Annotated in this window: 54 protein-coding genes and 3 tRNA genes (2 of these 57 only partly in view); 25 read left to right on the top strand and 32 right to left on the bottom strand. The window is 72.2% G+C overall.

What is annotated here, in order from left to right; genetic code table 11:
- The 3 genes from AB0B39_RS06295 to AB0B39_RS06285 form a co-directional block, all read right to left on the bottom strand.
- On the bottom strand, nt 1-522 hold the beginning of the coding sequence (locus AB0B39_RS06295) for an AMP-binding protein (RefSeq protein ID WP_357573787.1). Its footprint begins 1041 nt before the window's first position; 522 of the gene's 1563 nt are visible here — the first part of the coding sequence; it begins with the start codon at nt 520-522; the stop codon falls past the left edge of the window.
- 194 nt (nt 523-716) lie between these two features.
- Nucleotides 717-1931, bottom strand: a complete 1215-nt coding sequence (locus AB0B39_RS06290; protein WP_234583142.1) for an acyl-CoA dehydrogenase family protein — start codon at nt 1929-1931, stop codon at nt 717-719.
- 1 nt (nt 1932) lies between these two features.
- A complete protein-coding gene (locus AB0B39_RS06285) occupies nt 1933-2385 on the bottom strand; it encodes an SCP2 sterol-binding domain-containing protein (protein WP_234583143.1) in 453 nt (150 codons plus the stop codon).
- Nucleotides 2386-2453: 68 nt separating this feature from the next.
- On the opposite strand from AB0B39_RS06285, the gene AB0B39_RS06280 reads away from it, so the two are divergent.
- Nucleotides 2454-3092 (top strand): TetR/AcrR family transcriptional regulator, encoded by a 639-nt coding sequence (locus AB0B39_RS06280; RefSeq protein WP_357491454.1) that lies wholly within the window; start codon nt 2454-2456, stop codon nt 3090-3092.
- Here the strand turns inward: AB0B39_RS06280 and AB0B39_RS06275 are convergent.
- A complete protein-coding gene (locus AB0B39_RS06275) occupies nt 3067-3732 on the bottom strand; it encodes a VTT domain-containing protein (protein WP_357573786.1) in 666 nt (221 codons plus the stop codon). The genes AB0B39_RS06280 and AB0B39_RS06275 overlap by 26 nt on opposite strands.
- 170 nt (nt 3733-3902) lie before the next feature.
- Here AB0B39_RS06275 and AB0B39_RS06270 point away from each other — a divergent pair, with 170 nt between their 5' ends.
- Together AB0B39_RS06270 and AB0B39_RS06265 are read left to right on the top strand one after the other, a co-directional pair.
- The gene (locus AB0B39_RS06270) at nt 3903-5054 is read left to right on the top strand and encodes a histidine kinase (protein WP_357573640.1); all 1152 of its coding nucleotides are present in this window, start codon (nt 3903-3905) and stop codon (nt 5052-5054) included.
- Nucleotides 5051-5692, top strand: a complete 642-nt coding sequence (locus AB0B39_RS06265) for a response regulator transcription factor (RefSeq protein WP_357573639.1) — start codon at nt 5051-5053, stop codon at nt 5690-5692. Before AB0B39_RS06270 ends, AB0B39_RS06265 begins: the two co-directional genes overlap by 4 nt.
- Nucleotides 5693-5732: 40 nt before the next feature.
- Here AB0B39_RS06265 and AB0B39_RS06260 read toward each other — a convergent pair whose 3' ends face one another.
- Nucleotides 5733-6353, bottom strand: a complete 621-nt coding sequence (locus AB0B39_RS06260) for a DedA family protein (RefSeq protein ID WP_357491448.1) — start codon at nt 6351-6353, stop codon at nt 5733-5735.
- A 59-nt stretch (nt 6354-6412) separates the two neighbouring features.
- The gene (locus AB0B39_RS06255) at nt 6413-7384 is read right to left on the bottom strand and encodes an SMP-30/gluconolactonase/LRE family protein (protein ID WP_357573638.1); all 972 of its coding nucleotides are present in this window, start codon (nt 7382-7384) and stop codon (nt 6413-6415) included.
- Between the two features lie 108 nt (nt 7385-7492).
- On the opposite strand from AB0B39_RS06255, the gene AB0B39_RS06250 reads away from it, so the two are divergent.
- Nucleotides 7493-8005 carry an Lrp/AsnC family transcriptional regulator gene (locus AB0B39_RS06250; protein WP_357573637.1) on the top strand — a complete coding sequence of 171 codons (513 nt, stop codon included), beginning with the start codon at nt 7493-7495 and terminating at the stop codon, nt 8003-8005.
- On the opposite strand, the gene AB0B39_RS06245 is transcribed toward AB0B39_RS06250, so the two are convergent.
- From AB0B39_RS06245 to AB0B39_RS06220, 6 genes are all read right to left on the bottom strand, one after another.
- Nucleotides 7993-9255: an adenylosuccinate synthetase gene (locus AB0B39_RS06245; protein WP_357491442.1), complete on the bottom strand. Its 1263-nt coding sequence runs from the start codon at nt 9253-9255 to the stop codon at nt 7993-7995. The two genes, AB0B39_RS06250 and AB0B39_RS06245, sit on opposite strands and share 13 nt — an antisense overlap.
- Nucleotides 9252-10211 (bottom strand): hypothetical protein, encoded by a 960-nt coding sequence (locus tag AB0B39_RS06240; RefSeq protein WP_357573636.1) that lies wholly within the window; start codon nt 10209-10211, stop codon nt 9252-9254. Before AB0B39_RS06240 ends, AB0B39_RS06245 begins: the two co-directional genes overlap by 4 nt.
- Nucleotides 10212-10220: 9 nt before the next feature.
- The gene (locus AB0B39_RS06235) at nt 10221-11192 is read right to left on the bottom strand and encodes a serine/threonine protein kinase (RefSeq protein WP_357573635.1); all 972 of its coding nucleotides are present in this window, start codon (nt 11190-11192) and stop codon (nt 10221-10223) included.
- Entirely contained in the window at nt 11189-11941 is a 753-nt protein-coding gene (locus AB0B39_RS06230) for an NUDIX domain-containing protein (RefSeq protein ID WP_357573634.1), read from the bottom strand. The genes AB0B39_RS06235 and AB0B39_RS06230 overlap by 4 nt, the downstream gene beginning before the upstream one ends.
- Nucleotides 11942-12021: 80 nt before the next feature.
- Nucleotides 12022-13059: a MaoC/PaaZ C-terminal domain-containing protein gene (locus AB0B39_RS06225; protein ID WP_357573633.1), complete on the bottom strand. Its 1038-nt coding sequence runs from the start codon at nt 13057-13059 to the stop codon at nt 12022-12024.
- The gene (locus AB0B39_RS06220; protein ID WP_357573632.1) at nt 13059-14405 is read right to left on the bottom strand and encodes a 3-oxoacyl-ACP reductase; all 1347 of its coding nucleotides are present in this window, start codon (nt 14403-14405) and stop codon (nt 13059-13061) included. Before AB0B39_RS06220 ends, AB0B39_RS06225 begins: the two co-directional genes overlap by 1 nt.
- Nucleotides 14406-14460: 55 nt before the next feature.
- Between AB0B39_RS06220 and AB0B39_RS06215 the strand changes: the two genes are divergently transcribed.
- A complete protein-coding gene (locus AB0B39_RS06215) occupies nt 14461-15753 on the top strand; it encodes an acetyl-CoA C-acetyltransferase (protein ID WP_357491430.1) in 1293 nt (430 codons plus the stop codon).
- A 54-nt stretch (nt 15754-15807) separates the two neighbouring features.
- Here the strand turns inward: AB0B39_RS06215 and AB0B39_RS06210 are convergent, their stop codons facing one another.
- Nucleotides 15808-18129: a PKD domain-containing protein gene (locus tag AB0B39_RS06210; RefSeq protein ID WP_357491428.1), complete on the bottom strand. Its 2322-nt coding sequence runs from the start codon at nt 18127-18129 to the stop codon at nt 15808-15810.
- A gap of 173 nt (nt 18130-18302) precedes the next feature.
- Between AB0B39_RS06210 and purB the strand changes: the two genes are divergently transcribed.
- Nucleotides 18303-19727: an adenylosuccinate lyase gene (gene purB, locus AB0B39_RS06205; RefSeq protein ID WP_357573630.1), complete on the top strand. Its 1425-nt coding sequence runs from the start codon at nt 18303-18305 to the stop codon at nt 19725-19727.
- Between the two features lie 102 nt (nt 19728-19829).
- Here purB and AB0B39_RS06200 read toward each other — a convergent pair whose 3' ends face one another.
- Nucleotides 19830-20393, bottom strand: a complete 564-nt coding sequence (locus tag AB0B39_RS06200; protein ID WP_234583158.1) for a YbjQ family protein — start codon at nt 20391-20393, stop codon at nt 19830-19832.
- A 23-nt stretch (nt 20394-20416) separates the two neighbouring features.
- Nucleotides 20417-21100 carry a DUF1986 domain-containing protein gene (locus AB0B39_RS06195; protein WP_357573629.1) on the bottom strand — a complete coding sequence of 228 codons (684 nt, stop codon included), beginning with the start codon at nt 21098-21100 and terminating at the stop codon, nt 20417-20419.
- Between the two features lie 356 nt (nt 21101-21456).
- On the opposite strand from AB0B39_RS06195, the gene purS reads away from it, so the two are divergent.
- Genes purS through AB0B39_RS06175 form a run of 4 tightly spaced genes read left to right on the top strand, consistent with a single transcriptional unit; the run spans nt 21457 to nt 25861 of the window.
- Nucleotides 21457-21720: a phosphoribosylformylglycinamidine synthase subunit PurS gene (gene purS / locus AB0B39_RS06190; protein ID WP_007454310.1), complete on the top strand. Its 264-nt coding sequence runs from the start codon at nt 21457-21459 to the stop codon at nt 21718-21720.
- Nucleotides 21717-22400, top strand: a complete 684-nt coding sequence (purQ, locus tag AB0B39_RS06185) for a phosphoribosylformylglycinamidine synthase subunit PurQ (RefSeq protein WP_234583160.1) — start codon at nt 21717-21719, stop codon at nt 22398-22400. Before purS ends, purQ begins: the two co-directional genes overlap by 4 nt.
- 46 nt (nt 22401-22446) lie before the next feature.
- Nucleotides 22447-25101 (top strand): phosphoribosylformylglycinamidine synthase subunit PurL, encoded by a 2655-nt coding sequence (purL, locus tag AB0B39_RS06180; RefSeq protein WP_357573628.1) that lies wholly within the window; start codon nt 22447-22449, stop codon nt 25099-25101.
- Nucleotides 25102-25105: 4 nt separating this feature from the next.
- Nucleotides 25106-25861, top strand: coding sequence for a 2-phosphosulfolactate phosphatase (locus AB0B39_RS06175; RefSeq protein ID WP_357492081.1), 756 nt, complete (start codon nt 25106-25108; stop codon nt 25859-25861).
- A 253-nt stretch (nt 25862-26114) separates the two neighbouring features.
- Here AB0B39_RS06175 and AB0B39_RS06170 read toward each other — a convergent pair whose 3' ends face one another.
- Nucleotides 26115-28157, bottom strand: coding sequence for a hypothetical protein (locus tag AB0B39_RS06170; RefSeq protein ID WP_357573627.1), 2043 nt, complete (start codon nt 28155-28157; stop codon nt 26115-26117).
- 190 nt (nt 28158-28347) lie between these two features.
- Between AB0B39_RS06170 and AB0B39_RS06165 the strand changes: the two genes are divergently transcribed.
- From AB0B39_RS06165 to amcA, 5 genes are all read left to right on the top strand, one after another.
- Nucleotides 28348-28671 (top strand): sterol carrier family protein, encoded by a 324-nt coding sequence (locus AB0B39_RS06165; protein ID WP_357492079.1) that lies wholly within the window; start codon nt 28348-28350, stop codon nt 28669-28671.
- A 168-nt stretch (nt 28672-28839) separates the two neighbouring features.
- Nucleotides 28840-30378, top strand: a complete 1539-nt coding sequence (gene purF, locus AB0B39_RS06160; protein WP_234583164.1) for an amidophosphoribosyltransferase — start codon at nt 28840-28842, stop codon at nt 30376-30378.
- Between the two features lie 61 nt (nt 30379-30439).
- The gene (purM, locus tag AB0B39_RS06155) at nt 30440-31594 is read left to right on the top strand and encodes a phosphoribosylformylglycinamidine cyclo-ligase (protein WP_357491416.1); all 1155 of its coding nucleotides are present in this window, start codon (nt 30440-30442) and stop codon (nt 31592-31594) included.
- A 126-nt stretch (nt 31595-31720) separates the two neighbouring features.
- The gene (gene amcB / locus AB0B39_RS06150) at nt 31721-32824 is read left to right on the top strand and encodes a cyclophane-forming radical SAM peptide maturase AmcB (protein ID WP_357492077.1); all 1104 of its coding nucleotides are present in this window, start codon (nt 31721-31723) and stop codon (nt 32822-32824) included.
- A complete protein-coding gene (gene amcA / locus AB0B39_RS06145; RefSeq protein ID WP_234583167.1) occupies nt 32793-33029 on the top strand; it encodes a multiple cyclophane-containing RiPP AmcA in 237 nt (78 codons plus the stop codon). Before amcB ends, amcA begins: the two co-directional genes overlap by 32 nt.
- Nucleotides 33030-33173: 144 nt before the next feature.
- On the opposite strand, the gene AB0B39_RS06140 is transcribed toward amcA, so the two are convergent.
- Together AB0B39_RS06140 and AB0B39_RS06135 are read right to left on the bottom strand one after the other, a co-directional pair.
- Nucleotides 33174-33389: a DUF3073 domain-containing protein gene (locus tag AB0B39_RS06140; protein ID WP_007454329.1), complete on the bottom strand. Its 216-nt coding sequence runs from the start codon at nt 33387-33389 to the stop codon at nt 33174-33176.
- A 307-nt stretch (nt 33390-33696) separates the two neighbouring features.
- On the bottom strand, nt 33697-34779 hold the full coding sequence (locus AB0B39_RS06135) for a Glu/Leu/Phe/Val dehydrogenase (protein WP_357491413.1): 1083 nt from the start codon (nt 34777-34779) through the stop codon (nt 33697-33699).
- A gap of 196 nt (nt 34780-34975) precedes the next feature.
- On the opposite strand from AB0B39_RS06135, the gene AB0B39_RS06130 reads away from it, so the two are divergent.
- A complete protein-coding gene (locus AB0B39_RS06130; protein WP_357573626.1) occupies nt 34976-35815 on the top strand; it encodes a hypothetical protein in 840 nt (279 codons plus the stop codon).
- A 250-nt stretch (nt 35816-36065) separates the two neighbouring features.
- Nucleotides 36066-36275 carry a BldC family transcriptional regulator gene (locus tag AB0B39_RS06125; protein ID WP_007073996.1) on the top strand — a complete coding sequence of 70 codons (210 nt, stop codon included), beginning with the start codon at nt 36066-36068 and terminating at the stop codon, nt 36273-36275.
- A gap of 66 nt (nt 36276-36341) precedes the next feature.
- Here AB0B39_RS06125 and AB0B39_RS06120 read toward each other — a convergent pair whose 3' ends face one another.
- A complete protein-coding gene (locus AB0B39_RS06120; protein WP_234583170.1) occupies nt 36342-36731 on the bottom strand; it encodes a PPOX class F420-dependent oxidoreductase in 390 nt (129 codons plus the stop codon).
- A gap of 55 nt (nt 36732-36786) precedes the next feature.
- Between AB0B39_RS06120 and AB0B39_RS06115 the strand changes: the two genes are divergently transcribed.
- Nucleotides 36787-37566 (top strand): class I SAM-dependent methyltransferase, encoded by a 780-nt coding sequence (locus AB0B39_RS06115; protein ID WP_234583171.1) that lies wholly within the window; start codon nt 36787-36789, stop codon nt 37564-37566.
- A 42-nt stretch (nt 37567-37608) separates the two neighbouring features.
- Here AB0B39_RS06115 and AB0B39_RS06110 read toward each other — a convergent pair whose 3' ends face one another.
- On the bottom strand, nt 37609-37911 hold the full coding sequence (locus AB0B39_RS06110) for a hypothetical protein (protein WP_234583172.1): 303 nt from the start codon (nt 37909-37911) through the stop codon (nt 37609-37611).
- A 179-nt stretch (nt 37912-38090) separates the two neighbouring features.
- Here AB0B39_RS06110 and AB0B39_RS06105 point away from each other — a divergent pair, with 179 nt between their 5' ends.
- Nucleotides 38091-38948 (top strand): 3-hydroxyacyl-CoA dehydrogenase family protein, encoded by an 858-nt coding sequence (locus AB0B39_RS06105; protein ID WP_357573625.1) that lies wholly within the window; start codon nt 38091-38093, stop codon nt 38946-38948.
- Entirely contained in the window at nt 38945-39688 is a 744-nt protein-coding gene (locus tag AB0B39_RS06100; RefSeq protein WP_357491406.1) for an enoyl-CoA hydratase/isomerase family protein, read from the top strand. The genes AB0B39_RS06105 and AB0B39_RS06100 overlap by 4 nt, the downstream gene beginning before the upstream one ends.
- Nucleotides 39689-39754: 66 nt before the next feature.
- Here AB0B39_RS06100 and AB0B39_RS06095 read toward each other — a convergent pair whose 3' ends face one another.
- Entirely contained in the window at nt 39755-41098 is a 1344-nt protein-coding gene (locus tag AB0B39_RS06095; protein WP_357491404.1) for an ABC transporter substrate-binding protein, read from the bottom strand.
- A 155-nt stretch (nt 41099-41253) separates the two neighbouring features.
- Here AB0B39_RS06095 and AB0B39_RS06090 point away from each other — a divergent pair, with 155 nt between their 5' ends.
- The gene (locus AB0B39_RS06090; protein ID WP_357491402.1) at nt 41254-41643 is read left to right on the top strand and encodes a hypothetical protein; all 390 of its coding nucleotides are present in this window, start codon (nt 41254-41256) and stop codon (nt 41641-41643) included.
- A gap of 52 nt (nt 41644-41695) precedes the next feature.
- On the opposite strand, the gene AB0B39_RS06085 is transcribed toward AB0B39_RS06090, so the two are convergent.
- Nucleotides 41696-42157 carry a hypothetical protein gene (locus AB0B39_RS06085; RefSeq protein WP_357491400.1) on the bottom strand — a complete coding sequence of 154 codons (462 nt, stop codon included), beginning with the start codon at nt 42155-42157 and terminating at the stop codon, nt 41696-41698.
- Nucleotides 42158-42283: 126 nt separating this feature from the next.
- Between AB0B39_RS06085 and AB0B39_RS06080 the strand changes: the two genes are divergently transcribed.
- Entirely contained in the window at nt 42284-42988 is a 705-nt protein-coding gene (locus AB0B39_RS06080) for a DUF2786 domain-containing protein (RefSeq protein ID WP_357573623.1), read from the top strand.
- 89 nt (nt 42989-43077) lie between these two features.
- Here the strand turns inward: AB0B39_RS06080 and AB0B39_RS06075 are convergent, their stop codons facing one another.
- The 9 genes from AB0B39_RS06075 to AB0B39_RS06035 form a co-directional block, all read right to left on the bottom strand.
- The gene (locus tag AB0B39_RS06075) at nt 43078-43599 is read right to left on the bottom strand and encodes an SRPBCC family protein (protein ID WP_357492075.1); all 522 of its coding nucleotides are present in this window, start codon (nt 43597-43599) and stop codon (nt 43078-43080) included.
- Between the two features lie 1912 nt (nt 43600-45511).
- Nucleotides 45512-45585: transfer RNA gene (locus AB0B39_RS06070), tRNA-Phe, on the bottom strand.
- Between the two features lie 99 nt (nt 45586-45684).
- A tRNA-Asp gene (locus AB0B39_RS06065) sits at nt 45685-45758 on the bottom strand.
- A gap of 31 nt (nt 45759-45789) precedes the next feature.
- A tRNA-Glu gene (locus AB0B39_RS06060) sits at nt 45790-45862 on the bottom strand.
- A 150-nt stretch (nt 45863-46012) separates the two neighbouring features.
- Nucleotides 46013-46813: a polysaccharide deacetylase family protein gene (locus AB0B39_RS06055; protein WP_357491396.1), complete on the bottom strand. Its 801-nt coding sequence runs from the start codon at nt 46811-46813 to the stop codon at nt 46013-46015.
- Nucleotides 46814-46887: 74 nt separating this feature from the next.
- A complete protein-coding gene (locus AB0B39_RS06050; protein WP_357573785.1) occupies nt 46888-47832 on the bottom strand; it encodes a MerR family transcriptional regulator in 945 nt (314 codons plus the stop codon).
- Nucleotides 47822-48442: an isopentenyl-diphosphate Delta-isomerase gene (gene idi / locus AB0B39_RS06045; RefSeq protein WP_357573622.1), complete on the bottom strand. Its 621-nt coding sequence runs from the start codon at nt 48440-48442 to the stop codon at nt 47822-47824. Before idi ends, AB0B39_RS06050 begins: the two co-directional genes overlap by 11 nt.
- Nucleotides 48439-49920, bottom strand: a complete 1482-nt coding sequence (gene crtI, locus AB0B39_RS06040; protein WP_357491392.1) for a phytoene desaturase family protein — start codon at nt 49918-49920, stop codon at nt 48439-48441. Before crtI ends, idi begins: the two co-directional genes overlap by 4 nt.
- A 28-nt stretch (nt 49921-49948) precedes the next feature.
- The gene (locus tag AB0B39_RS06035) at nt 49949-51091 is read right to left on the bottom strand and encodes a polyprenyl synthetase family protein (RefSeq protein ID WP_234583184.1); all 1143 of its coding nucleotides are present in this window, start codon (nt 51089-51091) and stop codon (nt 49949-49951) included.
- Between the two features lie 64 nt (nt 51092-51155).
- Here AB0B39_RS06035 and AB0B39_RS06030 point away from each other — a divergent pair, with 64 nt between their 5' ends.
- Nucleotides 51156-52079, top strand: a complete 924-nt coding sequence (locus tag AB0B39_RS06030; protein WP_234583185.1) for a phytoene/squalene synthase family protein — start codon at nt 51156-51158, stop codon at nt 52077-52079.
- Nucleotides 52076-53398, top strand: coding sequence for a deoxyribodipyrimidine photo-lyase (locus AB0B39_RS06025; RefSeq protein ID WP_357573621.1), 1323 nt, complete (start codon nt 52076-52078; stop codon nt 53396-53398). Before AB0B39_RS06030 ends, AB0B39_RS06025 begins: the two co-directional genes overlap by 4 nt.
- 12 nt (nt 53399-53410) lie before the next feature.
- Here the strand turns inward: AB0B39_RS06025 and AB0B39_RS06020 are convergent, their stop codons facing one another.
- Complete coding sequence (locus tag AB0B39_RS06020; RefSeq protein ID WP_357573620.1) at nt 53411-54487, bottom strand: serine hydrolase domain-containing protein; 1077 nt, start codon at nt 54485-54487, stop codon at nt 53411-53413.
- Nucleotides 54488-54577: 90 nt separating this feature from the next.
- Here AB0B39_RS06020 and AB0B39_RS06015 point away from each other — a divergent pair, with 90 nt between their 5' ends.
- Nucleotides 54578-56033 carry the 5' portion of an FAD-dependent oxidoreductase gene (locus AB0B39_RS06015; RefSeq protein ID WP_357491385.1) on the top strand. 20 nt of this gene lie beyond the right edge of the window, so the window shows 1456 of its 1476 coding nt (coding positions 1-1456); the start codon lies at nt 54578-54580; the stop codon falls past the right edge of the window.

The raw sequence follows: 56033 nt of genomic DNA, 5'->3' as shown, positions 1-56033 counted from the left end.
GCCGGGGAGCGCTCCGGCCACCAGTTCCTCGCGGGCGCGCTCGTCGAGGCGGGGCAGTTCGGCGGGGAGGCCGAGGACCCGTTCGGCGAACTCGTCGTCGTGCACCAGCAGCCGTAGCCGCTGCTCCTCGGCGACGGTGGACAGCTGGGCGGCGGAGAGCCCGGTGTTGACCAGGACCGCGTCGACGCCGAGCAGGGTCGCCGCGACGATGGTCTCGATCAGGCCGTGGTGGTTGCGGCACAGCACGCCGATCCGGTCCCCGGCCTGTACGCCGAGCCCGGACCGCATCGACCGGGCCATCCGTTCGGCCCGGTGCAGGAGCGCCTGGTAGGTCAGCTCGACGCCGTCCTCGTCGATGATCGCCGGTCGGCCGGGGTCTCGGGCGGCTGCCTGGCGTAGTTCGCCGGCGAGACTCCACCCCCAGGTGCGCAAGGCGTTGAGCTGCGAGGCGATTCGGACCGGGCGGCCCGGCGTGAGCAGCCCGCGACGGGTCAGCGTGGCGACGACGAACGGCAGGTCCATGCCGCAGACCTCCTTGGGTGGTACGCGGACAGGCAGGTGACTCCCGTCCGGCAGGGCGTCTTCCTTGATCATGCACCCGACGCGGCACCAGGCCCAGCCAGCATCGGCGTGGGGTGACGAAGACGGCACGGATAGGTAGGACGCCACCCCCTGGCCCGGCCGGCGGTCGGGCCAGGGGGTGGCTGACCGGAGGCTCAGCGGATCTGCGTGCCGGAGATCGCCCGGGAGATCACCAGTCGCTGGATCTCGGACGTACCCTCGAAGATGGTGTAGATCTTGGCGTCGCGGTACCAGCGTTCGACGGGGTGGTCGCGCAGGAAGCCGGCCCCGCCGAGCAGCTGCACCGCCTTCTCGGTGACCGACACCGCCACCTCGCCGGCCTTGAGCTTGGACATCGAGCCCTCGCCCGCCGTGAACGGGCGGTTGTTGCGGCCCATCCAGGAGGCCCGCCAGACCAGCAGCCGGGCCGCGTCGATCTCCATCCGCATGTCGGCAAGCGCGAACGCGACAGCCTGGTTCTCGATGATCGGCCGTCCGAACTGGACCCGGTCCTTCGCGTAGTCCAACGCGTACTCGTAGGCGGCCCGGGCCACGCCGAGCGCCTGCGCGCCGACGGTGGGTCGGGACAGCTCGAAGGTGCGCATCGCGGCCTGCCCGCTGGCCCGTTGCCCGGAGCGGGCGCGGTCCAGGCGTTCCAGCAGGGCGTCGCGTCCGCCGAGCAGGCAGCGGCCGGGTACGCGTACCTCGTCGAGGAAGACGTCGGCGGTGTGGGACGCGCGCAGGCCGAGTTTGCGCAGCTTGCGGGTCGCGGCCAGGCCGGGGGTGCCGGGCGGTACGACGAACGCGGCCTGGCCCCGGGAGCCGAGCGTGGGGTCGACCGAGGCGGTGACCACGTGCACGCCGGCGATGCCGCCGTTGGTGGCGTACGCCTTCTGGCCGTTGAGCACCCACTCGTCGGTGGCCTCGTCGTAGACGGCCCGGGTGCGCATGGCGCCGACGTCGGAGCCGGCCTCGGGCTCGCTGGTGCAGAACGCGGCGACGGCCGGGGAGTCCACGTCGCCGAAGCACTGTGGCACCCACTCGACCATCTGGTCGGGGGTGCCGGCGCCGTAGATGGCGGCGACGGCGAGCGAGGTGCCGAAGATGCTCAGGCCGATGCCGGCGTCACCCCAGAAGAGTTCCTCGCTGGCGATCGGCAGGGAGAGCCCGGTCGGGTCGGCCCAGCAGGTGGCGAGGAACTCGAAGCCGTAGAGGCCGACTTTCGCGGCCTCCTGGATCACCGGCCACGGGGTGTCCTCGCGCTCGTCCCACTCGGCGGCGGCCGGGCGCACGACCTCGGCTGCGAAGCCGTGCACCCAGTCGCGTAGATCCCGCTGTTCCTCGTTCAGGTCAAGCGAGAACTCAGCCATGTCAGGCCTTGGGGATGTCGAACAGGTTGGCGATGTTGGCGGCGAGGCCGAGGTCGCCCTTCGCCTTCAGCTTGCCGGTCATGAACATCATCACCGGGTTGGCGCCACCGGAGACGATCTTCAGGAACTCGACCGGGCCCATGGTGAGGGCCAGCTTCGGGTCGTGCTGCGGAGTCTCGTTCACCTCGCACTTGCCGTCGGCGATGACCACCTCGTAGGTGTCGCTGCCGCCGTCCGGACGACCGGTGATGATCCAGTGGATGACCGCGTTGGTGGAGCCGGCCCGGTCCGCGCGGAACAGCGACGGCATCCGGCCGAACACCTCACCGAGGACCTTGCCGCGCAGGTCACCGGACATCACCTGGGCGATCTTGTCGTCCGGGGTGGACTTGACCAGCTGGGCGAACTCCTTGGGGCCGACGTTGGCGAAGGTGGCCGGGTCGAAGTCAGTCATGAGATGTGCCTTCCGGAAGATTTGGCTACTCGCGCGTAACCCTACGCACGAGTAGGTATGCTCGCAAGGTGTCCAGTGTCCCCGCCTTCAAGCGCCTGCCCCGCGCCGTCCGCGAGCAGCAGATGCTCGACGCGGCAGTGAAGGTCTTCTCCCGGCGCGGCTTCCACGCCGCCAGCATGGACGAGATCGCGGAGGACGCCGGCATCTCCAAGCCCATGGTGTACGCGTACCTCGGGACGAAGGAAGAGCTGTTCGTCGCCTGCCTGCACCGGGAGGGCACCCGGATGATGCAGGCCATCGCCGGCGCCGCCGCCCCCGACCTGCCGGCCGACGAGCGGCTGTGGCGTGGCCTGCGGGCGTTCTTCGGCTTCGTCGGCGCGCACCGCGACGGCTGGGCGGTGCTCTACCGGCAGGCCCGGGGCGAGCAGCCGTTCGCCGGAGAGCTGGCCAGCATGCGGGCCCGGCTGGTCGAGGTGGTCGCCGGCATGCTCGACCACGCGCTGCGCGCCGAGGGCCGCGAGATCGCCGCCATCGACCTGGAGGTCGTCGCGTACGCCCTGGTCGGCGCGACCGAGTCACTTGCCGACTGGCTCGCCGACCACCCGGACGCCGACCCGGAGAAGACGGCCACCCGGATGATGAACGTGGCCTGGCTCGGCGCCGCCCAACTGCTGCACGGCGTCACCTGGCGTCCGCCGGCCGACTGACGGTCCCGACGGAGGCAGCGTCGGTGCCCGGCTCGCCGGCCCGCGCCGTGCGGCGCCGCCCGTGGAGCCAGCGAACCACCTCGACGACCACAGTCACCGTCAGGGCGAGGCCCAGACCGAGCAGGAGGCCACGCAGCGGGTCCTGCTCGAAGGCCAGCCCGCCGACGTAGCCGACCAGCGCCGAGTAGAGCCCCCACGAGCCGGCAGCCAGCGCGTCGAAGGCCAGGAACCGTCGCCGGGGATAACGCACCACGCCCATGGTGAGGGTGACCGCGGTCCGGCCGCCCGGGATGTAGCGGGCCACGGTGAGGATCAGACCGCCCCGGGTGGCGATCCCCCGCCGGGCCCGGTCGATGGCGGCCCGGCGTCGACCGTCGGACGGCAGCCGGTCGAGCAGTCGCCCTCCACCGCCCCGCCCGATGGCGTACGAGACGTGGTCGCCGACAAGCGCGCCGGCGGCGGCCACCACGATGACCGCCGGCAGGTACGGCGCTCCCGAGGCGGCGAACACCCCGGCCGTGATCACTGCCGTCTCGCTCGGCACGACCGGGAAGAAGCCGTCGAGCACCGCGATCGCGAAGATCGCCAGATACACCCAGGGCGAGGACATCGTGTCGTGCAGCAGGGCCAGCAGATCCATGATCCCGATGCTCGTGCGGGCGGCGGCCGCTGCCATCGGCCAAGGGTCAGGTGGGCGGCACTACTTAGGTAGCGGCCGGCCCGGACCGCGCGTCGGGGTCATCCCCCACCTCACCCGGGTCCGGTGCCACGGGCCGGTGCGATCGGCCGGTTGAGCCCTAGGCTCGCTGGGTGGCCTCCAGCGCCCTCGCCCTCCGGCGGGTCGTCCACCGGTACGCCCCGCAGATGCTCGCCGTCCTGGTCGCCGCAGCCGTCTGGGCCAGCGCGACAGGTGACATCGGGGTCCGTTCGCCGCTGCCGGGCGCGGTCGTGCTGCTGATCGCGCTGGGCTCGGCGGGGGCGGCCGGCATGATCCGCGCTCGCCGCTGGCCGTTGTTCCTGGCCGCGGCGGTCGGCTGGCTGGTGCTCGCCGCGGCGGCCGCCGGGGTGCTGGCCTCGTACCAGGCGGGTCTGCGGTTACGCGGCCGCCAACTCGCCGGCTACCTCGCTGGTGCGGCAGTGGTGCTGGCCGGCGGGGTGCTGGTCGGCCTGGCGGTGGGTGGTGTACGCCGGATCACCACCGCCGCCAGCGGCAACGTGCTGCTGCTCGCCGCCTGTCTGGTCGGGCTGCCGTTGGTCCTCGGCCTCTGGGTGCGGGCCCGTCAGGACACGCTCACCGCTCTGCGGGACCGCGCCGAACGGCTGGAACGCGAGCAGGAGGCGCGCGCCGACCGGGTTCGCGCCGAGGAGCGGACCCGGATCGCCCGGGAGATGCACGACGTGGTGGCACACCGGGTCTCGCTGATGGTGGTGCATGCCGGCGCGCTGGAGGTGACCGCCGTGGACCCGGGGACCGTCGAGGCCGCCGCGCTGATCCGGACGACCGGCCGGCAGGCGCTCACCGACCTGCGCGAGGTGCTGGGTGTGCTGCGCCAGACCGACCCGGCGGTGACGCCGGAGCGAGGGCTCGACACCTTGGACGAGTTGATCGGGGAGTCCCGTGCCGCCGGGCTCCGGGTGTCCCGGCAGGACGAGGGCGTGCCGACGGCACTACCCGCGACGCTGGGGCGCACCGCGTACCGGGTGGTTCGCGAGGCGCTGACCAACGTGCGCAAGCACGCGGCCGACGCCGAGACGACGGTCTGTCTGCGATATCTGCCCGACGGGCTGGAGGTGCTGGTCCGCAACGGCCCGTCCGAGGGGACGTCGGCGCTGCCCGGTGCCGGGCAGGGGCTGCTCGGGCTGCGTGAGCGGGTGGAGTTGCTCGGCGGCCGGTTGGAGGCAGCTCCCGTGGACGGTGGTTTCCTGGTCCGGGCCCTGATCCCGCTGGCGGGTGCGGCGTGATCCGGGTGGTGGTGGTCGACGACGAGCAACTGGTTCGTGCCGGGTTGCGGTTGATCCTGGAGGCCGCCGAGGACATCACCGTCGTCGGCGAGGCGGCCGACGGCGTTGGCGCGCTGGAGAAGGCCAAGCGGTTATGCCCCGACGTGGTGCTGCTCGACGTGCGGATGCCGGGCGTCGACGGGCTGACCGTCGCGCCCGAGGTGGTCGCCGCCGGCCCGAAGGTGATCATGTTGACCACCTTCGACCTCGACGAGTACGTGCACCAGGCGCTGCGGGCCGGCGCGGTCGGCTTCCTGCTCAAGGACACCCCGCCCCGCGAGCTGGCCTCCGCCGTCCGGACGGTGGCCGCTGGGAACGCGATGCTCGCCCCGACGGTGACCCGGCGTCTGATCAGCTCGTTCGCCGAGCGTGGTCCGGCCCGCCGGGACGCGGCCCGGGAGCGGTTGGCGCCGCTTACCGAGCGGGAGTTGGCGATCGTCCGGGAGGTGGCGCGGGGGCTCGGCAACGCGGAGATCGCCCGGCGGCTGACGATGAGCGAGGCGACAGTGAAGGCACACGTCAGCCGGGCGCTGGCGAAACTGCACGCGGGCAACCGGGTGCAGCTGGCCATCCTGGTGCACGATGCCGATCTGCTGTGAGGCGTCCCGGGCGGCGACGCAGCGGACGACCGCGTGACTGTCAGCGGCGGGCGGCGGCCCGGCGGTGCGCTCGACGGCGCAGCCAACGGATTCCCTCCAGTCCGAACGTGATGATCAGCGAGACCCCCACACCGACCAGTACGCCCTTCACCGGCTCACGTTCGAAGGCCAGCCCGCCGAAGTAGCCGAGCAGCCCGCAGTACAGCGCCCAGGTGACCGCGCCGATGCTGTCGTACAGCAGGAACGCCCGGCGGGGATAGCGCACCGCGCCCATGGTGAGGGTGACCGCGGTCCGGCCGCCCGGCACGTAGCGGCTGGTGGTCAGGATGACGCCGCCGCGCCGGTCCACGGCCCGGCGGGCCCAGTCGGAGCCGGCCCGCCGCCGGCTGCCGTCGGGCAGCCGGGCCAGCCGGTGTGCCCCGCCGCCGCGACCGATGGCGTAGGAGATGTGGTCGCCGACCAGCGCGCCGACGGCGGCGCTCACGATCACCAGAGTCAGGCTGGGGTGCCCGTCGCTCGCCGCGAGCACCCCGGCGGTGATCACCGCGGCCTCGCCCGGCACCGCGGGGAAGAACGCGTCGACAGCGGTGAGCCCGAAGATCAACAGGTAGACCCACGGCGACGTGACCGTCCCACGGAGGAGGTCGAGCAGGACGTCCATGCCCCCATGCTCGGGGGCTCGGCGGCGGTCGGTGCCGCTTCGCCGACATTGCCGACTGGTCAGCCGAGCGCTGCCACCGTCGCTGTCATGGGCGACGAGGCGTCCGGGGGGAGTTGCGTCGCTGGCGGGTAGTGGGCGCCGTTGAAGGCGACTCGCAGCGTGTACACCGAGGTCCCGGCGGTGACGAACAGGTGGTTGCGCTTCGGGCCGCCGAACGTGAGGTTGGCTGCCGGTTCGGGTAGCAGCAGCTTGCCGATGAGGGTGCCGTCGGGGTCGAAGCAGTGCACGCCGTCCCAGGCCGCCGCCCAGACCCGCCCGACATGGTCGAGACGGAGGCCGTCGAACCGTCCGAAGTCACATTCAGCGAAGATCTTTCCGCCGCCGAGGGTGCCGTCGGCCGTGACGTCGAAGACGCGGATGTGGCTGGGCTCCTGCCGGGTGTCGGCGATGTAGAGCCGCTGCTCGTCGGCAGAGAACGCCAGGCCGTTGGGGCGGGAGAAGTCGTCCGCCACGACGCGTACGTCGCCGCTGGCGGGGTCCAGGCGGAACACGTAGCAGGCCCCGCCGAACTCACTGTCGCCCTTGTTGCCCTCGTAGTCGCCCTGGATGCCGTAGCTGGGGTCGGTGAAAAAGATCGTGCCGTCGGCGCGGACGACCACGTCGTTGGGGCTGTTGAACCGCTTGCCGTGGAACCGGTCGGCGAGCACCGTGACCGTGCCGTCGTGCTCGGTGCGGGTGACCCGCCGGTTGCCCTGCTCGCACGTGACAAGCCGACCCTGACGGTCCACGGTGTTGCCGTTGGCGTAGCCCGAGCCGTGGCGGTAGACACCGACGGCGCCGGTGGTCTCATCCCAGCGCAGCAGTCGGTCGTTGGGGATGTCGCTCCACACCAGGTAGCGGCCCGCCGGGAAGTAGGCCGGCCCTTCCGTCTTACGTGCGCCGCTGTGTAGCCGTTCGACAACGAAGTCGCCGTCGCAGCTGCGAAACCGCTCGTCCAGCAGGCGGAATTCGGCGGGAACAGTGTCGACCATCGCTGCGCCTCCCAAGCGCCGGGGGCTCATTCGGCAGAATCATATCTCTGCCATACGTGATATGGTCAACGGGAATTCCTCCCGAATCATATTCAGTAAGGTGTCCCGGTGGTAGATGACGTCGACCGCGCGCTGATAACGCAGCTTCAGCGCGACGCCACCCAGTCCTACGCGACGCTGGCCAGCGCGGTGGGTCTGTCCGCCGGCTCGGCCCATGAGCGGGTACGCAAGCTGCGCGAACGAGGCGTGATCCGCCGGAGCACCGTAGACGTCGATCCGGCCGCCGTGGGCCGTGGCGTGTCGGCCTTCGTGCTGGTCAGCGCAGACTCCTGGATGGGCGACGCCCCTACCCGGGACGCGCTTGTGGCCATCCCCGAGATCCAGGAGGCGCACATCATCGCCGGTGCGGCGTCCCTGCTGGTGAAGATCCGCACCGCGACCACCGAAGACCTGCAAGCGGCGCTGCGCCGCATCTTCGGCGTCGACGGGGTAACCGGCACCCAGGCCATGGTCGTGCTGGAGACGTTCTTCGAACGCCCGGTGAGCGTGGTCGAGAAGCCCGACAAACCGCGCCCGGTGGATGCGCCACCGCGTCCGGACGCCAGTCGTCAGACCGAGTGAACCAGCGCCGGTGGGGTGAGCAGCGGGCCGTGCGGGACCTTGTCGTCGGCGGTGGGGCCGTGCGAGGTCAGCACCACAGGTGTGCCCAGCTCCGCCCCCACCGCCTCGGCCCAGTCCGCCGGCGGGTCGTCGTACACCGGGCGGGAGCGCAGCAGGCGGTCGGTGAGCGCGGCCTGGCGGTCCAGGTCGCCGGGTGGGCCGGGGTCGAGCCGGTCGGTGGTGTCGTAGCGGCGGCAGATCCGCAGGTCGGGGCCGGCCAGGTCGAGGTGGGTCAGGGCCAGGCCGTCCACGCCCCCGGCCGCGGCGAGGGCGTACCGGTGGGCGACCGCGTCGAAGTGGCCGAACCGGAACCGGCCCTGCCACGGGTTCGTCGGGTTGTGCGGATCGGTCAGCGCCAGGCTCGGGTCCTCGGTCACCAGCGGGCCGGCCCCGTGCCGGGTGGTGACGATCCGCAGCACCCCGAGCCGGGTCAGGTCGCCGGCCCGGCCCGCCTCGGCGAGCAGGCTGTCGACGTTGGCGAACGTGGTGGTGCTCCACGTCGTGTACGGGTGGAAGCCGTGCCACTCGTCGAGCAGCACGCCCTGCGCGCCCTCGAAGACGCAGGTCCCGGCACGCAGCGCCCCGGCCAGCCAGCTCCCGTCGACGATGGCGACCCGCCCGGCGAACCCGGTGAACGCGGGCAGGCAGTCATCGACAGGTGGCGCGTCCAGCGGGCCCAGCTCGGCGGTCAGCCGGTCCCGCAGGGCAGTCAGCCGGCGGCGCAGCTGCGCGGGGCGGTGGCAGTCGGCGACGCGGGGCGCGTCGTCGGGGTGGGCGAGACCGTACGCGACGGCCTCACCCACCCCCAGCCCGCAGGAGCCGTGCCGGTCGGCGCCCCGGGCGATCTCGCGGGCGCGGTTGGCGGCCCGGTGGTACGGGGTGGCGAGCAGCGCGTCGGCGTCGACGGTCAGCCGGTCGAGCGCGTCGGGCACCCCGATCGTGGCGAGATGGTCGGCCTCGGCGGCCAGCGCCAGCGGGTCCACCACCACGTGCCGGGACAGGTGCGTACCGACACCGGGATGGAACGTGCCCGCGCCGAACTGCGCGAACGTGTGGTGCCGCCCGTCGCGCAGCACGACGTTGTGCGCCGCCTGCGCGCCCCCGTTGAAGCGGACCACCGTGTGCACCGGGCGGGTGGCGCAGAGCCAGTCCACGACCGTGCCCTTGCCGGCGTCGCCGAAGCCGAGGTCGACCACCGCCACGTGATTCACAGCCGGGTCACCCCGCCGGTGGTGTCGCGGAACGCCGGCAGCGTCGACACCTCGGCCCGCCGCCCCCGGCCGAGGCGGGCCAGGGCCTTCGAGACGGTGCCGGTGGCGCTGGAGCCGGCGTGGTCCAGGTGGCGAAGGCCCTCGTCCAGGTCGATGGCCTGCTCGCCGAGGCCGATGGTGAGCGCGATGGTCTCGCAGACGGCGTCGAGGTCGTCGAGCACCACGGCGTTCTGCCCGAAGAGGTCCCGCCAGAAGTCGAGCACCTTGGCGTTGCCGGCGTAGTGGCTGCCGGCGGGGAGCAGGTAGTAGGTGTCCCAGCGGCGGGTCACCTCGTCGACGACCTGCCGCAGCGGCACGTCCTCGGCGAGGTTGTCGCCGATCAGCCCGGCCACCTCACGAGCCTTCACCTGCGGGTACGCCAGCTCGTCGCCGATGATGAACAGGTAGCCGCGCCGGCCGCGCTTCTCCCAGTTGTCGGTGACGGTGTGCCGGGCCATGAAGTACAGGGCCAGCTCGTACGACTCGCTCATCTGCCCGCCACCACCGCCTTCGAGGACGATCCGGCCGAGGTCGTCGTCCATCCGGTTGTCCGACTCGAACTGGCCGACCTGCAACGGAACCCGGTCGCAGGTGGCGTCGCCGATCGCGCCGAACATGATCTGCGGGTCGCTGGCGTACCCCTGCCGTTGCAGCAGCCCGAGCAGCTGCGGCAGCTTGGTCTGCAGGGCGCGCGGCACCCTGCGCATGGAGCCGGTCACGTCGAAGAGCACAGCGATGGGCGTCGATCGCGGGTGCTCGTCGGAGTCCCGGCTCTCCCGGCTCGCGTCGCGGGGGTCGAGCGCGGGGTGCACGGTGCGCGCCCCGCTGTCGCTGTAGGAGAAGGCGCTCCGGCCGGTGGACCGGCGGTAGCGGTCGGCGGCGTCGTACACGTCGGTGGACCAGATTCCACTGCCCATGACAGCTCCTTAGGGGGTGAGGGTGAAGGGTCGGAAGGTGCGTGGCCCGTAGAGCCGGTCCAACACCTGGTCGAGTTCGCGCAGCAGTGCCCAGGCGTCGTCCGGTCGGGCGTCCAGGGCCCGCTGTCGGCAACCCTGAACGAAGGCGTGCAGCTCGCGGGGGGCGCGCGGGCCCATCAGCCAGCTCATGCAGCGGCTGGCCATCGCGATGTCGGTGCCCGGGCCGCAGGGCCGCTTGCCGGGGACCTCCTGCGGATACCAGTCCTGGTGGCCGGGCACCATGGCCGGGATCGTGCTGCCGACGGGCGCGGAGAAGCACCAGTCGACAAGCACCACGCCGTGTGCGGCCGGCTCGATCAGCACGTGTCGCGGCAGGACCGCGCCGTGCACCACGCCCGCCCGGTGGGCCAGGCCGAGCACCACCAGCAGCCGCCGCCACATCCAGGCCACGTCCCGGGCGTCCAACCCGTCGGGGTACGCGCGTCGCACCTCGTCGAGGTCGTGCAGGCCCGGCGCGGTGGCGAGCACGGTGATCCGCCGTTCGGCACCGGAGGTGGCGTCGCGGTGCGCGAACTCGTCGACGAGCCGAGGCACGTACGGCAGGTAGCGCGGATCGCCGCGCTCGGCGATGGTGCGCAGGGCGTGCGCCTCGCGGGCCATGAGGTCGTTGTCGGTGGGTCGTCGGGGGAGTTTGAGCAGGCGGTCGTCGCCCACGTCGTAGAGGTCGGCCAGGTCACCCGAGTGAGCAGGCGTGCCGAGGCGGTAGTCGCCGAGGACTGTGACCTGCCGGGCCTGCCACCGGGTGGTGACGTGGATGAACGCGTCGAGGGCTTCGGCGCGTACCGCCGGGTCGGCCGGCAGGCGGTCGGGGTGCAGGGCCGCGACCAGCTCGCGGTAGCGGCGGGCCGGCTGGTCGGCGCCGAACAGGTCGGCGTCGGTGCGGGCGGCCGCGACCAGGCCGATGGCCTCGGTGGCCCTCACCGCACGGTCTCCTCGCGGGCGGGGCGCAGCAGCGCCGGGTGCAGCAGGCGGGCGTCGCCGGCCCGGTAGAGCCGTGCGCGTGGGCCGCCTCGGGCACCGCCGCGCTCGGTGCTGGCGCCGGTGCTCTCCACGAACCCCGGCACGGAAAGCACCTTGCGGTGGAAGTTGCCGGCGTGCAGCGGGTGCCCCCAGACCGTCTCGTAGACGGCGCGCAGCTCGCTGATCGTGAACTCGGCGGCGAGGAAGCGGGTGGCGAGCGGCGTGTACTCCAGCTTGGACCGGGCCCGCTCCAGCGCGTCGTCGATGATGCGGCTGTGGTCGAAGGCGAGCTGCCGGCTGGTCAGCGCGGTCACCGGCAGCCAGATCGCCTCGTCGGCGTCGGTGCCGGCGGCCGGGTCCGGCAGGTCGGGTGCGAACGCGAGGTGGGCGATCGAGACGATCCGCATCCGCGGGTCGCGGTCCGGGCCGCCGTAACTGCCCAACTGCTCCAGGTGTACGCGTCGCAGCGCCTCCCCGCCGAGCCCGGTCTCCTCGGCCAGCTCGCGTCGAGCGCCGGCGGCCAGGTCCTCGTCGGGGCGGACGAAGCCGCCGGGCAGCGCCCAGTGCCCCGCGAAGGGCGCCTCGCCGCGTCGGATCAGCAGCAGGTGCAGCGCTTCGTCGCGGATGGTCAGCGCCACCACGTCGACTGTCACGGCGACCGACGGGTAGGCCCGCGGGTCGTACGCGGCCAGGAAGTCCTGCTCGTTCATCGGGTCTCTCTCATCTTGAGATTATCTCGCTCTGAGAACAACTTAGCGCATGCGAGCACCCCTGCCAAGAGGGGCGCTCGTCAGCGCACGAGACCCGCCAGGTGCGGCCGGCCGCGCGAGTCGTGCAGGGCGAATGCCCCGTCCGGCAGCAGGGTGAAGTTCACCGTGCTCGGCAGCGGTACGGGCAGCTTGAACGCCACCTCGACGGTGCAGGCGTCCGGCAGCCGCGTCTCCAGTGCCGCGAGACAGCGCGCCTTGCTCCACATGCCGTGCGCGATCGGCCGGCGGAAGCCGAACAGCCGCGCCCCGAGCCGGGAGGTGTGGATCGGGTTGTGGTCCCCGGAGACCCGCGCGTACTCGGTGCCCACGCGGGGTTCGACCCGCCAGCGGGCCGTGGCCGTGGGCGCGGGCGGACGCTCGCCCCGATCGCGCCCACCGGGTGTGCGGTCCCGACCCAGGTACGTCGAGACGCCGCGCCACACCTCCTCGCCGTCGACCGAGCCGACCAGCACCACGTCCACCTGCCGCCCCCGGTCGTGCGGGCGCAGGTCCTGGGCGAACGTCGTGAAGTCGAGGGCCTCGTCGGCCATGATCGGGCGGTGCGTGGTGATCCGGTTGCCGACGTGCACCACACCGGTCAACGGGATGGGAAAGCCCGGCGCGGTCATCAGTCGCAGGGTCAACGGAAAGCCCAGGACGTGCGGGTAGGTCGCGGGCAGCCGATCGGTGAGCCGGAACCCGCAGACCCGGTCGTAGTCGGCCAGGTGGGCGCGGTCGGTCCGCATCCCGGCCACGGTGAACTCGACCGCCGGCAGGTCCGCCCCGCGCCGCCCACCGAGTCCGGGCAGCGCGCCGAGCGCGGCCCGCCGGTACAGCGCGCCGGGCGCGGGCATCCGGGGCAGTTCGACGCGCTCTCGGCTGCCCGGGCCGGCCGATCCGTGGCCGCTGAGCTCGCTTGTCACCTGGGCCGCCGACGCGCTCAGGTCGTGCGTCCGCTCGTCGGCGTCGAGGGCCTGCGGCCGGCGGATCGCGTCCAACGTCTCGGACGACAGGATCTCGGTCGGGCCCTCGATCAGCTCGTGGACCGACAGGTCGTCCGGCTCTCTCCGTTCGCCCATCACGCCCCCAGCAGGCTCTGGCCACAGACCCGGACGACGTTGCCGCTGACCGCGCCGCTGGCCGGCCAGGCAAGCCAGCCGATCGTCTCGGCCACGTCCACCGGCAGCCCGCCCTGGGCCAGGCTGTTCATCCGCCGGCCCGCCTCCCGGACCACCAGCGGGATGCGCGCGGTCATCTGCGTCTCGATGAAACCCGGGGCCACCGCGTTGACACTGATCCCCCGGTCACGCAGGGCCGGGGCGAGCGAGTCGACCAGGCCGATCACGCCGGCCTTGCTGGTGGCGTAGTTGGTCTGCCCCCGGTTGCCGGCGATCCCGGCGATCGAGGAGACGCCGATGATCCGCCCACCGGCCGGGATCAGCTCCCGCTCCAGCAGTACGTCGTTGATGCGTTCCTGACTGGACAGGTTGACGTCGATGACCTGGTCCCACCGGTCGGCGTCCATCCGGCCGAGCGTCTTGTCCCGGGTGATGCCGGCGTTGTGCACCACCACGTCGACCCGGCCGTGCCGACTGGCCAGGTGGTCGGCGAGACGGGTCGGCGCGTCCGGCGCGGTCAGGTCGAGTTGGACTGCCGTACCGCCGATGTCGTTCGCCACCGCGGCGAGGGCGTCCCCGGCCGCCGGGATGTCCAGGGCAACCACCTGTGCGCCGTCGCGGGCGAGCACCTTCGCCAACGCCGCGCCGATGCCCCGAGCGGCCCCGGTGACCAGCACGACCTGCCCGTCCAGCGGGCGGTCCCAGTTGGCCGGCGCGCTCGCCCCGCCGGCGCCGACCCGGATGACCTGCCCCGAGACGTACGCGGACCGGCCGGACAGGAGGAACCGCACTGTCGATTCGAGGCCGGTGCCGGTGGCGTCGCGGGTCACCTGGACGAGTTGGGCGGTGGTGCCGCGACCGAACTCCTTGCCGATGCTGCGGACCAGCCCTTCCAGGGCGCGCTGTGCGGTCGCCGCACGTGGCGTCGGGCACTCGCCGGGCGGGGTGCCGAGCACGATCACCCGGCCACTGGGCAGCAGGGCCCGGGCGTGCGGGTGGAAGAAGTCGTAGAGCTGGCGCAGTTGCGTCGAGTCGGTGATCCCGCTGGCGTCGTACACCAGGGCGCCGAAGCGGTCCTGCGCTGCGGCCGTGCCGGTGTCCCGCAGCTCGACCCCGGCGGCGGTCAGGATTGTGGTGACCTGCTCGGCGAGCCGGCCGCCGTCGGCCGCGCCGAGCAGCGCCGGCCCGGGCAGCAGCGGGTCGCCGGGGTGGTGTCGGCGCAGTCGCGGCGGGTCGGGCAGCCCGAGGCGCTTGACCAGCGCGCGGCCGGCGGCCGATTGGACGAAGCTCGCGTACCTGTCGGTCATGGGCGTAGCCTACTGGCGAGTAGGGTTCGAGCAACACTTGTCGAGGAGGCGGATCGTGCAGAGCATCCGGCGGGTCGCGGTCATCGGGGGCAACCGCATCCCCTTCGCCCGTTCCAACTCCCGCTACGCGGACGCGTCAAACGCGGATCTGCTCGGCGCGGCGCTGGACGGTCTGATCGCCCGCTACGGGCTGGCCGGGCAGCGGGTCGGCGAGGTGGTGGCCGGGGCGGTGCTCAAGCACTCCCGCGACTTCAACCTCACCCGCGAGGTGGTGCTCGGGTCCCGGCTCGACCCGCACACCACCGCGTACGACATCCAGCAGGCCTGCGGCACCGGCCTGGAGGCCGCGATCCTCGTCGCCAACAAGATCGCCCTCGGGCAGCTCGACGTCGGCATCGCCGGCGGTGTCGACACGACCTCCGACGCGCCGCTCGCGGTCAACGAGGAGATGCGGCGCACGCTGCTCAAACTCAACTCCGCCCGGACGGTCGGCCAGCGGATGAAGATCGCCGCGAAGCTGCGCCCGCTCCAGCCGTTCAAGCCGGAGATCCCGCGCAACGCCGAACCGCGTACCGGCCTGTCGATGGGGGACCACGCCGCCCAGACCGCGCTGCGCTGGCAGATCGACAGGCGCGCGCAGGACGAGCTGGCCCTGCGCTCGCACCAGCGGTTGGCCGCCGCGTACGACAGGGGTTTCTTCGACGACCTGATGACGCCCTACCTGGGGCTCACCCGCGATCAGAACCTCCGCCCAGACACGAGCGTGGAGAAGCTCGGCACGCTCAAGCCGGTCTTCGGCACCCGCGGGCCGGACGCCGAACACGCCACCATGACCGCAGGCAACTCGTCGCCGCTCACCGACGGCGCGTCCACGGTGCTGCTGGCCAGCGAGGAGTGGGCCGCAGCGCACCACCTGCCGGTGCTGGCCTGGTTCAGCTGGTCCGAGACGGCGGCCGTGGACTTCGTGCACGGCGACGAGGGGCTGCTGATGGCCCCCGCGTACGCGGTGCCCCGGATGCTGGCCCGTGCCGGGCTGACGCTGCAGGACTTCGACTACTACGAGATCCACGAGGCGTTCGCCTCGCAGGTGCTGGCCACCCTCGCCGCCTGGGAGTCGCCGGAGTTCTGCAAGGACCGACTCGGCCTGGACGCGCCGCTGGGCGCGATCGACACCGACCGGCTCAACGTCAACGGCTCGTCGCTGGCCGCCGGGCACCCGTTCGCCGCGACGGGCGGGCGGATCGTGGCGACGCTGGCCAAGCTCCTGGCCGAGAAGGGCGGCGGACGCGGGTTGATCTCGATCTGCGCGGCCGGCGGCCAGGGCGTGACGGCGATCCTGGAGCGCTGACGGGCGACGCCCGCCCGGTTCTGTGCCGGGCGGGCGTCGTGTGTCGTGGACGGCTCAGCCGACTGTGAACTTCTCCCAGATGCCGATGGCCGGGCGATTGGCGATCAGTGGCTTCGACCCGGCGCCGTCTGCGGTGACGTAGCGGCCGTTGACGACGGCCTTGAAGCTCACCGTGCCGTCGCTGTTGCGGGTCATGGTGAACCGCTCCCAGGCGCCGACCGTGGGCCGGTTCGCGATCAGGGGTTTGGTGCCGGCACTCTCGGCCGTGACGAAGCGGTTGTTGGCGCGGGCGAAGAGGCCGACCTGACCGGCGCCGAGGTCGACCACGTCGAACCGCTCCCACGCGCCGGCGGTCGGCCGGTTCGCGATCAGCGGCTTCGCACCTGCGCTCTCGGCCACGACGTAGCGGCCGTTGACGCTGGCCTTCAGAGACCTGTTCGCGTCCGCGACCGGCACCTGGTGGAACTTCTCCCAGGGGCCGATGGCGGGTCGGTTGGCCGACAGGGCGACGGCTCCGCCGGGCTCGGCGGCGACGTACAGCCCGTTACTCGCCTTGAGGCTGACGGTGCCGTCGCTGTTTCGGACGACCGTGAACGCTTCCAGGGTGCCGACCAGCTGGCTGGTGGCGTTCAGCGTTGCCAGGTCGGATGGAGTCTGGGTGACGTAGAGGCCGCTGGCCCGGGACAGGAGGGCGACCTGACCGTTGCCGGCGTCCGCCAGGTCGTACTGCGCGGTCGCCGTCAACCCGACCTGGTTGGGCAGGAGGTTCGGCGCGGTGGTGCCGACGTAGCGGAGGTTGGACAGGGCGAGCAAGCCCACGGTCGCCGTCCGCCGCAGCACGCTCACCTTCTTGGTGCTGCTGCCCGACAGGCCGTCGGCGCCGCTGACGCTGACGGTGACGTCGTAGGTGCCCGGCGTGGCGTACTTGTGTGTGACGCGCGGGCTCGCCTGGCTGACGGAGGTGCCGTCGCCGAATGTGAACTCGTATCGATCGATCGGGACGAAGCCCGGCTGGGAGGCGGAGGCGTCCAGGCTGACCGTGCTCGTGCCGAGGTCCAGGGTCGCCTCGAAGGACGACACCGGATGCTTGGCCGGCTCCGTCGCGCCACGGTCGGCGTACGTGATCGGGCCGGCGCCGGTGTTCGGCACGGCCGGGTCGTCACGACGTGACAGGCCAGCGGTGTCGACTTCCTGGTAGCCGGGTGCCGCTGAGTTCGCCGAGTCGACGTTGTCCTGATTTCTCGTCGTTTCCCGGTCGTGTGCGGCCTGCCCGGAAACGGTGCGGAACCGGGTGAGCCCCATCAGGGTGCCGTTCCAGGAGTAGCTGGGCGCGGACGCGGCCCAGTGCCAGACGTTGTTGTACTCGATCACCGTGCCGGCCGGTGCCTCGTCGTAGACCCCGACCTCGACTCCTACGGGGGCCTGTCGATCGCAGTAGACCTGGGAGAAGGCGCCGTTGTTGCGGAGCACGTTGTTCTGGATCGAGACGCGGGAGGACGCCCCGTCGATCCGGACGCCGCCGAGGCAGCGATCCTGGATGTCGTTGTTCGCGATGGCCGTACCCGTGGCTCCGCGGTTGTGGATGCCGTAACCGATCCCGCCGAGAATTCGGTTGTTGGCCACCACCGTGTCGGAGGCGCCAGGGCCCACCTCGATGGCGGGGCCGGAGAAGCCGCCAACATCGCTGCCGAGGATGGTGTTGCGTGGCCCGTCGACGCGGATGCCCACGCTCCCCTCGGTAGCGGCTTGGATCGGCGTGGCGGACACCAGCACGTCGTCGACGACCACCCCGCTGGTGGCAGCATCCATGGTCAGCCCGCCGGGGAGGGCAGCTCCGGTGGCCCTGACCTCTTCCAGCAGCGCTCCCGTCACGTCGACGAGTCGGATGGCGGGCACCGTCGCGACGGCCGCCATCGTGAACCTGCCGCCCGCGACCAAAATGTTCGAGGCGTTGCGTAGGTCGAGGGCTGGCACGTCGGCCGCCCCGCTGACGTTGAACCCCTCGATGTGGATGTCGTGTTGCCCGTCGACGACCAGGCCGGCGGTCGGCCCGACAAGCGTGACCGACGCCCCGGAGGTCCTGGCGATGAAGGCGATCGACGCCTCCGGCGTGCCGCTGCGGGTGACGGTGACCCGCTCGGCGTAAAGGCCGGCGTCGACGTAGACCGTCGTGCCGGCGGTCACCACGGCAGCGGCAGCACCGATCGTGCAGAACGGCGCTGCTTCGGATCCGGGCCCCTGGTCGGAGCAGTTGGCGGCAGCCTTCTTGACGTAGAAATCCGTTGGTTCGACCGCTTGGGCGGGTCCGCCCGTCGCCAACAGGGTGCCGCCGGTCACCGCGGTCACGGTGAGACCGGCGAGGAGATTCTTGCGCATGCGTGCCCTCTGTCGAGGTGGAGGATCCGGCGTCGCCGGAGTCGGAGGGAAAAGATGATCCACTACCGGTGGGTAGCGCACGATCCTGGGCGACAAAACGGCCACGCGGTCCCACCGGCACCCGTGGTGGCCTCCTGGCCGGCCGGACCGCCGGGTAGGAGAGAATGAGGTACGTGACGACGATCCCGAACGTGCTCGCCAACCGGTACGCCTCGCCCGAGTTGGTCGCCCTCTGGTCACCGGAGGAGAAGGTCCGGATGGAGCGGCGGCTCTGGCTCGCCGTGCTCCGCGCACAGCGCGACCTCGGGGTGCCCGTGCCGGACGGTGTGGTCGAGGCGTACGAGCGGGTGCTCGACCAGGTCGACCTCGCGTCGATCGCCGAGCGGGAGCGGGTCACCCGGCACGACGTGAAGGCCCGCATCGAGGAGTTCAGCGCGCTCGCCGGGCACGAGCACGTGCACAAGGGGATGACCTCCCGCGACCTCACCGAGAACGTCGAGCAGCTTCAGGTGCGCGCCTCGCTGGAGCTGATCCGGGACCGGGTGGTGGCCACCCTCGCGCGGTTGGCGTGGCTGGCGTACGAGCACACCGAGCTGGTGATGACCGGCCGTTCGCACAACGTGGCGGCGCAGGCCACCACGTTGGGCAAGCGCTTCGCGTCGGCGGCGGAGGAGCTGCTGATCGCGTACGAGCGGCTGGAGGACCTGATCGCCCGCTACCCGCTGCGCGGGATCAAGGGCCCGGTCGGCACGGCCGCCGACCAGCTCGACCTCTTCGACGGCGACGCCGACAAGGTGGCCGAGCTGGAGCGACGCGTCGCCGAGCACCTGGGCTTCGCGCGGGTGCTGGACAGCGTCGGGCAGGTCTACCCGCGCTCGTTGGACTTCGACGTGCTGTCGGCGCTGGCGCAGACCGCCGCCGCGCCGTCGTCGCTGGCGACCACGATCCGGCTGATGGTCGGTCAGGAGCTGGTCACCGAGGGCTTCAAGCCGGGTCAGGTCGGCTCCAGCGCGATGCCGCACAAGATGAACACCCGTTCGTCGGAGCGGGTGAACGGCTTCGCCGTGATCATCCGGGGTTACCTGTCGATGGTCGGCGAGCTGGCCGGTGACCAGTGGAACGAGGGGGACGTGTCCTGCTCGGTGGTCCGCCGGGTGGCCCTGCCGGACGCGTTCTTCGCCGCCGACGGGCTGTTCCAGACCTTCCTGACGGTGCTCGACGAGTTCGGGGCGTACCCGGCGGTGATCAACCGGGAGTTGGAGCGGTTCCTGCCGTTCCTGGCGACCACCAAGATCCTGGTGGCGGCGGTGCGGCGCGGCGTCGGCCGGGAGGTCGCGCACGAGGTGATCAAGGAGCACGCGGTAGCCGTGGCGCTGGCCATGCGCGAGAAGGGCGCCCCGGAGAACGACCTGTTCGACCACCTGGCCGCGGACGGCCGCCTGGGCCTGACCCGCGCGGACATCGACACCCTGGTCGCGGACCGCTCCGCCTTCGTGGGAGCGGCACGATCCCAGGTGGAATCGATAACCCGCCGCATCACCAAGGTCGTGGAAACCCACCCGAACGCGGCAACCTACACCCCACCCCCCATCCTGTAGTAGCCACGCCTTCCCTTGTTGATCAAGAGGTTTGCGTCATCTTTGATCTCCTGAATGACGCAAACCTCTTGATCACCGGGAAAGGGCGGGGGCGGGCTGGGGTTACTCGCCCGTGGGGGTTTCTGCGGCTGTTCTCAGGTTGGGGGCGCTCGCCGGTTCGGCGATGCCGCCGAGGGATTCCGCGAAGGCCGGGTCGGTGGCGGTCTCCGCGGCCACCGCCGGCTGGTCGGCCGGCATGACCGGGGACATCGTGGGTACGGCGATGACCGCCGTGCCGTACGCGCAGATCTCCATCCACATCTCACCGCAGTCCCGGCTGTCGAAGCGCATGCCGATCACCGCGTTCGCGCCGAGGCGCAGGGCCTCCTCGCCGAGGCGGGTCACCGAGTCGGTGCGCCACCGGGTCAGGTTGTCCGGTGCCATCGGGTCGTACGCGCCACCGCGCAGGTTCTTGACACCCTCGCGGTACGGGTTGCGCGTCCTGGCCATCGATGACACCACCTCACCGAGAATCTGGCGGATCTCGTAGCCGGGCAGTTGCTCTGTCGTCACGACCAGCACGGTTCCGATGCTGTCAGGAGTTGCGCGACCCGATCGTGTGCCGTGTTCACCTGATCGGATGCTGCAAAACGACGCGGCGCGGACGGTCGGCACGCCGCCGACCATCCGCGCCGACCGGGCGCTAACTGTCAGACACCGGCCACCGAGGTGATCCAGGCCCGGTTGTACGCGACACTGCCGTAGTTCTGGATGCTCGACCCGTCGGCGGTGGAGGCCACGCCGACCTGCTGGCCGTTGTAGAACTGCGGCCCGCCCGAGTCGCCCCGCCAGGCGTTGCCGTTGATCCGGGTGCTGCGGATCGCCTGCCCGCCGTACGCGTCGGTGGCGCTGTTGCTGGTCACCCGGACGGTGGCGGTCTTGAGCTGGCTGGAGGCGTCGCAACCGCTGTAGCAGGTCATGCCCCACCCGTAGATCGAGTTGGTCGAGTTGATCGGCGGGTTGCTGCTGGCCAGGGACACCGCCGAGGTGCTGACGGTGCTGGAGAGCCGCATGAGGGCCAGGTCGTTACGGGTGTACGTGGCGCTGACGGTGCGGGTGACCCCGCCCGAGGCGCGGTAGACGCTGCCGACCCGGACCGACATCGTGCCGCTGATGCAGTGTCGGGCGGTGAGCACCCACTGCGCGGCGATCACACTGCCCGAGCAGGTGAACGAGCCGTTGCTGAACACCGCGGCCGCCCAGGGGGCGGACGAGACGGTGCCGCCGCCGATGATGGGTTGGGGGCCGGCCGGGGCGGCGGACGCGCCGGACGCGGCGGCGAGGGCGCCGACCAGCGCGGTGCTGATCAGGGCGAGCAGGAGACGAACGCGCATCGGTGGACTCCTTGGAGGGGCTGGGGCCCGGGGTCGCCGGGTGCCCGGTGGCGACAGCGGGAGGTCCCCGCCGCCGCTGGCATCGAGCCATGTCGATGTACTCTAGGGCCGACGAGCATCGTTTTCAAGAAGCTCATCGAGATCAACCAATGTAACGATTCGGCTACCCAACGCGCCGTATATGCCCTGCTGGGGCCGCCTGTCCCGCCCTGCCGGCCGCCCCCGCCGCCGGTTATGTGGATCACTGCCTGAACTGCGCCCGGCCGGTGCGTCCGCGGCGGTATCTGCCAGGTACGCTGGCTGCGCTCGCCCGTTGTGGGTCGGCACCCAACTGCGTACACAGTCAGGAGTGCCCAGTGCCTCGCGTCGTCGTCGACGTCATGCTCAAGCCCGAGATCCTCGATCCGCAGGGCCAGGCCGTCGCAAACGCGCTGCCCCGGCTCGGCGTCAGCGACGTCGCCTCAGTGCGGATCGGCCGGCGCATCGAGATCGACTTCACCGGTGAACCGGACCTGGACCGGGCCCGGGAGATTGCCGACAAGCTGCTCGCCAACCCGGTCATCGAGGACTTCACCGTCCGCCTGGTCGAGACCGACGAGACCGCGGACGCCCGCTCGTGACCGCCCGGGTCGGTGTGGTCACCTTCCCCGGCTCGCTCGACGACGGGGATGCGGCCCGCGCCGTCCGGATCGCCGGCGCCGAGCCCGTCCGGCTCTGGCACGGTGACCCGGATCTGCACGGCGTGGACGCGGTGGTGCTGCCCGGCGGCTTCTCCTACGGTGACTACCTGCGCTGCGGCGCCATCGCCCGGTTCGCCCCGGTGATGGAGACGCTCGTGGACGCCGCCCGGGGTGGCCTGCCGGTGCTCGGCATCTGCAACGGCTTCCAGATCCTCTGCGAGGCGCACCTGCTGCCCGGCGCGCTCACCCGCAACCAGCACCTGCACTTCCGCAACCGGGACCAGGTCCTGCGCGTCGAGTCGGCCGGCACGGCGTGGACCAACGCGTTCCAGCCCGGCCAGGAGATCCTCATCCCGGTGAAGAACGGCGAGGGCTGCTACGTCGCCGACACCGCGACGCTGGACCAGCTCGAAGCCGAGGGGCGGGTCGTCGCGCGCTACGTCGGCGGCAACCCCAACGGGTCGCTGCGCGACATCGCGGCCATCACGAACTCCGCCGGCAACGTCGTCGGCATCATGCCGCACCCCGAGCACGCGGTGGAGGCGCTCACCGGCCCCTCGCTGGACGGCCTGGGCTTCTTCACCTCGGCCCTCAAGCACCTGGTGGGGGCGCCCGCGTGAACGCGAGCAGTCGGTCAGGCGGGCACGAGCGCAGCGAGGAGAGGTCATGACCACCCATCCGGACCCGGTACGGGACACTCCGGAGGCGTACTCCGCCCCGGCGCAGCCGACCGAGCCGCTGGCGCAGCCCGCCGCCCCGTCCCAGCCGGCGACCGCCGACTGGACCGACGGCGTGGACACCGTGCCGCGCGCCGGTGGTACGCCGGGCGAGCTGCAGCCGTACACCGAGCTGGGTCTGCGCGACGACGAGTACGACCGGATCCGGCAGATCCTCGGCCGTCGACCCACCCAGTCCGAGCTGGCGATGTACTCGATCATGTGGAGCGAGCACTGCTCCTACAAGTCGAGCAAGGTGCACCTGCGTCAGTTCGGTGAGAAGGCCCCGCACAGCGACCGAATGCTCGCCGGCATCGGCGAGAACGCCGGCGTGGTGCAGGTCTCCGACGAGCTGGCGGTGACCTTCAAGGTCGAGTCGCACAACCACCCGAGCTTCGTCGAGCCGTACCAGGGCGCGGCGACAGGCGTCGGCGGCATCGTCCGGGACATCCTCGCCATGGGCGCCCGCCCGATCGCCGTGATGGACCCGCTGCGCTTCGGCGCGGCGGACCACCCGGACACCGCCCGGGTGCTGACCGGCGTGGTTGCTGGCGTGGGCGGCTACGGCAACTGCCTCGGCCTGCCCAACATCGGCGGCGAGCTGGTCTTCGACCCGTCCTACCAGGGCAACCCGCTGCTCAACGCGCTCTGCCTGGGTGTGCTGCCGGTCAGCCGGCTGCAGAACAAGGCCGCCGCCGGCCCCGGCAACGTCGTGGTGCTGATGGGCGCCAAGACCGGCCGGGACGGCATCGGCGGCGTGTCGGTGCTGGCCAGCGCCACCTTCGACGAGGGCAGCGAGGCCCGTCGCCCGGCCGTGCAGGTCGGCGACCCGTTCACCGAGAAGCTGCTGATCGAGGCGTGCCTCGAGCTGTACGACGGCCAGCTGGTCGTCGGTATCCAGGACCTCGGCGGCGCCGGCCTGACCTGCGCGCTCACCGAGACCGCAGCGGCGGCCGGCACCGGCATGCGGGTCTGGCTGGAGCGGGTGCCGCTGCGCGAGCCCTCGATGGACCCGCACGAGATCCTGGCCAGCGAGTCGCAGGAGCGGATGCTGCTGGTCGTCGAGCCGGACAAGCTCGAAGCGGTGCTCAAGACCTGCGAGAAGTGGGGCGTGCTCGGCACCGCGATCGGTGAGGTCACCGCGCCCGAGCCGGACGGCCGCCCCGGCCGACTGCTGATCACCTGGCGGGACCACCTGGTCGTCGACGTGCCGCCGGGTTCGCTCGTCGACGACGGCCCGGTCTACGCCCGGCCGATGCGGGAGCCGGCCGACCTGATCCTGCTCCAGGCAGACCGTGCCGAGACGCTGCCCCGCCCGGCCGACCCGGAAGCGCTGCGCGAGACCGTGCTGCGCATGATCGCGTCGCCGAACCTGGCCGACAAGACCTGGGTCACCGAGCAGTACGACCGCTACGTGCTGGGCAACACGGTGCTCGCGCAGCCGGAGGACGGCGGCGTGATCCGGATCGACGAGCGGACCGGGCTCGGTGTGGCGCTGTCGGTGGACGGCAACGGCCGGTACGCCCGGCTCGACCCGTACAACGGCACCAAGCTGGCCCTGGCCGAGGCGTACCGGAACGTGGCGGTGACCGGCGCGAAGCCGATCGCCGTCACCGACTGCCTCAACTTCGGCTCTCCGGAGGACCCGGGCGTGATGTGGCAGTTCGCCGAGGCCGTGCGCGGCCTCGCGGACGGCTGCCTGGAGCTGGGCATCCCGGTCACCGGCGGCAACGTCAGCTTCTACAACCAGACCGGCGCGGCGGCCATCCACCCGACCCCGGTGGTCGGTGTGCTGGGTGTGCTGGACAACGTGGCCGACCGGGTGCCGATGGGCTTCGTCCCGCGTCCCGGCGGCGACCACGATCAGCTCTACCTGCTCGGTGAGACCAACGTCGAGCTGTCCGGCTCGGAGTGGGCCTGGGTGACGCACGAGCACCTCGGCGGCATCCCGCCGCAGGTCGACCTGCTCCGCGAGAAGGCGCTGGCCGAACTGCTGGCTGAGGCGGCCCGGGTGGGTCACCTCAGCTCGGCGCACGACCTGTCCGACGGCGGCCTCGCCCAGAGCCTGGTCGAGTCCTGCCTGCGCCGTGGCGTCGGCGCCCGGATCGCGGTGCCGGAGCAGTTCGCCGACGGTTCGATGCCGTTCGTGTACCTGTTCAGCGAGTCCGCCACGCGGGCGCTGGTGTCGGTGCCGCGGGGCCACGACAAGGCGTTCGCGGCGCTCTGCGCCGAGCGGGGGGTGCCGTTCGAGCTGATCGGCGTCACCGACCCGACCGGCGGCGCGCTGGAGGTGCACGGCCAGTTCCGGATCGGTCTGGACGAGCTGCGTGCCGCGCACACCGAGACGCTGCCGCGTCTCTTCGGCGGCGTTGCGGCCGTCGACGTGCCCGCGCCGGCCGCCGGCGTGGCGGGCGCGGTCGAGGCCGTGCCGCTGCCGGGTGCCCCGGCCGAGCCGGTGGACGCGTCGGAGGTGCTCTCCGAGCCGATCGCCTCGGCCGGTCCGTCCCCGCAGACCGGAGCTGTCGACCCGGTCGGGTCGGAGCAGCCGGGCGAGTCGTCCGAGTCTGACCCCGGTGCCGCCGAGCCGTCGCCTGACGAGCGCTGAGGCGTTGACCGCGGCCGTCTACGGCCAGCCCGGGTCAGGCGCCCGTTTCGACTGGGGCCTGACCGGGGCGGCCGAGCTCGGTCGGGTCTGCGCGGCGCTGGTGGTGGTGGACGTCCTCTCGTTCACCACCGCCGTCGAGGTGGCGGTCGCCCGGGGCATGCGGGTGCACCCGTTCCCGTGGGGCGAGCAGGCCGCCGAGTACGCGGTGCGGGTCGGCGCGGTCGCGGCGGTGGGCCGTCGCCGGGTGACAGCCGACCATCCGTGGTCGCTCTCACCCGCCGCGCTGAGCACCGCGCCCGTCGTGGCCGACCTCGTGCTGCCCTCACCCAACGGCTCCGCGATCAGCGCGGCCGCGAGCGCCACCGGCCTGCCGGTCGTCGCGGCGTGCCTGCGTAACGCGCGCGCCGTCGGGCGTTGGCTGCGCCGCCAGGGGTACGGCACGACGGACGCCCCCATCGGCGTCGTCGCCTCGGGTGAGCGGTGGCCGGACGGGTCGCTACGACCGTCGGTCGAGGACCAGCTCGGCGCGGCGAGCGTGCTGGACGCCCTGTCCGGTGTGCCGGGTGGCCTCTCCGTGGAGGCGGCCATGGCGCTCGCCGCGCTGGCCAGCACTCCGGACGTGCCCGCCGCGGTGCGCGGCAGCGTGTCCGGTCGGGAGTTGACCGAGAGCGGCTTCGGCGCCGACGTCGACGTCGCGGTCCGGGTGGGCGTGTCGGACGTCGTGCCGGTCCTTCGCCAGGGCGTGTTCTCCGCCGCCTGACCGTCGCGGGTCGCCGGCCCGCTCGCGCCGGGTCCAGATCCGCGCTGTGCCGCGACCGCGCCTGTCCGTCCGTCGGCTGCCAGGCGTGATCAACTCGGTCGCCGGGAAGGCGGTGTGTCGAGGTACGACGGACCGCCCGCCTTCCGGGAAGGCGAGTTGATCAGCACAGGACCGGGCGACCAGCGCCCGCAACGGAAACGGCCGCCCGGAGAAACGGGCGGCCGTTCGCCGTCGTGCGGTGTCGTGGTGCCGGTCAGTCGTCCAGCCAGTCGAGGCGTCGGCCCCCCCGCTCGGTGGGCGGCGGGTTGTCCGGCCGGGCCCGGCCGCCCTGCTGCTGTCCGTAGCCGGCCTGGTCGTAGCCCCGGTCGTCGTAGCCGCCGCGTTGCTGCGGGGCTTCCTGTCCGTAGCCGCCCTGGTCGTACCCGCCGGCCTGCTGCTGGCCGTAGCCGGCCTGGTCGTAGCCCCGGTCGTCGTAGCCGCCGCGTTGCTGCGGGGCTTCCTGTCCGTAGCCGCCCTGGTCGTACCCGCCACCCTGCTGCTGGCCGTAGCCGCCCTGGTCGTACGCGCTGGTCGGCTGGCCGTAGCCGCCGGCCGGCTCCGCCGACCGACCGCCGCCGTACGGGGCCGTCGGCTCGGGCTGGCCGTAGCCCGGCGCCTGCTCCGGCTGGTAGACGCCTGTGGCGTACGGGTCGGCCGGAGCCGGGTACTGGGTGCTGTCACCGGTGTACCGGCCGGTCGGCTCGTCGAAACGCTCGCCGTAGCCCGCCCCGCCGGCGGGAGCGGGCGGGTAACCCGCGCCACCGGCCGGGGCCGTGTAGTCACGGCTGCCGTAGCCGCCACCGGAGGAAGGCGCGCTGCCGTAGCCGCCACCCGGGGCCGCGGCACCACCGTAGCCCGCGCCCGAGCCGGGTGCCGCGCCGTAGGCGTCCCCCGCCGGGCCGGCGCCGTAGCCGCCCCCCGGCATTGCCGTCGTGCCGTAACCGCCGCCCGAGGAGGGCGCGTTGCCGTAGCCACCACCGGCGCCGTAGCCGCCCGGGGCGGGCTCGTCGCCGTAGCCGGTGCCACCCCAGCCCTGCTGGTCTGCGGCGCCGTAGGGCTGCGCTGGCGCACCGTACGGGTCCGGAGGCACGTCGTCGACCACCGGGCGGTGCATCATCGTCGGCGCCTCGCTGAGCGCCGCGCCACCGACCATTGTCGGGTCGGGACCGCCACCGGCGGGGTTGACCACCCGGGTGCGGTCGTCCGCGCCGTGGAAGGCACCCCGGGCCGCCGGCACGGCGCCAGCCGCACCGGCCGCGCCAGCGGTCGCCGGCTCGTCATCGTCGTCGCCGCTCTCGCGGCGCTTCATCCAGAGCAGCACGATAGTGCCGACACCGGCCGCGACCAGCAGGCCGCCGAGCAGGATGATCAGGTACGACCCGAAGCCGCCGCCGTCGTCCTCGTTGGCGGCGTTCGCCGGGGCGCCCGGGCTGGCCTCCTCGGACGGCTGCTCCTCGCCGTCCTCCTCGGTCGCCTCCTCGGTGGGGACGGCCTCGGCGCTGGCGGATGGCGTGGCGCTGGGCGTCACCTCAACCTTGATCTCCAGGCTGATCCGCTGGCCGGTGATGGACTGCCCCGCGCTGGCGTTGAAGCTCTTGAACGCCTTGATGTTGTCGGAGGACGCGCCGAGGTCGATCCGCCCGGGAGTGATCGGAGCGGAGGTGCTGCCGGTGAAGCGGAAGTTGCCGCTGCCGTCGCTCAGGGCGTCGTAGCGGTGACCCCCGCTGTCCTGAAGGACGACGAAGGCGTTCGGCACCGCGGTGTTGTCGGCCTTCTTGACCACCTTGCCGGAGACCGACTTGACGGTCTGCGTCTGCTGCGGCGTCGGCGGTGCCGCGGCCTTGCCCTTCACGGTCAGCGAGACGTTGGCGGTGTCCGGGCCCGAAGCGGCCTCCACCGCCACCGTGATGTTGGTGGTCGCGTCGCCGGCGTTGTCGTTGGCCGCGATCCGGACCAGCACCGAGCCCTTCGGGCCGCCCAGGCCGCCGCCGGAGAGTTTGACATCGCCACAGCCACTGGCGCAGCTGACGCCGGACGGCAGCCCGGAGAGGCTGACCTTCGCCGACTCGTCGTTGTCACCGCCCGTGATGCGCACGGTGATCGTGGCGTCGCTGCCGGCGTTCACGGTGACCGAGCCGGGGGAGACGTCGACCTCTGCGGCCAGGGCTGGTGTTGCGGGGACGGCGAGCAGAGCGCCGGCAACCAGCGCTACGACCACACCGGCCCGCTGCTTCCAGGCACGTCGGTGTGTTGACACGTCCACCGCCTTCCGGGCTGACTTCCCTTGACCGGCGGGGCGCCGGGCCGGGGATCATCACGGTACGAATACGCCGTCGGCCACTATGCCTTGTCTGACTGGATCGGCGCGACCCAGGGCCAGCGTCGAGTGCTTCACCTGTGCGTCGTATCGTCCCGTCGTGTCCTCTCCGCACAGTAAGTCCGTCGCCGTGGTGGCGGCTTTGTCGGCGCTTGACGAGGGGCGTACGCCCGAACGGCCGGTACTCCGGGAGGCGGTCCGGTCCTTGTTGGCCGTCCTCGCGGAGCGCGCCCCCGGCCGATCGGTGGAGGTGCGCGTCCCACCATACGGTGCAGTCCAGTGCGTTCCCGGTCCTCGACACACCAGGGGAAACCCGCCGAACGTGGTCGAGATGTCGCCGCAGACCTGGTTGGAGTTGGCCGCCGGCCGGATCACGTGGGCCGAGGCGGTCACCGATGGTCGTGTTCAGGTGAGTGGCATTAGGGCGGACCTCTCGGCGTATCTGCCCCTCTAGCTGCACGGATGTCCGGGTGATCGTGACTCTCGGCAGGGAAATCGTGACTATCTGTATTGACGGCGACTCGCGTACACTGTCAGGCGACGACAGTGGTCCCGGCCGAGGAGTGTGGATCCGCACCGTGATCCCCGCCAGGCCGGTCCAGACCAGCATGAGGGAGCGGTAGTGCCCCGAGGCGACGGCCGGCTGAGCCACGACCTTGACCCCCAACGACCCGGCCCCCAGGACGCCTGCGGCGTCTTCGGTGTCTGGGCCCCCGGTGAAGAGGTCGCCAATCTGACCTACTTCGGCCTCTACGCCCTGCAGCACCGGGGCCAGGAGGCCGCAGGCATCGCGGTGAGCGATGGCTCGGGCGTGGTGGTCTACAAGGATCTCGGCCTGGTGGCCCAGGTCTTCGACGAACCCACCCTGGCCAGCCTGCGTGGCCACCTGGCGATCGGGCACGCCCGATACTCCACGACCGGCGCCTCCAACTGGGAGAACGCCCAGCCGACCATCCGGTCGACCAGTTCCGGCACGACAATCGCGTTGGCCCACAACGGCAACCTGGTCAACACCGCCGAGCTGGAGAAGGAGGTCGCCGAGCGCGGCCTCGTCGCGGACGGTTCGACGAACGACACCTCGCTGGTGACCATGCTGCTGGCCAGCCATCCGGACCTGTCCGTCGAGGCGGCCGCGCTCAAGGTCCTGCCGCAGCTGCGCGGGGCGTTCAGCTTCGTCTTCATGGACGAGTCGACGCTGTACGCGGCCCGCGACGCGCACGGTGTGCGCCCGCTGGTGCTCGGCCGGCTGGAGCGTGGCTGGGTGGTGGCGAGCGAGACCGCCGCGCTGGACATCGTCGGCGCCAGCGTGGTGCGCGAGGTCGAGCCCGGTGAGCTGATCGCGATCGACGAGGAGGGGCTGCGCTCCACCCGGTTCGCGTCGCCGGAGCCGAAGGGCTGCCTCTTCGAGTACGTCTACATCGCCCGCCCGGACGCGACCATCGCCGGGCGCAACGTGCACGCGGCGCGGGTGCAGATCGGCCGTCAGCTGGCCAAGGAACACCCGGTGGAGGCCGATCTGGTCATCCCGGTGCCCGAGTCCGGCACGCCGGCCGCGATCGGTTACGCGGAGGCGTCCGGCATCACCTACGGCGCGGGCCTGATGAAGAACCCGTACGTGGGCCGCACCTTCATCCAGCCGTCGCAGACCCTGCGCCAGCTGGGCATCCGCCTCAAGCTCAACCCCCTGCGGCAGAACGTGCGCGGCAAGCGGCTGGTGGTCGTGGACGACTCGATCGTGCGCGGCAACACGCAGCGGGCCATCGTGCGGATGCTGCGCGAGGCGGGGGCGCTGGAGGTGCACGTCCGGATCTCCTCCCCGCCGGTCAGCTGGCCGTGCTTCTACGGCATCGACTTCGCCACTCGGGCGGAGCTGCTGGCCAACGGGTTGGACAACGACGGCATCCGGCGTTCCATCGGCGCCGACACGCTGGGTTACGTCTCGCTTCCTGGCCTGATCGCCGCGACCGAGCAGCCGAAGACCCGGCTGTGTCGGGCGTGTTTCGATGGGGAGTACCCGATCGAGCTGCCGGCCGGCAACCTGATCGGCAAGCACGTCCTCGAAGGGGTGGGCCGCCGGGTCGCCAACGCGACGTCGGAAGCCCCGGACAGCTTCGGCCCGCTCGTCGCCACTCCGGGCGGCGTGACCGCAAACCGCCCGTAGCACCAACCGGCGCGGCCCGGCCACCGCCGGCGCGGCACCGAGAAGCACAAAGGGGAGAACCGTGACGCACGTGTCCGAGCGCAGCGGCGCAGGAAGCAGCCCGACCGGCGCTGGCGGCGACCACCAGCCGTGGACGGGCGGTGCCGGCCGTCAGGCCCGTAAACGCTCGGTCTCGTACGCCGACGCCGGGGTCTCCATCGACGCGGGCGACCGTGCGGTGGAGCTGCTCAAGTCGAAGGTGCGCCAGACCCGCCGCCCCGAGGTGCTGGGTGACCTCGGCGGCTTCGCCGGCCTGTTCCGGCTGGACACGAAGAAGTACAAGAGCCCGATCCTGGCGTCGTCGACCGACGGTGTGGGCACCAAGCTGGTGATCGCCCAGCAGATGGACATCCACGACACGGTCGGCATCGACCTGGTCGCGATGGTCGTCGACGACCTGGTGGCCTGCGGTGCCGAGCCGCTGTTCCTGCTCGACTACATCGCCACCGGCGAGGTCGTTCCGGACAAGGTGGCTGAGATCGGCGCGGGCATCGCCGACGGCTGCCGGTACGCGGGCTGCGCGCTGCTGGGCGGGGAGACCGCCGAGCACCCCGGTGTGCTGCGCCCGGACGAGTACGACATCTCCGCCACCGGCGTGGGCGTGGTCGAGGAAGCCGACATCCTCAGCCCCGAGCGGGTCGAGGTGGGCGACGCGGTGATCGCCATGCGCTCCTCCGGCCTGCACTCCAACGGCTACTCCCTGGTCCGGCACGTGCTGCTGGGTGCGGCCCGGATGCGTCTGGACATCGTGATCGACGACTTCGGTCGGCAGCGGACCCTGGGTGAGGAGCTGCTCACCCCGACCAAGATCTACGCGAAGGACTGCCTCAAGCTGATCGCCGAGGCCGAGGTGCGGACGCTGTCCCACATCACCGGCGGCGGCATCCCCGGCAACCTGGTCCGGGTGCTGCCGGAGCACGTCGACGCGGTGGTCAACCGGTCCACCTGGAAGCCGCAGCCGATCTTCGACCTGATCCAGTCGAAGGGCCGGATCGACGACCACGACATGGAGTCGACCTTCAACATGGGTGTCGGCATGTTCGCGATCGTCTCGGCCGAGGACGCCGACCGTGCGCTGGCCACCCTGACCGGCCGTGGGGTCGAGGCATGGCAGGCCGGCGAGATCATCGAGGGCACGGGCAACGTGCAGATGGTCGGTCAGCACACTCGCGGATGATCACGTTCCGGTGATCGTACGGGCACCTGATCAGGGCTTCACCCGAGTGGCCAGTGCCGCCTAGCCTGAAGGGCTCAGGCTGGGCGGAGGAGGGTGATGGCTGCCGCGGGACTGTCGTTCAGCGGGATGCGCGGTCTGGCCGCGGTCCCGTCGTACGTCGTCATGCAGCCGACCACCCTCTGCAACCTCGACTGCGCGTACTGCTACCTGCCGTTTCGGGCCGCTGACCGGCGGATGTCGGTGCCGGTGGCCGAGGCGGTGGCGGCGGCGGTCAACCCGTGGGCGGCGGCCGGCCGCTTCTCCGTCGTGTGGCACGGCGGCGAGCCGCTGGCCGCCGGCCGGGAGCACCTGGCCGCCCTGATCGCGCCCTTCGGGCCCGAGGTCGAGCACCACGTGCAGACGAACGCCACGCTGATCGACGACGAGTGGTGCGCCTTCTTCGCCCGCCACGAGGTGCGGGTGAGCGTGAGCGTGGACGGGCCCGCCGAGCGCAATGGCGACCGGGTCAACCGTGGCGGTCAGCCGGCGTACGAGAAGATCCTGCGTGGTGTGGCGGCGCTGCGCCGCCACGGGCTGCCCTTCTCGGCGCTGGCCGTGGTGTCCCGGCCGGCGCCGGGGCTCGCCGCCGAGCTGTACGACTACTTCCTCGGGCTGGGCTGCGACGTGCTGGGCATCAACATCGAGGAGACCGAGGGGGTCAACACCCGCGACAACAGCCATGACGCGGCGGCGGTGACGGCGTTCTGGGCCGAGTTGGTGTCGGCCTGGCGCAAGGAGCCGCGGATCCACCTGCGCGAGGTCGAGTGGTCGCTGCGGTACGCGGCTGCGGTGCTCGACGGCGCGGCGGACGGCGTGTTGCCCCGTCGGCTGGACCCGATCCCGACCATCGGGCACGACGGCTCGGTGACCGTGCTCTCCCCGGAGCTGGCCGGCTTCACCGATCCGCACTACGGCGACTTCAGCAGTGGGAACGTGCTGGCCACCCCGCTGGCCCGGATCCTGACGGACGCGGCGTCGACGCCCTGGGTGGGTGAGTTCCTGACGGGCGTGGAGGCGTGCCGGGCGTCGTGCCCGTACTTCGGCTTCTGTGGCGGCGGTCATGCCGCCAACCGTTACTTCGAGCTGGGGCGTTTTGACGGTACGGAGACCGAGCACTGCCGCAACAGCAAGATCCGCCTATTGGAGGGAGTGTTGGAGCATGCCCGAGACCACCAGTCACCGGCGGCCTGAGCGCGAAGCGGACGACCCCCCGGACGGAGTGACCGAACGGGTGCGGGAGGCCGCCCCCGGGCTCGTCGCGCTGCTTCAGGAGGCCGAGGACGCGCGGCGGCTGCGGGCGGAGGTGTCGGGCGGAGACGGCGTCAGCGCGGTCTGCGCCTGGAACCACTTCGAGAACATCCCGACCTTCTACAACTGGAACAACCGCCCGCGCTGAGGCCGACCGTGATCAGGGGCCTGTCGGCCGGCCGGAGTTGACCTCCGGCCAGGGCAGGCCCCTGATGATCGGCACCGGTCTCGCTCCCGATGGGCACATGCGTGAGCACGCGGGGGTTACCGCGTGCTCAGCTGCGTCGAGAGGTCAGCGGGTCGGTCGGACCCAGGGATCCGGGTCGTCGTCCGCGTGATTCTCATCATCGTCGTCGACGAACTCTTTAGAGTCGTCGTCGAAGTGGTGCTCAGACTTACCAGCACCCGCCAGTTCGCGCTGCAAGGCGGTGAGGTCGGTGTTCGGGGAGTGGTACTTCAACTCCCGGGCCACCTTCGTCTGCTTGGCCTTAGCACGGCCGCGCCCCATGGCTCGACCCCCTCGCACAGAATGCGGGGCAGCCCGAAGGCGGGCCCCGATGACGTCAGGCATCTCTCGTGGCTCTTACGGTACATGGGGATGCCATCGTTCGGCACCTCGGGTTACCGTCAGCCGGCTCTGCGCGTCGCGGCGATCCGGCCGTCACCCAGTGTACCTGGTAAGGAGCGGAACGAGGAGCACCCGTGACACCGGACAAAACACGCCAAACTTGACCTGGGCTCAGCTTACCGAGCCGGACCGGCGTGGGAGGCCCGGAGGCGGATCCTGGTCGATCCGCCTCCGACTCCGAAAGGCGTCAGCGCAGGTGGATCGTGCGCAGGCGACCGACCTCGGCCATCCGCCGCTCGGCCAGCCGGTCCGCGGCGACCGCCGGCGGAACGCCCTCGGCGTCCGCCAGGTGCAGGATCTCGCGGGTGGTGTCGTAGATCCCGGTGGCCCGCAGCTTCGCCCGCTCGAAGTTGAAGCCCTCGATCTCGTCGGCCACCTGGATCACGCCGCCGGCGTTGACCACGTAGTCGGGGGTGTAGAGGATGCCCCGGTCGGCCAGCAGCTTCTCGATGCCCGGGTGCGCGAGCTGGTTGTTCGCCGCCCCGGTCACCACCTTCGCGCGCAGCGCCGGCACCGAGTCGTCGTTCAGAGCGCCGCCCAGCGCGCACGGGGCGTACACGTCGATGTCCGCCGCGACCAGCGCGGTGGCGTCGTCCACCAGGCTGACCTCCGGGTGGTTCGCGCGCACCCAGGCCAGGGCCTTCGGGTTGACGTCGGTGGCGACCACCTCCGCGCCGTCCTCCAGCAGGTGCCCGGTCAGGTACTTGCCGACCTTGCCGAGGCCCGCCACGCCGACGCGCCGGCCACGCAGGCTCGGCGTGCCCCAGACGTGCTCGGCGGCGGCCCGCATCCCCTGGAAGACACCCCATGCGGTCAGGATCGAGGAGTCACCGGCGCCGCCGTGCTCCACGCTGCGGCCGGTCACGTACCGGGTCTCGCGGGCGATGATGTCCATGTCGGCCACGTAGGTGCCGACGTCGCAGGCGGTGTAGTAACGGCCGGCCAGCGACTCCACGAAGCGGCCGTACGCGCGCAGCAGCGCCTCGCTCTTGATCTGCTCCGGGTCGCCCCAGATGACGGCCTTGCCGCCGCCCAGGTCGAGCCCGGCGAGCGCGTTCTTGTACGCCATCCCGCGGGACAGGTCGAGCACGTCGGCGAGCGCGTCGTCCTCGCTGTCGTACGGGTAGAAGCGGGTGCCGCCGAGCGCCGGCCCCAGCGCGGTGGAGTAGATCCCGATGATCGCCTTGAGGCCGCTCTGCTTGTCCTGGCAGAAGACGACCTGTTCGTGACCTGTCGATATCGCGTCGTCGGTGCTCGCGAATACGCCCATGACTGGCTCCTGAAGGTGGTGTGCGTTCCTTGTGGGACGCGGACCTGGTGGACCCCGGCGGGGATGCTGCCGGTGCGGTCGAGCCTAGTATCGGCCGCCGTACGGCCGCCCGACGTGCCCGGCGTCATCCCACGTTGCGGCGCGTGTGGTCCGGCCGCTGGGCCCGTACGGGTGCGGTTCGTGGGAGGATCGCGCGGTGCCGTCGCTCTTCGCTTCATACCTGCGCGTGTACGAGCCGCTGACCGCCTTCGACCGGGACCGGCAGAGCTACTGGCGCCGCTACGTCTCGGAAGGGCGGGCGGTCGCCCCGGTCGAGGGCCCCGGCCGCCAGCGGACGGCGGTGATCGAAGCGCTGGGCGCGGGCTGGACCAGGCTGCCGGACCTGCCCGAGGAGGCGTACGTCCTGGAGACGGACGACGGCCTGCTGGTCTGCCCCTGGAACCTGCGCATCCGGGTCGCCGAGGCGGCGCTCAACGCCCGGGACGGGGTGCCCTCGGTGCTCGCCGACGCGTTCGTGCCGCCGGTGCTCGCCGGGCAGGCCAAGGCGGTCGTCGACGACTGGCGCAGCGGTGCCCGGGTGCTGGAGCACGGGGTGCCCCGGGTGCACGAGCAGATCGCCACCTGGGGTGTGCCGCTGCGGTGGTTCGTGCTCTTCGACCCGGCGGAACGGGACCTGGTCACCGAACCGGGCCGGCGGGCGCTGCGCTACCGGACGGAGATCTCCAAGGCCCGTCGCCGATCGTCGCGGGCGCTGTCGGTGCTGCGTAAGTCGGTGGGCGAGGCACCGATCACCGAGGCGGTGGAGGAGGCGGCCCGCTGGCTGGAGGAGTTCCACCCGCGCTCGGTGGTGGAGCTGGACTACGGCGGCCTGGTCGCCCTGCTCTCCGACGAGACCCTCGCCGCGGACGACTCGCCGGAGCTGGTCGCCGGTGGCCTCGCGGGGCTGTCGCGCGGCGAGGCCGAGGAGGCGTCCGCCGCGTACGACAAGTTGGTGGCCCGGTGGCGTGCCGTACAGCTGCTGGAACGGTGCAACTGAGGCATTTCGCCCTAGGAGCGCTCCCAAGGCGAGGTTCCCTCGTAGTTGACGCATCACGAACCGTGATCATGAGTCCGAATAAGGTAGTTTCTGCCGTGTAAAAGTCGTAAAAATCGGGCATGGTTCATCCGTCCGTCTAGGGACCTTCATCCGTTCGGCCCATGTCGGACATCGGGGACTAGCCGGACCATGGGAGACGCGTCGGCCGGCGGGACCCCGGCCGATGTCTATACATGTGGAGGAGTGACCGATGGCATCGCGAACGCACGAACCAGAGCCGCTACTCACACCGGCCGAGGTGGCGTCGATGTTCCGTGTCGACCCGAAGACGGTGACCCGGTGGGCGAAGGCGGGCAAGCTCAGTGCCATCCGCACCCTGGGTGGCCACCGTCGATACCGCGAGTCGGAGGTCAGGGCGTTGCTGCAGGGTCAGATCCCGCAGCAGCGGCAGGGCGACTGAGCCGGCACGAGTTTTTTTCCGACAAAGGGCGGTGGATCTCGATCCACCGCCCTTTGTCGTGCCGCCTCAGCGTTGCCCCTCGGTAAGCGTGACCCGGATGCCGACGGTGCCGCCCTCGCCGCGGCGCAGCCGGCTGCCGAGCAGGCTGAGGCGGCCGATCAGCCGGTACTTGTGCTTGAGCAGGTCGCGGACCCGGCCCGTGTCGCGGCCACCGTAGAGGGTCGCGTGGGCGGGCACCTCCGCCCCGTGCGGCCGGCCCCGGACGTCGCACGGGGCCACTGTCACCTCGCCGTTGTGGCGGATCCGCTTCACCTTCCCCGAGTCGGCCCGGGTCCAGACGGCCAACGCGTCCCCGTCGCGGACCGCCCAGACCGGGGTCGGCACCGCCCGACCGTCCTTGCGGAAGGTCGTGAGCAGGAGGTACTTCTCGGCCGACAGCCGGTCCAGCGTGGTCACGCCGCCCAGGATACGGCCGCTGCGGGCCACTGAGTGGCCAGATAGCGTGAACGTCGTGACGGGGGAGCCTCTAATCGGTGACGTGGTCGGCGAACTGCTGCGGGACGCGCTCGCCGTGGCAACCGGGGTCGGGCCCCGGCCCATGGTCGGCGGGCGGCTGCCCCGGCCGGTCATCGAGATCATCGAACGGGACGACGGCCTGATCAACGGGGCTCCGGCCGCGCACTACCTCGACGGGCCAGCCGACTGGCAGCCGTACGACCACCGGGCCGTCGACCGGGCGCGGGGCGAGACGCTGGACGTCGGCACCGGGGCCGGTCGGATCGCGCTGCTGCTCCAGGAGCGCGGCGTACCGGTCACCGGGCTGGACACGTCGGCGGGCGCGCTCGCGGTGAGCGGGCGTCGCGGCGTACGGCGGCTGGTGCACGGCACGGTGGACACGCACGTCGCCGACGGCCAGCGGTACGACACGTTCCTGCTGCTCGGCAACAACCTCGGGCTGTTCGAGGGGCGGGAACGGGCACCAAGGTTCCTGGCCGCGCTCGCCGCGCTGGCCCGACCGGGAGCGCAGATCATCGCGCACGGCACCAACCCGTACGGCACCCGCGACCCGCTGCACACCGGCTATCACGAGCGCAACCGCCGCCGGGGCCGGCTCGGTGGCCAGCTGCGACTACGGCTGCGCTACCGGGAGCTGGGCACCGAGTGGTTCGACTATCTGGTCTGCTCGCCCGACGAGTTCGCCGAGCTGGTGCACGGCAGCGACTGGCGGCTGACCGATGTGGACGAGCGCGACGCCCCCTACTACCTGGCCACCCTGCGGCTCGCCGGCTGACCGGCGAAGGGCCCCTCGTCGACGAGGAGCCCTTCGCGCGGATCAGACCTGGACGGTCGGGGGCAGGTTCTCGGGCGGGAGGCCGCCATCGCCGTCGACCACCTCGTCGGGGGTGCCGTCCTCGTCGATGTCGACCATGGTGATGTCCACCTTGCCGTCACCGTCGGTGTCGAACTGGAACAGGTCGGCCTTGCCGTCGCCGTCGGTGTCCACCACCCACACGTCGGTCTTGCCGTCGTTGTTGGTGTCGGCGCGCAGCAGGTCGACCCGCTCGTCGCCCCGGGTCTCCACGGTCTCGGAGTCGGTGCTCTCCCCGGTGGTGACGCTCTCCGGTGCCTGGCTCATCTCGATGCGGTCCTTCCCTCTGGGTTGACGGGCCGTACGTACCCGATCGCGCGCTCCCCCACGCATGGACGCGGTCGTCGTGCTGTCTAGGGTCGCACCATGAGCGAGCGGAGCGGGCCGAGGACCCGGGCCGGCGTGGCGGGGACCCCGCGCGCCACCGGGACGGACAGGGAGGCGTGATGAACGATCGTTTCGTGGTCGTCGGTGCGGGCACGATGGGGCTCGGCATCGCGTACGTGGCGGCCGGCGCCGGGCACGCCGTCGAGCTGGTCGAGGTGGACCAGGCACGGGGCGCGACAGCGCTGACCCGGCTCGCCGACCTGTGGGAGCGGGCGGTGCAGCGCGGCAAGCTGACCGCCGACGAGGCCGCCGCGAACCGGGAGAGGGTGACGCTGCGTCCGAGCCTCGCCGAGGTCGCCGCCGCCCCGGCGGTGCTCGTGGAGGCGGTGCCCGAGCGGCTCGACCTCAAGCGGACGGTGCTGCGGGACGCCGCCGCGCTGAGCCCGGCCCTGCTCGCGAGCAACACGTCGAGCATCTCCATCGGCGAGTTGGCCGCTGGCCTGGACGCGCCCGAGCGCTTCCTCGGCCTGCACTTCTTCAACCCGGTCTGGGCGATGGCGCTGCTGGAGATCGTGGTCGGCCCGGCGACCGCCGAGGAGACCACCGCGGAGGCCGTCGCGCTCGCCGGTCGGCTCGGCAAGGACCCCGTCGTCGTACGCGACCTGCCCGGCTTCGCCACCTCCCGGCTCGGGGTCACCCTCGGGCTGGAGGCGATCCGGATGGTCGCCGATCAGGTGGCCAGCCCGGCCGACATCGACAAGGCGATGGTGCTGGGCTACCGGCACCCGATCGGGCCGCTGGAACTCACCGACCTGGTCGGCCTGGACGTGCGACTGGACATCGCCCGCACCCTCCAGGCCGCGTACGGGGACCGCTTCGCGCCGCCGCCGTTGCTCGAGGAGATGGTGGCCGCCGGCCGGCTGGGCAAGAAGTCCGGGCAGGGCTTCTACACGTGGGACGGCGGTGTGAAGCGGTGAGCGGTCTGCGGATCGAGGAGCTGCCGGATCGGCTCGTGGTGACGCTGGCCCGGCCGGAGAAGCGCAACGCCATCGACGCCGACCTGATCGCCGAGCTGCACCAGGTCTGCGCCGAGCTGGAGGCGCACCCCCGACTGCTGCTGTTGACCGGGGGCGCGGAGGGCATCTTCGCCGGTGGCGCCGATATCGGTCAGCTCCGCGAACGGGGCCGCACGGACGCGCTGGCCGCGATCAACTCGGCGGCCTTCGCCCGGATCAGGGCGCTGCCGATGCCGAGCGTGGCCGCCGTCGACGGGCCGGCGTTGGGCGGTGGCGCGGAGCTGGCGTACGCCTGCGATCTGCGGGTGTGCACGGCCCGGGCGGTCTTCGGCCAGCCGGAGGTGCGGTTGGGCATTCTGGCCGGCGCCGGCGCGACCCACCGGCTGCCCGCCCTCATCGGCGAGGGCCGGGCCAAGGAGCTGCTGTTCACGGGCCGGCGGGTGGACGCCGCCGAGGCGCTGCGCATCGGTCTGGTGAACCGGGTGGTGGACGAGCCCGGCGACCTGCTGACGGTGGCACACGGGCTGCTGGACGAGATGGCGCAGGGCTCCCCGCTGGCGTTGCGGCTCACCAAACTGGCGGTGGACGCGCCCGCCGCCGCACATCCGCAGCTCGACCTGGTCAGCCAGGCGGTGCTCTTCGAGGACGAGGAAAAGCACCGCCGCATGACCGAGTTCCTGGAGCGCCGCCGAGCCCGCTGAGGCACGAACGCAGGACGGCCGCACCGGCTCGGAAGCCGGTGCGGCCGTCGCGGTCCGCGGTGGTGCTCAGTGCCGGATCTGCACCCCGGTGTCGGCGAGGGCCCGGATCACCTGGGCCGACTCACCGAAACCGATGATGAGAACGGCGTCCGCGCCGAATTCCTTGATCTCCTTCGCGCCGCCGGTGAAGTCCACCGGCGCCGCCGAGGCGTCGGCCGGCGGGTCGTACGTGAGCAGCTTGAGTCGGTCGCCGGCGATGCCGGCCTTCTCCAGCTCGTCACGGACGGTGGCCTGGAGGCCCTCACCGTAGGAGTCCTTACGGGCGACGATGACGATCTTCTGCGACCCGTCGCGGAGGATCACGTCGGCAAGCGCCCGACCCTGCAGGCTGTCCGGCGGGGCGGTCCGGAAGTAGAGGCCCTTGTCCTCGACGTCGGTCAGGCTGGCGTCGGTGTTCGACGGAGAAAAGAGGATCTTGCCGGCCTTGACCACGTCCGGCAGCACCTCCCGGGAGATTCCCGAGCCGCCGGCGCCGATGATGATGCTGACCCCGTCCGCCACATGCTTGGCGACGGTCGCCTTGGCCACCGTCGTGCTGGTGCCGTCGTCGCCGTCCTTCCACGTCACCGGCTTGCCCAGGGCGCCGCCCGCGGCGTTGACCTCCCGGATCGCCAGCGCCGCGCCGGCCGCCATCGGCGGGTAGGCGATCGCCAGGTCACCGGTCTTCGGCAGCAGGCCGCCCACGATCAGCGGCTGCTGGGCGTCGGCGTCACCGGGTCGGGCCTTCTTCGCCTTCGGCGGCGTCTTGGTGCTCGCCGCGGACTCGGCGCCCGCGCCGACGAACTCGGTCTTACCGTCGTTGATCTGCTGGCCGTCGAAGGTCAGCGTGGCGTAGCTCGCGGTGGCCGGCTCACCCTTGTCGGTGAAACCGGCGCGGGTCAGCGAGACGCTGCGGTACTCGATGTCCTGCCCGGCCCGGGCCAACGTCAGGCAGGCGGCAGGGGTCTCGCACCGCTGACCGTTGTTGGTGACGCCGACGATCTGCTTGGCGATGGCGGCCGGGTCGGTGCTGCCGGCCAGTTGGGCGGCGAGCACACCGATCACCACCGCGTCGTACGTCTCGGCGGCGTAGAGGTAGTCCGTCAGAGCCGGATCGACGGACCGTAGCCGGCTCTTGAAGTCGTCGGGCAGTGGGGTGAGCGGCGTCGTCCCCTTCATCCCATCGACCAGAGCGGCGCGTTCCTTCAACTCCGCTGGGTAGGAGTTGAGCATGTTGCCGTCCGTGCCGTAGAGGCGCACCTGTTGGGCGCTTCCCTCCTCGGCCTTGTCATCCCCGCAAGCGCTTGTGGCGAGCAGGATCGTCGCGCAGGCGGCCAGTGTGGCCACCCGCGAGCGGCGTGATACGAGCATGGTCGTCCTTCCTCCGGCGAAGGTCCGCTGCGCACATTAGCGTGCCCACGCCGGCGGCGGGACCGTGGAGGTGGCGAAATGCGCAGGTCGCTCGCGTTGAACACGCAGAGTGACGGAAATGCCGGGCCTTGACCCTCCGTCCTACTGTGCGCTGGGTGACGGACCTACCACAGCAGACGTTCGACGACGCGACCGCCGTGCTCCGCTCGGCGCTGGCCGGCGATGGGGAAGCGGTGACAGGTGCGTTCGACGCGGTCGTCGACCGGGCCGGCCTGCCCGGCGCGTACGGGGTCGCCTGGTGCCTGGCGGCGACGATGGTCGGTGACGCCGCGCCGAGCACCGGATGCGCGCTGGAATTCCCGGACATCGAGCAGGCGGACTACGACACCCGCTGGGTGGCACGCTTCGTGAGCGCGTACGCCAACCAGGACGTGCCGACCGGGGAGGCGCTGTTCGGTGCGGCCGCGGCCGACGGGCTGCTCTCCGACTGCCTGCTCACGCTCGCCGGCTCGACGATCGCCACCCTGCGCAGCCGCGCCGGCTGACCGCGCTCTGCGGGGCGCGGCCCCCGTCGGGTGCCGCGCCCGCACGGGCCGCTCAGAAGGCGTGGTACGCGACGAGCGGCTCGTACTCGTAGCGGACGTTCTCGAAGCGGACCCGGAAATTGACGCCGTCCCGGACGTTTGTCGCCACGGTGACCCAGCCGGAGTTGGCCGGCAGGTAGGTCCAGTAGTTGCAGTTGCCGGTCTTGTCGATGAAGATCACGCAGGCGTCGGTGCCGTACGGGCTGGCGTTACGTACGTTGATGTCGCGGCACCGGGTTGTGGTGCGGTACGGGCCGGCCTGGCCGCCGTAGCCGCCGGTCTGGAAGAAGGAGCGGACCGCCCCGCCGTAACACGTGGCGAGCGGAGCGAAGAGGTTCGGCCCCGAGGTGAAGTCGGTGGAATCGGCGCTCTGGGCGGTCGGTGCGGCGGCCTGAGCGGCCTGAGCGGGTGCGCCGCTAGCGAGCAGGGCGGCGGCCGTGGCGACGGCGAGCAGGCGGGCGGTCGGGGATGACATGCGTGCCTCCGGAAACAGGTGGATGACCGTCCGTATAGGACGGTCGAGCTGATCGTGACGATGATACTGATCGATCAATGCGACCGTGGCCCCAGATCGTCCGCCGTGTGTGATAGCTCTGGGTGCATGTCCGAGGCCATGCTCAGTAAGGTGCGCAAGCTGCTCGCCCAGGCCGAGGACCCGGCCTGCACACCCGCCGAGTCGGCGGCCTTCACCGCCAAGGCGACCGAGTTGATCGCCCGCTACGGCGTCGACAGGGCGTTGCTCGCCGTCCGGGACCCGACCACCGACCCGGTCGGCGACCGGGTGCTCGACATCGTCGCCCCGTACGCCCGGGACAAGGTGGGCCTGCTCGCCGCGGTCGCGGAGCCACTGCGCTGCCGCTGCGTCCGTCGCCGGCAGGGCAACGGGTTCGCGGTGCACCTGTTCGGCTTCGCCAGCGACCTGGAACGGGTGGACCTGCTCTTCACCTCACTGCTCGTGCAGGCCGCACACGGCCTGGCCGCCACCGCGGTGCCCGCGGACGACCATCCGGCCGCCTTCCGACGGTCCTGGCTCGCCGGCTTCGCGGAAGTGATCGGCGGCCGGCTCTGGGCGGCCGAGACGGCGGCGGCCGGCGAGTCGGGCGGCCCGTCGGTGGCGCTGGTGCTGGCCGACCGCTCCAACCGGGTGCAGCGACGGCTCACCGAGGAGTACCCGAGACTGCGAACCGCACCGGCACGCCGGCTCGGCGGCACGGGCTTCGGTTCCGGGGCGGAGGCCGGAAACCGCGCACACCTGGGCGGTCGGGACCTGGACGGCAGCCGGGCCGGTCGGCAACTCGGCCGCTGACCGCTCAGGCGGCCTGGTGGCCGCGCGATTGCTCAGGCGGTTGTGAGGGCCGCGTGACCGCTCAGGCGGTTGTGTGGTCGCGCGACCGCTCAGGCGGTGCCTTGGCCACGTGACACGGTGGCGAGATAGCGGGTGAGCAACTCGTGCCAGCCCGCAGTCAACGCCTTGCGGTACCCCTCGGCCGCCTCACCGTGCCGATCGAAGTGCCGGTGCTCCAGCTCGACCCGCGTCCGTTCGGGCCCGTCGGGAAGGAACAGCACCTCGACCTCGCTCGCCTTCGCCGGGTCCGGCACCGGCACCCGGTCCGGGCCGAGCTGCCAGGCGAAGACCAGCCGCCGGGGCGGGTCCCACGTGAGCACGCGTCCCCAGTCGGCGCGGAAGCCGTACGGGCCGATCTCGTAGAGCATCCCGCCGGCCCGCGGCTCCATGCCCAGCTCGGCGAGGGCCTCCGGACCGGACCACGTGTACTCCGTGACCCACCAGTCAGTCAGCTCATCGGTGAAGACCGCGAACGCCCGCTCGGCGGAACCCGGGACGAGGAGGCTGCACCGCAAGGAGAACCGCTCCAGGTCCTGCCGGATGTCGGCCGGATCAGCCATCCCCTGTCCCATAGGCCCGGACCATACCGGCTGATGCCTCGGTGTGCAGCTTCGCGAGGTGCCCGGTTCCAGACAGTGGGTTGCCGAGTCGTCACGGACGGGATGCCCCGCCGGAAAGCGGGTAACCGCGCCGAACGGCCCGGACGACGGGTCGGCGTACGGGGGCGGGAGAGTATGAGCGAGAACGCGCAGCAGCGGAATCCGGACCGGGACGTCGACGCCGGGGACCCGGACGTCCTGCTCGACATCCCGAAGGTGTCGGTCGACTCGATCCGACTGGTCGTCGACGGGCTGGACGCCGACATCTCGCTGCGCGCCCGGCTGGCCAACCTGCTCCAGCTCGATGCCGGCGTACGGGTCCACCTGCAGGGCGTCGAGCTGGACATCGACGGGGTGCACGCCGAGGCTCAGCTCCGGGTACGCCTGGAGCAGCTGGTGACACTCCTGGGCCGGGCACTCGACACGATCGACAACAACCCGCAGGTCATCGAATCCCTGGCCCGGGCGGGCAGCGGCGCGCTCGACGACGTCAACCGCAGCACCCAGCAGTTGGCCGCCGGCGCCGCCGAGGTCACCGCCCTGGCACAGCACTCCGGCGTACGCGACGAGCTGGCCCGCCAGGCGGGTGCGGCAGGCGAGTTGGGCGACCAGACGCGAGCACGACCCGCCCGCCCGGCCGAGCCGCGCCCAACAGAGTCCCGGCCGGCGGAGTCCCGGCCGGCGGAGTCCCGGCCCACGGAGTCGCGGCCGGCGGAGTCGCGCGCATCGGAAGGTCAACAGCCGGAGTCGCACCGGGCGGAAGGTCAGCCGCCGGAGTCTCGGTTGGAGGGCCGGTGGCCCGTGGATCGGGCCTCCGCGCAGGCGCACCCCACCTCCGCGGGGCAGGGGTCCACGGGGCAGCAGCCGCCCGAGGGTCAGGACCGGCAGCAACCGGGGGGTGGTCCGGGAGGAGACCGACCCGCTCCGGCTGCTTCGCCTCCCGGAAAGCCCGCCGATCAGCCGGGTGGCTCGCCGACCGCCGGTTCTGGGGAGTCCCGGGCGTCCGGCGGCGGAAATCAGGGCGGCCAGGACGGCGGTGGTGGCAAGCCCGCCGGCCAGGCCGCTGGCGGCCAGGGTGCCGGTGGCCGGGGTGCCGGTGGCCGGGGTGGTGGTGGCCAGGGTGGCGGCGGTCAGGCCGGTGGTGGTCAGGGTGGCGGCGGTGATCAGGGCCGTAGGCAAGGCGGAGCCGGTCAGGCCGAGGGTGGCAACGGTGGCGATGGCCGGGGTGCGGATGGCCAAGGCGGTGGAGGCCAAGGCAGCCAGGGCGGTGGCGGCCAGGGCGGTGGAGGCCAGGGCGGTCAGGGCGGTGGAGGCCGAGGCGGCCAGGGCGGTGGTGGTGGCCAGGATCGCGGCTGGCAGGCCGGCGGTGACCAGCAGGGTGGCGGTGGTGTTTCGAGTGGGGCGCATGCCGCAGCTCAGAGTGCGGCGCAACTCGCCGAGCAGGCGGGAGAGACCTTGCGGCAGGCTGGGCGCAGCGTGTGGGAGGCGATCCAGAGCGGAATGGCCCAGCACCGCCAACAGGGCCGCCACGACCAGTGATCATCGTCTCGGTGCGGCCGACGCGCTTGATCGACTCGGGTTCGGCGATATTGGGGTATCCCGGTGGCCGCGATACCCCAACTTCGGCGAAAGCGAGTCGATCAACGGCCAGGCCGGGCGATCAAGGGGCCAGGCGGGACGATCGCGGGCCAGGCCGGGCCATCGGGGCGGGCCGGGCCGTCGCGGGGCAGGCCGGGCGATCGCGGGCCAGGCAAGCCGATCGCGGGCCCAGGCCGGGCGATCGAGGGCCAGGCCGGGCGATCGTGGGGCCAGGATGCGGCGGGAAAGCAGAACGCCGACCGCGTCTCCGCTGGTCGGCGCTCCTGTAGCCCGGCGAAAGGCTATGTGGCCAGGGGCGGGGTCGAACCGCCGACCTTCCGATTTTCAGTCGGACGCTCGTACCAACTGAGCTACCTGGCCGCGTTGCTCGGCTCATGCTACCCGCCAACCGGATGAACCGCTGGCAGGGTCACCTGCTCCGATACGCAGAACGCCGCGCGAGGCGCGGCGTCAGCGCTGCGGTCCTGACGGGACTTGAACCCGCGACCTCCGCCTTGACAGGGCGGCGAGCACTCCAACTGCTCCACAGGACCTAGCTTGTGTTGCTCCGGCTTGCGCCGGTCGTGCCCCCAACGGGATTCGAACCCGTGCTACCGCCTTGAAAGGGCGGCGTCCTGGGCCGCTAGACGATGAGGGCGGCCCCGCCATCATTGCACATTCGCAACTTCAAGCGGACTTGCTCCCATCCGGCCCCGCCGGAGGCTTGGAAAGCATACGTGATGCCGGGCTGGTCGACAAAACCGGTATCGCCGGGACCGTTGTGCACCGCATAACCGCAGGTCAGGGCCTATCTAGCGAGTCGGGTGATGCCGAAGCGGTGCTTCAGGTCGGCGATCATGTGCGGGCAGGCGGCGAGCGTCGCGGCCCGGTTTCCGCCCCCGTCGTGCAGCAGCACGATGGATCCGGGGCGTGCCGCGTTGTGGACCCGCTTGGCGATCGTGGCGGCGGTCGGCTTGTCCCAGTCCTGCGGGTCGACGGCCCAGTGCAGCGGGCGCATGCCGAGTTCCTTCGCCACGGCCAGAACCTCAGGTGTCCACCGGCCACCGGGTTGGCGGTAGAAGGACACCGGTGTGCCGGGAGACGCCGCCTGGATGGCCTTGTTGGTGCGGACCAGGTCGGCCTTGATGTCTGCCACCGGTCGGCGGGCGAGGTCGAGGTCGTGCCGCCAACTGTGGTTGCAGAGCTGATGCCCCTCCCGGACGATCCGCCGGATCAGTTCCGGGTGCCGCTGGGCTTCGAGGCCTACGACGCAGAAGGTGGCCGTCACGTGGGCCGACCGCAGTTGGTCGAGCACCTTCGGGGTCCAGGCCGGGCTGGGCCCGTCGTCGAAGGTCAACGCCACAGGCTTTACGCCGGTGGTGCGCCGCAGCCCGGCTGGGAGCTTCGGCGGCAGCGGTCGCAGGGGCGGCTTCGGCGGCTTGGTGTGGGTGGCGGTCGGCGACGGTGTGGGCGTCGTCGGCGCGGGCGGGGCGGTCGACTCGACGGGTGGCGACCCGGCTGCGGCGTGGATGGTGCTGTCTGGCTGAGCGCAACCGGACAAGACCAGCACCACGGCGAGGACGGACGCCAGGGCGGCGCGGGCTTGCATCTGTTCGCTCCCGGGGGTCGGGGCAGGCGGACGTCCCGACGGTAGTGGAAGCGGGTGGGGGACCGACAGGCCGGTCACGCCTCCCGGGACTGGTCCAGGGAGTCACGGACCGCCATCGCGAGCGAGACCGCCTCGGCCAGGTCGACCGGCCGGACCACCCCGGCGGGCAGGGTGTCGGCCCGCCAGCCGGGGCCGGCGGCGAGGATCAGCAGCGGGCGGCGGGGCGCGGCGAGCAGCGCGCTGAGCTGGGCCGGGTCGGCCGTGGCCCGGGTGTGTGACCAGAGCACCACGGCGGCCGGGCCGGTGCGGTTGACCGCCTCGACGAGGGCGGCCACCGGCACGCGGGCGCCCAGCATCCGGTAGCTCACCCCGGCCTCGGCGAGCGCGGCGGCCAACGCTTCCAGGGGGAGGGTGTGCTGCTCCTCGTCGGCGCAGGAGAGCAGGATCCGGGCGGGGCCGCTGGGCGCGTTGGCCTGGCTGGCTACCGCGAACGCCTCCGACACGCATCGGGAGACCAGGTGTTCGACCTCGATCAGGCCGGAGGTGGCGGCGTGCCGGTCGCCGATGCCGGCGAGCACGGGGCGCAGCAGGGTCTCCCAGGTGGCGACGACGCCGCTGGCGGCGATCGTGTGCGCGATGGTCTCGTTGATCGCCGCGGCGTCCAGGCGCATGGCGGCGCGGGCCAGGCCCCGGGCGGCCGGGCCGGCGCGGCCCACTCCGATGGCGCCCCCGCCGTCGCGCCCGGGCGGGCGGATCCGGCTGCGGGTGACGGTGTCCGCGGGCGTCCGGTCCGGTGCCTGCCGTGCCCACCGGGCCGCCTCGGCAGGGCTCACGCCCTCGGCGGTCAAGCGCCGCATGGTTTCGAGGCGAGCCAGGTCGGCGGGGGTGTACCGGCGGTGGTGGCCGGGCACGTGCTCGCTGGGCCCGAGCCCGTAGCGCTGGTGCCAGGTGCGCAGCGTGGTGACCGCGACCCCCAGCCGTCGCGCGACGGCGCCCGCGCTCAGCGCCTCATCGGCCACCCGGCCGCTCCGCCGCGTCATCCGCCGACGATCCGGCCGGGGTCATGGTCGAGCCGGGGGCGCCCGACGGGGTGCCCGAGGGGCGCAGCAGTCGGTTCACCACCCCGCCCAGCCAGGGTGCGTACGACCGGGGGTCGCGGTCGAGTTCGGCCTCCAGGGCGGCCGGGTCGGCCCAGCGCAGCTCGGCCACCTCGTCCGGGTCGGGTCGCAGCGGGGCGGCGGGCAGGAACTCGCCGCGCAGGACGTGGTCGTACTCGAACTCGACGCGGCCGGAGGTCGGGTCCTCGGCGTAGTAGACGTAGACGCCCACCTCGGTCAGCTCGACCGGGCCGGTGCCCAGCTCCTCCTTGAGCCGCCGGTTGGCCGCCTCGGTCAGCGATTCGCCGGGTCGCGGATGGCCGCAGCAGGAGTTGGCCCAGCGCAGCGGGAAGCGGGTCTTGACCGCGGCCCGTCGTTGCAGCAGCACCTGGCCGTCCGGGTCGATCAGCAGCACCGAGAAGGCCCGGTGCAGCTGCCCCGGTGGCTGGTGGGCGGCGGCGACCGTGGTGTCCCCGCGGGCCTGCCCGGCGTCGTCGACCAGCTCGACGAGGTGGTCCTCGCGGCTCGTCATCGGCCTTCTCCGGTGATCCGGCCGGCGGCCAGTTTGCCGGAGATCAGCACCATCGGTACGCCCACGCCCGGCTGGGTGCCGGAGCCGACGAAGACCACGTTCGACAGGTCGCGGTGCAGGTTCGACGGGCGGAACGGCCCGGTCTGGAAGAGGGTGTGCGCGGCGGCGAACGGGGTGCCGGCGGCCATCCCCTGTTCTGCCCACTCGGCGGGGGTGATCGCCCGCAGCACCTCGACGCCGGCGCCGAAGCCGACGTACCCGCGCTCCTCCAGGGTGCCGATCAGTTGGTCGCCGTAGCGCTTGGTCAGGTCGCCACGCCACTCGAACGGCGCCCGGTCGAGGTTGGGCACCGGCGCGAGCACGTAGTAGGTGTGCCGGTCCGGTGGGGCCACCGACGGGTCGGTCCGGCTGGGGTTGGTCACCAGCAGCGACGGATCGGTCATCAGCTCGCCCCTGCGGATGACCTCATCGAAGGTGCCCTTCCACGCGCGTCCGAAGTGGATGTTGTGGTGGGCGATCTTCGCATATCCCTGTCGTGAGCCGACGTGCAGGACGACGCAGGAGGGTGAGTAGGTGAGGCGTCGCGCGGGCGCGGCGGGGAGCAGGTCCCGGTAGGCGACCGGCAGGTCCGGGTTGAGCACCACGACGTCCGCGGGCACGAGCTCGCCGTCGGCGGTGAGTACGCCGGTGGCCCGCCCGTTCGCGGTCTGCACCTGGGTCACCGTCGTGTCGTACCGGATCTGCACGCCGTGCTTCTCGGCCGCGCCGGCCATCGCCCGGGAGACCGCGTGGATGCCCCCGCGGGGGAAGTAGACGCCGGCCACCGAGTCGAGGTACGCGATGACCGCGTAGATGGCGAGCGCGTCGTGCGGGGCGAGCCCGGCGTACATCGCCTGGAAGGAGAAGATCCGCTGGGTACGCGGGTCCCGGAAGAACTGGTTGATCTTCGTCTGGAGGCGGCGGAAGGCCCCGCCGGTGAGCAGCTTGAGCAGGTTGCCGGTGATGAGGTCGGTGGGCGCGTCCAGGTTGCGCTCGATGAAGTCGGCCCGCTCCAGTCGCCACAGCTCCCGGGCGTAGTCGACGAAGCGCAGGTAGCCGTCGGCCTCCCGGGGCCCGCAGACCCGGGAGATCTCGGCCGCCATCCGGGTGGTGTCGGTGAGCACGTCGAGGGTCGAGCCGTCCGGGTAGTACGCCCGGTAGGCCGGGTCGAGCGGGGTCAGGTCCAGCCAGTCGCGCAGCTCCTCGCCGACCGCGCCGAGCGCCTCGGCGATGAGGTCGGGCATGGTGAGCACGGTCGGGCCGGTGTCGAACTCGTACCCCTCCACGGAGAGTCGGCCCGCGCGTCCGCCGGGGACCGGCTCGCGCTCCAGCACCGTCACCTGTCGGCCGCTGCCGGCCAGGTGCAGCGCGCAGGCCAGCCCACCGAGCCCGGCGCCGACGACCACCACCCGGTCCGTCCGTCCCGTCACCGTCCGCACGTGACCACCTCCTCGTCAGAATCGCTCATCAGGCCCGCCGGCTGGTGGCGGCGGTGGCCAACCCGGTCAGCGCGGTACGCGCCGTCCGGTCCACGGGTGCGCTGTCGAGCGCGGCCAGGGCGTCGCCGACCCGCTCGGCGATCATCCGCTCCACGCGGGCCACCGCGCCGGTCTCGGCGACCAGGTCAGCGAGCCGGTCGACCGGCTGACCGTCGGCCTGCTCCAGGGCCCGGAGCTGGCCGGGCGTGGCCAGTTGCCGCGCCAGCATGAGCAGCGTGGTCGGCTTGCCGGTGCGCAGGTCGTCGCCGGCCGGCTTGCCGGTAGCCGCCGGGTCGCCGTAGACGCCGAGCAGGTCGTCGCGGAGCTGGAAGGCCTCGCCGACGGCCAGGCCGTAGCGGGTGTACGCGGCGACCAGCGCGGTGTCGGTGGTGACCCCGGCCAGGAAGGCGCCGAAGAGCAGCGGTCGCTGCACCGTGTAGCTGGCGGTCTTGTAGCGGGCCACGCGCAGCGCCCGGTCGACCGACCAGCTGGTCGGGTCGTTCTCGCCGAGCACGTCCAGGTACTGCCCGGCGACGGTTTCAACGCGCATCTGGTCGTAGCAGCGGCGGACCTCGAACAGGCGGGCCGGGGTGATGGTGGCGCGGGCGAGCAGCTTGTCGGCCCAGACCATGCAGAGGTCGCCGATGAGCACGGCGGCCGCCTCGCCGAACCGGCCGGGGTCGCCCCGGTGGCCGGCGGCGACGTGCTGCGCGGCGAGCGCGACGTGCGCGGTGGGCCGGCCGCGGCGGGTGGTGGAGGCGTCCATCACGTCGTCGTGCACCAGCGCGAACGTGTGCAGCAGTTCGAGGGCGGCCAGCGCGGGCAGGACCGGTGGGAGGGGCTCGGTGCCGCCGACCGCCCCGCGCCAGCCCCAGTAGGCGAACGTGGACCGGATCCGCTTGCCGCCGACCAGCACGGCCTCGCGCGCGGCGGACGCGAAGCCGCCCATGGCCGCGTCGATCTCGGTGAGTGCGTCGACCTCGGCGGTGAGGAAGGTGGAGAGGGTCTCGTCGACCGCCGTGATCAGGTCCTGGGTGTACGCGGCCAGGACGGCGCGGACCGGATCGTCCCTGTCGCCCGGCCCGGTCGGCGCCATACGGGTCGCGTTGCCCGCTACTGCGTCGTTGGCCATGTTGGCGAGCGTACCCTAGGGTACGAGTTGCGTCGATTGGTGCGTCGATAATTGAGGAGGGCCGGTGGACACGGATCTCACCGCTGCCTACGAGCGCTGCCGTGAGCTGCACAAACGTCACGGGCGTACCTACTATCTCGCCACCCGGTTGCTTCCCGCGTGGAAACGACGACATGTACACGCCCTCTACGGCTTCACGCGGTACGCCGACGAGATCGTCGACCGCACCGAGGACCTGCCACCGGCCGAGCGAGCCGCCCGGCTCGACGACTGGGCCAGCCGCTTCGTGGCGGGTCTGCACGGTGCGCCGGTCGACGACCCGCTGCTGCCGGCAGTGCTGCACACGATCGCCATCTTCGACCTCGACCGCGACGACTTTGCGTCGTTTCTGAAGAGCATGGCGATGGACCTGACCGTCACGTCGTACGCGACGTACGACCACCTGCTCGACTACATGGAAGGTTCGGCGGCGGTCATCGGCACCATGATGCTGCCGATCCTGGGCAGCACCGATCCGGCGGCCGCCCGCGAGCCGGCCCGCCAGCTCGGCTTCGCCTTCCAGCTCACCAACTTCATCCGCGACGTCGCCGAGGACCTCGACCGGGGTCGCACCTACCTCCCCGACGAGGATCTGGCGAAGTTCGGCGTCACCCGCGAAGACCTGGCCGAGGCCAGCGCCCGCGGGCGCGGAACGTCCCGGACGCGCGAGCTGATCGAGTACGAGGTGACCCGGGCCCAGGCGCACTACGCCGCCGCCGCGCCCGGCATCACCATGCTCGCGCCGGCGTCGCAGGCGTGCATGCGCACCGCGTACGCGCTCTACGGCGGCATCCTCGACGAGGTGGCCGCGCAGGACTACGACGTCTTCACCCGCCGGGCCCTGGTGCCACAGCGGCGGCGGATGGCGGTGGCCGCCCGCGCCCTGCTCACCTCGACGGGTACCCCGGTCACGATCCCCGGGCCGACGGTCCAGCCGGCGGCCCGGTGACGGCGGGCACCGCGATCGTGCTCTTCACCCGCGACCTGCGGGTGCACGACCACCCGGCGCTGGCCACCACCTGCGCGGCGTTCGACCGGGTGGTGCCGCTGTACGTGCTCGACCCGGCTCTGGCCGGGCTGTCGGCCAACCGCACCCGGTTCCTGCACCAGGCGCTCGCCGACCTGCGCGACGCGCTGCGCGAGCGCGGCGGCGACCTGGTGGTGCGGCGCGGTGACCCGGTGGCCGAGACGATCCGGTTGGCCGGCGAGGTCGACGCGACAGCTGTGGCGCTCTCCGCCGACGTCAGCCGCTACGCCCGTCGCCGGGAGCGGCGACTGGGCGCCGAGTGTGAGCGGCACCGGTTGCGCCTGCGGCTCTTTCCGGGCCTGACTGTCGTCGAACCGGGTGCGTTGCGACCCGGCGGCGGCGACCACTACCGGGTGTTCAGCCCGTACCACCGGGCGTGGTCGGCCGCGCGGTGGCGCGACGAGTTGGCCGCACCCCGCCGGATCGCGCTGCCCGACGGGATGCGCGTGGGTCGGTTGCCGGCACCGCCGGCCGGGGAGTCGCCGGACGCGGCGGTCGGCGGCGAGCGGCCGGCCCGACAGCGGCTCACCGAGTGGCTGCCCGAGCTGGGCCGGTACGACGACCAGCACGACGACATGGCCGGCGACGACACCTCCCGACTCAGCCCGTACCTGCGCTTCGGCTGCGTGTCCCCGCTGTCGGTGGCCAACCGTGCCGGCGACCGGTCCGGGCCCTTCGTCCGGCAGGTCTGCTGGCGCGACTTCTACTACCAGGTCACCGCCGCGTTTCCGGAGATCTCGACGGCCGCCTACCGGCGGGGCGCCACGGAGGAGTGGCGCTACGACGACGACGCCCTGTCGGCCTGGGCGCAGGGGCGGACCGGCATGCCGATCGTGGACGCCGGGATGCGGCAGATGCGGGCGCAGGGTTGGCAGCACAACCGGGCGCGGCTGATCACCGCCGGCTACCTCACCAAGCACCTGGGGCAGGACTGGCGGGCCGGCGTGAAGGTCTTCTTCCGCTGGCTGCTCGACGGGGACGTGGCCAACAACTCGGGCAACTGGCAGTGGGTCGCCGGCACCGGCAACGACACCAAGCCGTACCGGGGGTTCAACCCGGTCCGGCAGGCCGAGCGGTACGACCCGGCCGGCGACTACGTGCGCCGCTGGGTGCCGGAGCTGTCGCAGGTGCCGGGCAAGGCCATCCACCAGCCGTGGAAGCTGCCCGACGACCTCCGCCGCACGGTGGACTACCCGCCGCCGCTGTCCGTGCCCGGCACCGATCCGGTCTGGCTGCGCTGAGGCGTCGGTGCGTCAGAGCACCGAGTGCAGGGCCTCGGCGAGCTCGTCGACCCGGTCGTGTTCCGCGAGCTGCGCCGTGACGTACGCGAGGGCGTAGCCGCGTTCCGGGTCGGCCCACGCGCTGCTGCCACCGAGCCCACCCATGCCCCAGCTGCCGTCCGGCTCCCACTGCATACCCAGCGTCCACCGGACCCGGCGTTCCAGCACCAGGTCCGGTCCGTCGTACTGGACCCGGGTGGCCTCGTCGACGAGGCCGGGGCTGAAGAGCCGTACGCCGTCCAGGACGCCACCGGCCAGCAGGCCGGCGTAGAGCCGACCCAGGCCGGCGGCGGAGGCGTGCAGGTTGACCGCCGGCATCTCGGCGCCCCGCCACAGGGTGCTGTTCAGCACGGCGAGGTCCAGCCCGCCCGCCGGGTTGCCCATCGCCCGGGCTCGCAGTGAGCCGGGCTCGCCGAGCTTCCGGCTCGGCCACTGTGGGTCGCTGTAGCGCAGGTCCGCGCACCGCCGCTGGTCGGTCGCGGTCAGCCCGAAGCCGAGGTCGAGCCGCCACGGGCCGGCGATCTCGTCGGCCAGGAAGCGGCCCACGCCGCGGCCGTCGACCCGACGGACCAGCTCGCCCACCAGGTGGCCGTACGTCCAGGCGTGCTCTCCGGCCAGCGACCCGGGCAGCCACTCGGGGTCGGCGGCGGCCAGGTCGCCCGCGAGCAGCGCCCAGTCGGTGATGGCGGCCGCCGGCCGGGGCACCGGAAAGGCCGGCAGCCCGGCGGTGTGTGACAACACCTGCCGCACGGTGGCCGGGGTGCGGAATTCCGGCCAGTACCTCTCGACGGGCGAGTCGAGGTCGACCTGCCCCCGGTCGACGAGCAGCAGCAGACACAGCGCGGCCACCGGCTTGCTGACCGAGTAGACGTTGACCAGCGTGTCCGGCCGCCACGGTCGGCCGGACGGCCCGTCGGCGGTCCGGGAGCCGCCGACCAGGTCGAGCACCGGCTGACCGTCGTACCAGACGGTCAGGCCGGCGCCGGACTCCCGGCCGGAGGCGAGCAGGTCGTGGAAGCAGTCCCGGACGGGGTCGAAGCGTGCAGGCATCGGATCACCGTAGGCGGTCCGACGGGGTGGGAGTGCCGACTTTTCCGGACCCCGGTGGTCGGGGTGGGGCCGCTGGGGGATGCTGTTCCGATGGCGGAGCCGGAGCTGGTGGATGTGGTCGTGGTGGGGCTCGGGGTCGGCGGCGAGGAGGTGGCCGGGCGGCTCGCCGAGGCCGGCCTCACAGTGGTCGGCGTCGAACGGGACCTCGTCGGCGGCGAGTGTCCGTACTGGGGCTGCATCCCGAGCAAGATGATGATCCGGGCCGCGAACGCGCTGGCCGAGGCGCGTCGTGTCGACGGGCTCGCGGGCACGGCGCAGGTCCGGCCGGACTGGGCGTCGGTGGCGAAGCGGATCCGCGAGGAGGCCACCGACAGCTGGGACGACAGGGTCGCGGTCGAGCGGTTCACCGGCAAGGGCGGCCGGTTCGTCCGGGGCAGTGGCCGGCTCGACGGCCCGGGTCGGGTCCAAGTCGGTGACCAGGTGTTCCAGGCCCGGCACGGTGTCGTCCTGGGCACCGGCACCCGGCCCTCGGTGCCGCCGCTCGACGGCCTGGCCGACACGCCGTACTGGACCAACCACCAGGCGATCGAGGTCGAGCACCTGCCCGAGTCGCTGCTGGTGCTGGGCGGGGGCGCGATCGGGCTGGAGCTGGCCCAGGTCTTCGCGCGCTTCGGCGTCCGCGTCACGGTGGTGGAGGCGCTGGATCGGGTGCTGGCCGTCGAGGAGCCCGAGGCGTCCGAGGTGGCCGCCGCAGCGTTGCGCGCCGACGGCGTCGAGATCCACACCGGTGTACGGGCGGAACGGGTCGAGCACGACGGTGACCGTTTCACGCTGCGCGGCGGCGGTGGGGCGGAGTTCACCGCCGAGCGGCTGCTCGTGGTGACCGGCCGCCGGGCGCACCTGGAGGAGTTGGGGCTGGACACGGTCGGTGTGGACGCCACCCAGCGCTACCTGCCGGTGGACGACCGGCTGCACGTCACCGACGGCATCTGGGCGGTGGGCGACCTGACCGGCGAGGGGGCGTTCACCCACATCGCCATGTACCAGGCGGGGATCGTCGTGGCCGATCTGCTGGCCCACGCCCGGGAGGCGAAGGCGGGGGCCGACGCCAGCGGGACCGCCAGCGTCGTCGGCGGCGCGATGGGCGCTTCCAGTTCGCTGGCCGCGAGCGGGTCGAGTGGTTCGGCCGGCACCGTGCCGCGCGCCGACTACCGCGCTCTGCCCCGGGTGACCTTCACCGATCCCGAGGTCGGGGCCGTCGGGCTGACCGAGCAGCAGGCCCGCGAGCGCGGTATCAACGTGCAGGTCGGGTTCACCAAGCTGGGCAGCTCGACCCGTGGCTGGATCCACCAGGTCGGTGACGAGGGTTTCATCAAGCTCATCGCGGATGCCGACCAGGGCGTGCTGATCGGCGCGACGTCGGTCGGCCCGGCCGGTGGCGAGGTGCTGTCCGCGCTGGTGGTGGCGGTGCACGCGGCGGTGCCGTTGAGCCAACTGCGACACATGATCTACGCGTACCCGACCTTCCACCGCGCCATCGAGGACG

The organism is Micromonospora sp. NPDC049114 (genome assembly GCF_040648635.1).
Taxonomy (GTDB): domain Bacteria; phylum Actinomycetota; class Actinomycetes; order Mycobacteriales; family Micromonosporaceae; genus Micromonospora.
Note: the sequence above shows the minus strand (reverse complement) of the source record. Positions and strands in the feature narration are given on the sequence as shown.

Bases quoted from the DNA above. Each gene is read 5' to 3' on its own strand.
- AB0B39_RS06290 (WP_234583142.1), bottom strand. From the start codon at position 1,931: ATGGCTGAGTTCTCGCTTGACCTGAACGAGGAACAGCGGGATCTACGC.
- AB0B39_RS06285 (WP_234583143.1), bottom strand. From the start codon at position 2,385: ATGACTGACTTCGACCCGGCCACCTTCGCCAACGTCGGCCCCAAGGAG.
- AB0B39_RS06275 (WP_357573786.1), bottom strand. From the start codon at position 3,732: ATGGATCTGCTGGCCCTGCTGCACGACACGATGTCCTCGCCCTGGGTG.
- AB0B39_RS06260 (WP_357491448.1), bottom strand. From the start codon at position 6,353: ATGGACGTCCTGCTCGACCTCCTCCGTGGGACGGTCACGTCGCCGTGG.
- AB0B39_RS06255 (WP_357573638.1), bottom strand. From the start codon at position 7,384: ATGGTCGACACTGTTCCCGCCGAATTCCGCCTGCTGGACGAGCGGTTT.
- AB0B39_RS06240 (WP_357573636.1), bottom strand. From the start codon at position 10,211: ATGGGCAGTGGAATCTGGTCCACCGACGTGTACGACGCCGCCGACCGC.
- AB0B39_RS06230 (WP_357573634.1), bottom strand. From the start codon at position 11,941: ATGAACGAGCAGGACTTCCTGGCCGCGTACGACCCGCGGGCCTACCCG.
- AB0B39_RS06225 (WP_357573633.1), bottom strand. From the start codon at position 13,059: ATGGGCGAACGGAGAGAGCCGGACGACCTGTCGGTCCACGAGCTGATC.
- AB0B39_RS06220 (WP_357573632.1), bottom strand. From the start codon at position 14,405: ATGACCGACAGGTACGCGAGCTTCGTCCAATCGGCCGCCGGCCGCGCG.
- AB0B39_RS06210 (WP_357491428.1), bottom strand. From the start codon at position 18,129: ATGCGCAAGAATCTCCTCGCCGGTCTCACCGTGACCGCGGTGACCGGC.
- AB0B39_RS06200 (WP_234583158.1), bottom strand. From the start codon at position 20,393: ATGGTCGGCGGCGTGCCGACCGTCCGCGCCGCGTCGTTTTGCAGCATC.
- AB0B39_RS06195 (WP_357573629.1), bottom strand. From the start codon at position 21,100: ATGCGCGTTCGTCTCCTGCTCGCCCTGATCAGCACCGCGCTGGTCGGC.
- purL (WP_357573628.1), top strand. From the start codon at position 22,447: ATGACCACCCATCCGGACCCGGTACGGGACACTCCGGAGGCGTACTCC.
- amcB (WP_357492077.1), top strand. From the start codon at position 31,721: ATGCGCGGTCTGGCCGCGGTCCCGTCGTACGTCGTCATGCAGCCGACC.
- amcA (WP_234583167.1), top strand. From the start codon at position 32,793: ATGCCCGAGACCACCAGTCACCGGCGGCCTGAGCGCGAAGCGGACGAC.
- AB0B39_RS06140 (WP_007454329.1), bottom strand. From the start codon at position 33,389: ATGGGGCGCGGCCGTGCTAAGGCCAAGCAGACGAAGGTGGCCCGGGAG.
- AB0B39_RS06135 (WP_357491413.1), bottom strand. From the start codon at position 34,779: ATGGGCGTATTCGCGAGCACCGACGACGCGATATCGACAGGTCACGAA.
- AB0B39_RS06125 (WP_007073996.1), top strand. From the start codon at position 36,066: ATGGCATCGCGAACGCACGAACCAGAGCCGCTACTCACACCGGCCGAG.
- AB0B39_RS06110 (WP_234583172.1), bottom strand. From the start codon at position 37,911: ATGAGCCAGGCACCGGAGAGCGTCACCACCGGGGAGAGCACCGACTCC.
- AB0B39_RS06105 (WP_357573625.1), top strand. From the start codon at position 38,091: ATGAACGATCGTTTCGTGGTCGTCGGTGCGGGCACGATGGGGCTCGGC.
- AB0B39_RS06095 (WP_357491404.1), bottom strand. From the start codon at position 41,098: ATGCTCGTATCACGCCGCTCGCGGGTGGCCACACTGGCCGCCTGCGCG.
- AB0B39_RS06085 (WP_357491400.1), bottom strand. From the start codon at position 42,157: ATGTCATCCCCGACCGCCCGCCTGCTCGCCGTCGCCACGGCCGCCGCC.
- AB0B39_RS06080 (WP_357573623.1), top strand. From the start codon at position 42,284: ATGTCCGAGGCCATGCTCAGTAAGGTGCGCAAGCTGCTCGCCCAGGCC.
- AB0B39_RS06075 (WP_357492075.1), bottom strand. From the start codon at position 43,599: ATGGGACAGGGGATGGCTGATCCGGCCGACATCCGGCAGGACCTGGAG.
- AB0B39_RS06055 (WP_357491396.1), bottom strand. From the start codon at position 46,813: ATGCAAGCCCGCGCCGCCCTGGCGTCCGTCCTCGCCGTGGTGCTGGTC.
- idi (WP_357573622.1), bottom strand. From the start codon at position 48,442: ATGACGAGCCGCGAGGACCACCTCGTCGAGCTGGTCGACGACGCCGGG.
- AB0B39_RS06035 (WP_234583184.1), bottom strand. From the start codon at position 51,091: ATGGCCAACGACGCAGTAGCGGGCAACGCGACCCGTATGGCGCCGACC.
- AB0B39_RS06020 (WP_357573620.1), bottom strand. From the start codon at position 54,487: ATGCCTGCACGCTTCGACCCCGTCCGGGACTGCTTCCACGACCTGCTC.